Here is a 56,601-nt window from a genome sequence, read left to right as displayed (position 1 = left end):
AAAGACGTGAGGATTGTTCGCTACAGCTATCGCAGCGCGGTGTTCTTTCTACTTGCCGCCAATGTCACCGCATAACCGATCAATGCCGCAAACACCGAGCCGGTGAGAATGCCCATCCGGTCCATCCCGGCGTATTCGCTGGAGCCCGGCACAAAGGCGAGGGAGCCGACAAACAGGCTCATGGTGAAGCCGATCCCGCAGAGAATCGCCACGCCCAGCACCTGACCCCAGTTGGCGCCCTGGGGCAGGGCGGCGATGCCGATTTTTACGGCGAGCCAGGTCAGGCCGAACACGCCGAGGGTCTTGCCCAGCAGCAGGCCGACGGCGATGCCCATCGGGACGTGGTGGGTGAAGCTTTCGGCGGTCACGCCGGTCAACGACAGGCCGGCGTTGGCGAAGGCGAACAGCGGCAGAATGCCGTAGGCGACCCACGGGTGCAGCGCGTGTTCGAGGGCCAACAGCGGCGAAGGCTCGGCGTTTTTCGTGCGCAGCGGGATGCAGAACGCCAGGGTCACGCCGGCCAGCGTCGCGTGGACACCGCTTTTGAGTACGCAGACCCAGAGGATCAAACCGATGATCATGTACGGCCCGAGCTTGACCACGCCGAGCCGGTTCATCGCCACCAGCGCTGCGATGCACGCGGCCGCCAGGCCCAGCGACAGGGTCGAGAGTTCGCCGGAGTAGAAGATGGCGATGATCACGATGGCACCGAGGTCGTCGATGATCGCCAGGGTCATCAGAAACAGCTTCAGCGACACCGGCACCCGCTTGCCGAGCAAGGCCAAGACACCGAGGGCGAAGGCAATGTCGGTGGCGGTCGGAATCGCCCAGCCGTCGAGGGCGGCCGGGTTGTCGCGGTTGAGGAACCAGTAGATCAGTGCCGGCACCAGCATGCCGCCGATCGCCGCCGCACCGGGCAGGACAATCTGCGACGGTTTCGACAACTGGCCGTCGAGGACTTCGCGCTTCACTTCCAGGCCGATCAGCAGGAAGAACAGCGCCATCAGGCCGTCGTTGATCCACAGCAGCAAGGGTTTGGCGATCTTCAACGCGCCGATCTGCGCCACCACAGGGGTGTCGAGCAGGCCGCTGTACAACCACGACAGCGGCGAGTTGTTGATGATTAGAGCCAGAATGGCCGCGGCGATCAGTAACAGACCGCTGGCAGCTTCCAACTGAAAGAAACGCGTGAAAGTGCTACGCAGAGGCAAGGTCGCTCTCCATCGATAAAGTCAAAAGGTGGGACACCCTAACCCGTACCGTTAGTTGTTAAAACAAAAGTTATATTCTTTTTTGTTATATATGGTTACAAGAGCGCCAGGCCGACATGCAGCAGAGCCTAGCAGTTGCCCAAGGGATTGAAGCTCAGCTGTATCTGTTGGTGCTGCAGGTTTTTTCCTAAGCTTGGGGGCTGAGCCTTTGAAGGCACTTCTGCCCGATTCACGAGAACAAACAGTCATGAGCGACAACCGACAGTGGGCCCGCGAAGCCATCCGGATCATCGAAGCGGACTTCCAGCGCAGCGCCGACACCCACCTGATCCCCTTGCCGCTGCCGGGTTTTCCGGGCATCGAGTTGTATTTCAAGGATGAATCCAGCCACCCGACCGGCAGCCTCAAACATCGGCTGGCCCGTTCGCTGTTTCTCTACGCCTTGTGTAATGGCTGGCTCAAACCCGGCGCACCGGTGATCGAGGCGTCCAGCGGTTCGACGGCGATTTCCGAAGCGTATTTCGCGCGGATGCTCGGCCTGCCGTTCATTGCGGTGATGCCGGCGACCACCTCCAGGGAAAAGATTGCACAGATTGCGTTTTACGGTGGCCAGAGTCATCTGGTGGACGATCCCACGCAGATCTACGCCGAATCCGAACGCCTGGCCCGGGAACACGACGGTCACTTCATCGACCAGTTCACCTATGCCGAACGCGCCACCGACTGGCGGGCGAACAACAACATCGCCGAGTCGATCTTTCAGCAGATGCGTTACGAGCAGCACCCATGCCCGGCCTGGCTGATTTCCAGCCCCGGCACCGGCGGCACCACCGCGACTCTCGGTCGTTACGTGCGTTATCGCCAGCACTGCACCCGCGTGCTGTGCGCCGATGCCGAACGTTCGGTGTTCTTCGACTACTACCAGACCGGCGACGCCAGCCTGCGTCTGGACCACGGTTCGCGCATCGAAGGCATCGGCCGGCCACGGGTGGAAGCGTCGTTCCTGCCCAAGGTGATCGATGCGATGGTCAAGGTGCCGGATGCGTTGTCGCTGGCGGCCATGCATTACCTGGCGCAGCGGTTGGGGCGGCATGTGGGCGGGTCGAGCGGGACTAACCTGATCGGCGCGCTGATGGCGGCGCAGCAGATGAAAGCCGCGGGGGAGTCGGGCTCGATCGTGGCGATTCTGTGCGATGGCGGCGAGCGTTACGCGGACACTTATTACGATCAGGCGTGGCTCAAGGCGCAGGGCTATGAGCTGGATGGATTGATGACGGCCGTGGCCGCGAGTGCCGAGCAGGGTGAGGCGCTGCCGGCCTCGGTTCTGCGCGCCAATATCTGACGCCGAAAACGACTGAGGGAGCGAATTCGCTCCCTCAGTCTTTTACAGTGTTTCAGGTCGTGCAGATCAGTCTTTCAGACCGAGAATGTCACGCGCCACGGCTTCCGCGATACGAATCCCGTCAACACCCGCCGACAGAATCCCGCCCGCATACCCCGCGCCTTCACCGGCCGGGAACAGACCTTTGACGTTCATGCTCTGCAGCGCCTCGTTACGCGTGATGCGCAGCGGCGACGAGGTGCGGGTCTCGATCCCGGTCAGCACTGCATCATGCAGCGAATAACCGCGAATTTGCTTCTCGAACGCCGGCAGTGCTTCGCGAATCGCTTCGATGGCGAAATCCGGCAGGGCCAGGGCCAGATCGCCCAGTGCCACGCCCGGTTTGTACGAGGGTTCGACTTCACCCAGCTCGGTCGACGGCGTGCCATTGATGAAGTCGCCGACCAGTTGCGCCGGCGCCTTGTAGTCGCTGCCGCCGAGGATGAAGGCGTGGGATTCCAGACGCTCTTGCAACTCGATCCCCGCCAACGGGCCGCCCGGATAGTCGACTTCCGGAGTGATGCCAACGACGATGCCGGAGTTGGCGTTGCGTTCGTTACGCGAGTACTGGCTCATGCCGTTGGTGACCACGCGGTTCGGCTCGGAGGTCGCCGCCACCACGGTACCGCCCGGGCACATGCAGAAGCTGTAGACCGAACGGCCGTTCCTGGCGTGGTGCACCAGCTTGTAGTCGGCGGCGCCCAATTTGGGGTGGCCGGCGTATTTGCCAAGGCGTGCGCGGTCGATCAGCGATTGCGGGTGCTCGATGCGGAAACCCACCGAGAACGGCTTGGCTTCCATGAACACGCCACGGCTGTGGAGCATGCGGAACGTATCGCGGGCACTGTGGCCCAGCGCCAGGATCACGTGTCTGGAGTGCAGGATTTCGCCGCTGGCCAGCTCGACGCCGACCAGTTGACCGTCTTCGATCAGCACGTCGGTGACGCGCTCCTGGAAGCGTACTTCACCGCCCAGAGCGCGGATCTCTTCACGCATGGTCTCGACCATGCCGGTCAGACGGAACGTGCCGATATGCGGCTTGCTGACGTAAAGGATTTCTTCCGGCGCACCGGCCTTGACGAACTCGTGCAGGACTTTACGGCCGAGGAACTTCGGATCCTTGATCTGGCTGTACAGCTTGCCGTCAGAGAACGTGCCCGCGCCGCCTTCACCGAACTGCACGTTGGACTCGGGGTTGAGCACGCTTTTGCGCCACAGGCCCCAGGTGTCCTTGGTGCGCTGGCGCACTTCGGTGCCGCGTTCGAGGATGATCGGCTTGAAGCCCATCTGCGCCAGCAACAGGCCGGCAAAGATACCGCACGGGCCGAAACCGACCACGATCGGGCGCTGGCTCAGGTCGCTCGGCGCCTGGCCGACGAATTTGTAGCTGACATCCGGCGCCACGTTGACGTTACGGTCGTCGGTGAACTTGCCCAGCACCTTGGCCTCGTCGCGCACTTCGAGGTCAATGGTGTAGATGAAGCACAGCTCGGAGGACTTTTTGCGCGCATCGTAGCTGCGCTTGAACAAGGTGAAATCGAGCAGGTCATCGCTGGCAATGCCCAGGCGTTGCACGATGGCAGCGCGCAGGTCTTCGTCGGGATGGTCGATCGGCAGCTTGAGTTCGGTGATTCGTAACATGACAGGATCCGGTTCGCGGGGCGCACAACTGCGCCAGGGCGTTTGAAGGCGGCGATTATAAGCCGCATCGGCCGGATCCCGTGAGGGTAAAACGATCAGTCGTTACGCGAACCGCCGAAATACCCACAACCACGCTGCACCTGGCCGTCGATGCGCAACTCGGCGCTCATGTGCTGCACGCTGCCGGTGCTGCTGTCGACGCAGCGCTGCGGCGCCACCCACAGCTCGATGCGCTGGTTGTTGGCTTCGCTGCTGAGGTTGAAGCGGCCATCGCCCAGTTGTTCTTCGACGTAGGGGACGGCGAGCGGCGGCTGGCCTTCGCGGTCGATGACCAGGCCCTTGCCGCTGACCTTGACGTTCCATTCCGGGCCATGGCCGGCGGCGCGCAGGATCAACTGCTTGAAGTTGGGATCGTCGCAGGCTGTGCCGGAGCGTTCGACACGATAGAGCCGGGTCAGGTCGAGGCGGTCGCCGGCGATCTTCCCGCGCACGTCGGCGAACAGCTTGCCCTGCTCATCGGCAAGGGTGGCGGCCTCCTGCAGGACGCTGGTGCCGCCGATATCGTTGACCACGTACTGGCGCTGCTCGCCACAGGCCTGGAACACCAGTTTGCCGTCGGCAGCGGTCAGTTGCCCCTGCATTCGCGTCTGGCCGACGTGGGAGGCGCTTTCCCGCGCGCCATCGAACAACTGGCACGCGGCAAACAACGGGAGCAGGGCAACAACGATCAGGGAACGGGCAACACGCATCTTTGGCTCTCCAGACAAGTGCCGCCACGTTACGCAGGCTGACCGTTCATCACAAGGGTTTAGCCCACGTGAAACGTCTGACCTGTCTGCAAGCCTTCGACACTCTTGGCGTAGGCCAATGCCACATCCGCCGCAGGAACCGGCTTGTAGCCACGAAAGTACGGGGCGTAGCTGCCCATGGCCTCCACCAGCACGGTCGGGCTGATCGAATTCACGCGCAGACCGCGTGGCAGTTCGATGGCGGCGGCACGCACGAAGCTGTCGAGTGCGCCGTTGACCAGTGCAGCCGAGGCACCGCTGCGGATCGGGTCGTGGCTGAGCACGCCGGAGGTGAAGGTGAACGAGGCGCCGTCGTTGGCGAATTCACGGCCGATCAGCAGTAGATTGACCTGGCCCATCAACTTGTCTTTCAGCCCAAGGGCGAAGCTGTCTTCGGTCATGTCACCCAGCGGGGCGAAGGTGACGTTGCCGGCGGCGCAGACCAGGGCGTCGAACTTGCCGGTCTGTTCGAACAGCTTGCGGATCGATGCGCTGTCGCTGATATCCACCTGGAAATCGCCGCTGCTGCGACCGATACGAATGACTTCATGACGCTGCGACAGCTCTTTGTCCACCGCCGAACCGATGGTGCCGCCGGCGCCGATCAACAGAATTTTCATCGTGATTGCCTCAAGTGATTGAACGAGGTTGCAGTCTAGAGTGGTTTTTTCCGCTGATAAGCGCGCTAATGGGCAACCTTTGGTTTTCAAATGGAAACAATCCATGAGCGAGATGGATGATCTGGCGGCGTTCGCGGTGTTGATCGAGGCCGGCAGTTTTACCTTGGCGGCGCAGCAACTGGGGTGCAGCAAGGGACAGTTGTCCAAGCGCATCAGTCAGCTGGAGGCGCGGTTTTCTGTGGTGTTGCTGCAACGCACCACGCGCCGGCTGAGCCTGACGGCGGCCGGTGCGGCGCTGTTACCGCAGGCTCAGGCGCTTGTCGTCCAGGTCGAAAAAGCGCGTCAGGCATTGGCGCGATTGAAGGACGACATGGCAGGTCCCGTGCGTATGACGGTTCCGGTGTCGCTGGGGGAAACCTTCTTCGACGGACTGCTGCTGGATTTTTCCCGGAAATACCCCGAAGTGCAGATCGAACTGGAGCTGAACAACAGCTACCGCGACCTGTCCCGCGACGGCTTCGATCTGGCGATCCGCACCGAGGTCGCCAATGACGAGCGACTGGTGGCCAGACCGCTGCTGGCCTGGCAGGAAATGACCTGCGCCAGCCCTGTGTATCTGCAACGTTTTGGCGAACCGCTGACGCCGCAGGCACTGGCCGAACATCGCTGCCTGCTCAACAGTCATTACAGCGGTCGCGAGGAGTGGCTCTATCACCAGCAGCACGAACTGCTGCGGGTAAGGGTGTCGGGGCCGTTCGCCAGCAATCACTACAACCTGTTGAAGAAAGCCGCACTGGCCGGCGCCGGGATCGCTCGCCTGCCGTCCTATCTGCTGCAGGCGGAATTGGCTGATGGCCGATTGCGCTGGCTCCTTCGCGATTTTCAGACCCGACGCATGCCGATGTACCTGGTGCACCCGTATCAGGGCGGGCTACCGAAACGCACTCAGGTACTGGCGGATTATTTGATCGGCTGGTTCAAACTCAGCGGCGAAGCGCTGGACCGGTTGTAGTGCCGGGCGATCAGGTGATCGATCGACACTTTGCCCGGTCCGGTCGCCATCAGGTACAGCAACACCGCCATCCAGGTGCCGTGGGTCGGGTAGGCATCCGGATACACGAACAGTTGAATGGTCAGGGTCATGCCCAGCAATGCCAGCGCCGAAAAACGTGTGGCGAAGCCGATCAGGATCAGAATCGGGAAGAAATGCTCGGCAAACGCCGCCAGATGCGCAGCGATTTCCGGTGACAGCAGCGGTACTTGGTATTCGCTCTTGAAGAGCGGAATCGTCGAGTCGGCCAGACGCGGCCAGCCGAACTCGAAGGTGCCATCGATCAGGTCGACGGCCAGCCCTTCGACCTTGGTCTGCCCGGACTTCCAGAATACGGCTGCGATGGAAAAACGCGCGATGAAGGCGATCAGGCTGTGAGGGGTTTTTTCCAGCAGCGCGATGGCGCGAGTAACGAAACTGTTCATGACGACACCTTCGGGTGGAAATTGATGATGACTTGGCGGCTGATGAGCAGGGCGAGGGTCTGACTGAGGTCAAAGGCCTCGGCGGATTCCAGCGCCCGGGTCAGTGACAGACCGGCCTTGAGCTGGCGAATGAACTGGCTGGCGCCGCGCTCCACGGCGAACACCTCGACCTCCAGCCCATTGCGCAGGATCAACGCGTGTTGAGCGTGATGAAGATCGACTCCGGCCAGCGTGGCGTCGTGCTGATGCGCGGCCCAGATGTCCACCACGGGGAAGTTTGAATCGAGCAGATACAGCGAAGGATGCAGACCGATGTGCAGTTCGTTCAGCGCATCGGCATCTGCGAATACGGCAGCGATCCGCTCCTGACTCAGAGGCAACGCATCGGCAGCGTGGTAGGCCTGCGTGCGCAAGCGTTCCAGCCTCGCGACGTCGGCCAGATAGGGAACGCTCGCGACAGGTTCGAATCCGCTGATGAAGTCCGCCAGCTCACGGCCGTAGTCGCTCATCAACGGACTGAGTGGCGGATGGCTTTGCACGAAAACTCCGGCCATGGCCCGGAAGAATTCGTCACCCACCAACTGCATCACCACGGGATAGCTGTCGGCTAAAGCGTTGATCAACGAACCCTGCACGTTGTTGCGGTACACCGCGAAACGGCTGGCCGGATCGGCGCCGTTGGCGCTGCACAAACCGTCGGGGCAGGGCCGGTCGATATCGAGCAATGCGGCGCTGAACGCGGCTTGCGTGCTCATGGCCGACCTCCCGCGCACAGCAACAGTTCATCGGCTTGTTGCGCTTCTGCCAACAGCACGCTGAAGGCCGGCACCTGATTGTCCCGTTCGATCAATGTCGCCACCGGGCCGATGCGTTCCAGCGCTTGCCGGTACAGCGACCAGACCGCTTGATCGATTGGCGCGCCGTGATCGTCGATCAACAGACGATCACCGAGGCTGTCGGAATCTTCAGCAAAACCCGCCAGATGAATCTCGCCCACCGCGTGCAGCGGCAGTGCGTCGAGGTAAGCCTGGGGATCGCGCTGATGGTTGATGCACGAGACGTAGATATTGTTCACGTCCAGCAACAGACCGCAGCCAGTGCGCCGGATGACTTCACGGATGAAATCCGCTTCGTCGATGGTCGAGCGCTGGAACGCCAGATAGGTTGCCGGGTTCTCCAGCAGCATCGGACGCTTGAGGGTGTTCTGCACCTGGTCGATGTGGTCGCAGACGCGGTTCAGCGTCGGCGTGTCGTACGCCAGAGGCAGCAAATCATTGAGGAACACCGGGCCGTGGCTCGACCAGGCCAGGTGTTCGGAAAAGGAGTGGGGTTGATAGCGCTCGATCAGCGCCGCCAGACGTTTGAGGTGCTGAACATCCAGCGGGCCCTCGGCACCGATGGACAGCCCGACGCCGTGCAGCGACAGCGGATACGCCTCGCGAATCAAACCCAGAAAGTGATGAAACGGGCCGCCGGCCACCATGTAGTTTTCGGCGTGGACTTCAAAGAAACCGATGTCCGGTCGTGAATCGAGCACTTCCCTGAAGTGCTCGCTCTTGAGTCCCAGCCCGGCACGGGACGGGAGCCCGCAAAGGGCTGCCCGAGTGCGGCGCAAGGCATGGTCGCAGGATGTGATCATGATCGACACTCGGGAGGCTCCCGGATCAGGACTTGGCTTTGAACGCTTCGAGCTGACCGAAACCGGTCGGCGAGGTTTTGCTTTCGGTGGTGGTGCAGGTGCCTTTCGGAACCAGTTTCCAGGCGTTGGCCTGATGATCCATTTTCGCGGTGCCGGCACAGGTGGTGCCCGCGCCTGCGGCGCAATCGTTCTTGCCTTTCATGGCCACGCCGAAGCATTTTTCCATGTTGTCGTCAGCAGCGTGGGCGGTGGAGACGGCAGCGATGCTCAGAGCAGAACCGAGGGCCAGAACCAGGGCGGTGGCGGACAGGGTGCGGGAGGTAGCAGTCATGATGTTTCTCCGGTTTGAACTTGGGTTTGAACAAGCGATTGCGCTTGCTTGCCCCACTAGAGAAACGACTGTGCGATGCGTTACAGCCGACGGCAAAAAAAAACAAAGACATTTGGAATAAGTATTCGAGGCTGATCGCGAACGGTTATCCGTCCCTGTCATTTCTGACAGTGGGCGGCAGGCAATCAGTTGAGTAGATTCAAAGCAGGCCAAGTCGTTTGCGAGGAACACGTTATGACCAGGGTTGAATTGATCAAATTCGTTCAGTCGAAAATCGATGAAAAGGCGAACACCCTTCTTGATGAAAGAGTGAGGTATGACGATGCGGCGTTTGGGGAGCTGAAGATCTATTCGTGCCTGCGCCGGATCTTGAACCGGAAGGCAACACTCGAAGACATGGGAATGCTCCACGCCGTCAGCGACCTGATGCAGGCGCTGGGTGTTATCTCTCCCAATGAGACGCTGGGCGCGAAGCTCAAACGCTGAGTTTCATTCGGTCGTGTTGACAGCTTTGAATCATCAATGCGTGAGGTATTGAAGATGGAAAGTATCGAGCAAAGAGTCAAAAAGATTGTGGCCGAGAATTTAGGCGTGAAGCTCGAGGACATCGCTCCCCAAAACAAGTTTGTCGAAGACCTTGGGGCGGACTCCCTGGACACCGTTGAATTGGTTATGGCACTGGAAGAAGAATTCGAGATGGAAATCCCGGACGAAGAGGCCGAGAAAATTACCACGGTTCAACAGGCGATCGACTATGCAGAGAAGCATTCGAGCGTTTGAGGCGTGCGTGGGACAGCAAAAAAAACGGCCCGAAGGCCGTTTTCTGTTTCAAGCGATCCATCAACCGCCGAGGTACGCCTCGCGCACTTTCGGGTCGGTCAGCAGTGCTTCGCCGGTGCCTTGCATCACCACCCGGCCATTCTCCAGAACGTACGCACGGTCGGCGATTTTCAGCGCCTGGTTGGCGTTCTGTTCGACCAGGAACACCGTCACACCGTCCTTGCGCAGCTGTTCGATGATGTCGAAGATCTGCTGGATGATGATCGGTGCCAGGCCCAGCGACGGCTCGTCGAGCAGCAGCAGTTTCGGCTTGCTCATCAGCGCCCGGCCGATGGCGAGCATTTGCTGTTCGCCGCCGGACATGGTGCCGCCGCGCTGGTTGAAGCGTTCTTTCAGACGTGGGAAAAGGCCGAGCACCTTGTCCATCTGTTCCTGATAGTCGCCCTTGTCGGTGAAGAACCCGCCCATGGACAGGTTTTCCTCGACGGTCAGGCGGGCAAACACCCGACGACCTTCCGGCACCACGGCGATGCTCTTGCGCATGATCTGCGACGAGTCCTGGCCGACCAGTTCCTCACCCATGTAGCGGATGCTGCCGCTGTGCGCCTGCGGCGAACCGCACAGCGTCATCAGCAGGGTGGACTTGCCGGCACCGTTGGCGCCGATCAGGGTCACGATCTCGCCCTGGCGGACTTCGACGTTGACGCTGTGCAGGGCCTGGATCTTGCCGTAGAAGGTGGAAACGTTTTCGAACTGCAGCATTTACGCTTCCCCCAGGTAGGCTTTGATCACTTCAGGATTGTCGCGGATCTGCTCCGGCGTGCCGTCGGCCAGGGGCGTGCCCTGGTTGATCACGACGATGTGGTCGGAAATGCTCATGACCAGTTTCATGTCGTGTTCGATCAGCAGCACGGTCACGTTGTGCTCTTCACGCAGCACGCTGATCAGCGCCTTGAGGTCTTCGGTTTCCTTCGGGTTCAGGCCGGCGGCCGGTTCGTCGAGCATGAGGATCCGCGGACGGGTCATCATGCAGCGGGCGATTTCCAGACGACGCTGCTGACCGTAGGCCAGCGTGCCGGCAGGACGGTTGGCGAACTCTTTGAGGTTGACCTTTTCCAGCCAGTACTCGGCGAACTCCATGGCCTCGCGCTCGCTCTTGCGAAACGCCGGGGTCTTGAACAGGCCGGACAGGAAGTTGGTGTTCAGGTGACGGTGCTGGGCGATCAACAGGTTCTCGATCGCCGTCATGTCCTTGAACAACCGCACGTTCTGGAAGGTGCGCACCACGCCCTTGAGGGCGATCTTGTGGCCCGGCAGGCCTTGGATCGGCTCGCCGTCCAGCAAGATGCTGCCACCCGATGGCTGGTAGAAACCGGTCAGGCAGTTGAAGACGGTGGTCTTGCCCGCGCCGTTCGGCCCGATCAGTGCCACCACCTGTTTTTCCTTCACGGTCAGGGCCACGCCGTTGACCGCCAGCAGGCCGCCGAAGCGCATGCTCAGATTTTCGACTTTCAGGATCTCGCGGCTCATTTGCGCAGCTCCATGTGAGGACGTTGCATGGGCAGCAGACCTTGAGGTCGCCAGATCATCATCAGCACCATCAGGGCACCGAACATCAACATGCGGTACTCACTGAACTCACGCATCATTTCCGGCAGCAGGATCATTACCACGGCCGCGAGAATCACGCCCAGCTGCGAGCCCATGCCACCCAGTACCACGATGGCGAGGATGATCGCCGACTCGATGAAGGTGAACGATTCCGGCGTCACCAGACCCTGACGGGCGGCGAAGAAGCTGCCGGCGAAACCGGCGAAGCTCGCGCCCAGGGTGAACGCCGACAGCTTGATCACGGTCGGGTTGAGACCCAGTGCGCGGCAGGCGATTTCATCTTCACGCAGCGCTTCCCACGCACGGCCGATCGGCATGCGCAGCAGGCGGTTGATGATGAACAGCGCAGCCAGCGCCAGCAGCAGGGCAACCAGGTAGAGGAAGATCACCTTGTTGATCGAGTTGTATTGCAGGCCGAAATACTCGTGGAAGGTTTGCAGGCCTTCCGCAGCCTTGCGTTCGAAGGTCAGACCGAAGAACGTCGGTTTCTCGATGTTGCTGATGCCGTTCGGGCCGCCGGTGATGTCGGTCAGGTTACGCAGGAACAGGCGGATGATTTCCCCGAAACCGAGGGTCACGATCGCCAGGTAGTCGCCGCGCAGACGCAACACCGGGAAGCCGAGCAGAAAGCCGAACGTGGCGGCCATCAGGCCGGCAATCGGCAGGCAGATCCAGAAGCTCAGGCCGTAGTAGTGCGACAGCAGCGCGTAGCTGTAGGCACCGACGGCGTAGAAGCCGACGTAACCCAGGTCGAGCAGACCGGCCAGACCGACCACGATGTTCAGGCCCAGGCCGAGCATCACGTAGATCAGGATCAGCGTCGCGATGTCCACCGCGCCACGGGAGCCGAAGAACGGCCACACCAGCGCACCGATGATCAGCGCGATGATGAAGTAGCGCTGGGTGGTCGGCAGGGTCAGGAAGTTGCTGGCCTTGGCCGGGATCAGCGGCATGCCCGGCGAGGAACGCCACGCCTTGCTGATCTGCTGGTTGAACAGCACTCGCAGGAACATCAGCACCGAGCAGATGGCGATGGTCGCCAGAATGGCCGGGCTGGTGTTGTGCACTTCCAGGTTGGTGCCGACGATGGTCAGTTTCAGACCCAGTACCGGATAGGCCACGGCCCAGACCAGCAAGGCGCTGAACAGCGCCTGTTTAAGATTCCTAGTCATACTTTCTCAACCTCCGGACGGCCCAGAATGCCGGTCGGACGGAACAACAGCACCAGAACCAACAAGCCGAAAGCCACGACGTCCTTGTACTGGTCGCCGAAGATATCGGCGCCAAAGGCTTCCGCCACCCCGAGCACCAGCCCGCCGAGCATGGCGCCGGGGATGCTGCCGATCCCGCCCAGTACCGCGGCGGTGAAGGCCTTGAGGCCGACGAGGAAACCGGCGTTCGGGTTGATCACGCCGTATTGCATGCTCAGCAGCACGGCCGCGACGGCCGCCAGCGCAGCACCGATGACGAAGGTCAGGGCGATGATGTTGTTGGTGTTGATGCCCAGCAGGTTGGCCATCTTGATGTCTTCGGCGCAGGCGCGGCAGGCGCGGCCCAGGCGAGAGCGGGAGATGAACAGCGTGAGGCCGAGCATGGCGATCAGGGTGACCACGAACACCACGATTTGCATGTAGGAAATCAGCACTTCATGTGCGCCACCTGGGCCGAAGGCGAAATTGCCCGGAATCAGGTTGGGGATTGCTTTGTCCTTGGAGTCTTGCGCCAGCAGAACCGTGTTCTGCAGGAAGATCGACATACCGATCGCGGAAATCAGCGGGATCAGACGGTTGCTGCCGCGCAACGGGCGGTAGGCAATGCGTTCGATGCTGTAACCGTAGGAGCTGGTGACGACGATGCTGGCGATGAACGCCACGGTCATCAACAGCGGGACGCTTTCGAGTCCCATCATGGTCAGCCCGGCGATGGCGATGAACGCCACGTAGGAACCGATCATGTACACCTCGCCGTGGGCGAAGTTGATCATTCCAATGATGCCGTAGACCATCGTGTAGCCGATGGCAATCAGGGCATACATGCTGCCAACGTTCAAGCCGTTAACCAGCTGTTGGAAGAAGTGATAGATGTCAGGCATTACAGCGCTCCTAAAAACCTGATACGCATTTCACTGGTGGAGTCATTTTCCCGCCCGGTCCCGTGGATCTTTATCCACTTCGAATCCGGGTTTTGCCAGCGAACCGCTGATGACGGTTTTGAGATTTTCAGGTGGGGAGACTGGCGGATCACGCCAGCGCGGCCCAATACATTCGTAAAACAAAGCCCACGGCACGCCGTGGGCTTTATTGGCAGTCAGTCAGGCAGCGCCTTACTGAGGCGACGCTTCAGTTTTTGGGCCGTTGGCGTGCCATGTGTAAACCACGAACTTGAAGTCCTTCAGGTCGCCCTTGTCGTCGAAGCTCAGGTCGCCGGTCGGGGTCTTGAAGGTGCCTTTGTGGATGGCTTCAGCCACTTTGGCAGTATCTTCGGACTTGGCAGCCTTGATACCTTCGGCAATCACTTCAACGGCCGAGTAGGACGGGAACACGAACGGGCCGCTCGGGTCTTCTTTCTTGGCCTTGAATGCATCGGCCAGGGCCACGTTGGCCGGATCCTGGTCGAAGGATTTCGGCAGGGTCACCAACAGGCCTTCGGCCGCGTCCTTGGCGATCTGGGTGATCGAGTCGTTACCCACGCCTTCCGGCCCCATGAACTTGGCTTTCAGGCCTTTTTCCTGGGCTTGACGCAGGATCAGACCCAGCTCCGGGTGGTAGCCGCCGTAGTAGACGAAGTCGACGTTGGCTTGCTTGAGCTTGGCGATGATTGCGGAGAAGTCCTTGTCGCCGGCGTTGACGCCTTCGAACACGGCAACCTTGGTGCCTTTCTTCTCGAGAGTGGATTTGACGGCAGTGGCGATGCCTTCACCGTACTGCTGCTTGTCGTGCAGCACGCCGACGATTTTCGGCTTCACGTGATCGGCGATGTAGTTACCGGCGGCAGGGCCCTGGGCGCTGTCCAGACCGATGGTGCGGAAGACCATTTTGTAACCACGGTTGGTGATGTCCGGGCTGGTGGCAGCCGGAGTGATCATGATCACGCCTTCGTCTTCGTAGATGTCCGAAGCAGGCTGGGTGGAGCTGGAGCACAGGTGACCGACCACGAACTTGACGCCGTCGTTGACGACCTTGTTCGCAACCGCTACCGCTTGTTTAGGATCGCAAGCGTCATCGTATTCGACGGCTTCGAGCTTCTTGCCGTCGACGCCGCCTTTGGCGTTGATCTGTTCGATGGCCATTTTCGCGCCACTGAACTGCATGTCGCCGTACTGGGCTACTGGACCGGTTTTAGGGCCGGCGATACCGATCTTGATGGTGTCAGCTGCGAACGAATGGCTGGCAACCCCGGCCAGAACCATAGCGGCAAACAGTTTGGAAATCTGCTTAGTAGCCTTAGTCATAGTGCTCCACTCTTACTGTTGTATTTTTTTAGAGTCCTGACGCCGTAGCAGCAGAACCGGGACAGATATCTAAGGCGATACCCTCCGGAAATGCCCCCGGCAACTGTACCGGTACAGTGTAGAGCGCCGGTTGTTGGCCTGGGAAGCTGGCGCCAGGGGGCAAAACCTGAGGGTGTCGCTTAAGTGAAAGAAAAAGACAGAATTGCGGCGGGACGTTCAGAGGGCTTATGCCCCAATCATCAGCATTCCTTGGCGTTCCTGCTCTTTTCGTTCGGTACGGCCTTTTGCAACCGGGTTTTTCTGCCGGACCACCGACGTTATCATTCGCGCCGATTTCTATTCCGGACAGTCCCATGAATCAAGAACCTAGCACCCTCTATGCCAAGCTGCTTGGTGAAACCGCATCTATTACCTGGAAAGAGCTGGAGCGCTTCTACGCCCAGGGTGCCCTATTGTGGGTCGACCCCAGCCTGGATTTGATCGCGGTCGCCGAGGCCGTGGCGTCGGATCAGGGCGAGAAAGTCGCTGCCTGGCTGGCCGAAGACAAGGTCGCCAAGCTGTCTGAAACGCGGGCGCTGGATATTTTCGAGCGCGACCCCGAGATGTGGGCGGTGGTGGTCCGGCCGTGGATCCTGGTCCAGGAAAGGGCGTCGGCCTGAAGGGTTGCACCTTGTTGGTGCGAGTGATGAGCGGCGTAAAGTGTGTAGCGCAGTAGCGTGATGGCCGATTGCCGTAGAGAAATGCCACAAGCGTGGGTGGCATAACGGTGACGTAAACGTAACGGGCACAGTTTAGTAAGCCGCCTAACGGCTGCTTAATTGTTTCGGGATGTTGGAAAGGCTGAAATCTTCAGTGAATGCCAGGCCCCATCGCTGGCTTGCCAGCGATGGGGGCGACGCGGTCTTTGATCAGACCGAATAAGACTTGCCGGTGTGGTTATTGAGGGAAATAACCTTGGTCTTGCCGATCCGGTGACGGTAGATCTCGCGCAGGTACTTGATCGACTTCTTCACGCAATCGCGCGACAGGCGAATGTCATTGATCGAGACAAACTTCTCTTTGTCGTTGATCAACTCGCGGTATTTCTTCTCGTACATCGGCTTGATCGCGTACCAGTTGGTGTCGAGGATCTTCGCCGGGTTTTCGAATTCGTTGAGCAGGTCGTCGATGCGATCCTCGTCGAACTCTTCCTGAATGATGAAATCGAGGATCGAGTTGTCCAGGGTTTCGTCGAAACGGTACGGTGTCTTGGCGAAGCAACGCTTGATGAACGCCACGATCAGCGTCAGGAAGTCGTCCGACAGGCACGGGCTCTTGGCGATCAGGGTGGTCAGCGACAGGTTGGCCGAGGCGCCGATCACCAGCGCGTAACGCTTGAGCGTGGTGTTGGGGAACAGGCTGTTGAGGTGGGTCTTCAACCGGTTCAGGTCCATGTACGACAGTTTGTAGTCTTTGGGCAGCGAAACGATCGAGACCACCGACGAGCAGTTCTTGAAGAAATGCAGGTCATGCAGCGCGGCGGCGTCGTAGCCCGAGTTCTTGTACTGCTCCAGCGACGCGCGATAGCGCTTGGACTCGATCGGCAGCAGGCTGATGCCTTCGATGGCCTGGGTCACCTTGTTGAAGTGCGGCAGGTCGATCGAGCGGAAGAACAGGTCGTCGATGTTCAGGCGCTGCGGCTCTTTGTCGAACACCTTGAATTTGTCGCTGCTTGGCGGCGGGGTTTCCGGCACCACGGATTCGGCGTAGGCAATCGCCACCGGGCCGGCCAGACTCATGAACAGGTCGTTGGCGTCCAGGCGAATGGTCTCACCGATGTCGATGCCGGCACGACGGAAATAGTTCTGGTCATAGTCGGTCGTAACCGCCTGGGCCGTCAGAATGTTGAAGATCTGCTGCGAGATGTACTGGTTGGCATGCTTCTCCATCGCATTGACATCAATGTTCTGGATGTTGCCGTCATCGCTCTCTTCGGCGTAACGCATGATGTCGTTGGAGATCAGCATCATCGCGTTCCACGGGCGGATACGGCCCATGACGCTGGCTTCGCTACTGTCTTCGTTGGCGAAGTTGTAGGAGAAATCCCATTCTTCCGACAGGTATTTGCACAGCAGGCGACCGGCGTTGATGTGCAGCGCCTCGGACATTTCGCTGCGGTGGTCGGAGATGTTCGGCAGCACGCAGATGCCGCTGGTGAAAATCGGCTCGAACACGAACGAATGACCGCTCTTGCCGTCATGCTCGTCCATCGGCTTGGTGTCGAACGTCTTGTTCATGTACGAGTGCTGCTGGGCCAGGCCGAATTCCGAGGCCATGCCCGAACCGGTACCGCCGCCGGCACTGAAGATCGAGAAATACAGGCGCGACTGGTTGGCCTTGATGCCGCAGCTGTCGATCAGGTACGAGTGGATCATTTTCCAGTCAGGGCTGGAGAAACGCTGGGTGTCCTTGTTGAGGATGATCTTCGCCAGGTACTGGCCGAGGATCGGCGCGTTACCGGCGCCACCGGCGTGGACTTCGGACAAGTCCATGATCTTCATCTTGCTGTAGTCGCGCAGAAAACCGCTTTTTTCGCCCTTGCGCGAGAAGCGGATACGCCCGGCGATGTCCTTGTCCAGGTCGCCGAGCATCACCAGCGGTTCCACCAGGAACACCGGTTTGCTGCCCTTGTTCGGGCCGATCCGCAGGTTGGTCTTGATCCACTGGGCCGGGCTGTAGCCCTTGTCGGCCAGGCGACGATCGCTCGAAGGGCGATCTTCGTTGTTGAATTCGTTGAGGTAGAACTTGCGCGCGTTGTACACCAGCTCCGCCACGTCGAGGGCGATGTTGGAACCGCAGCGACCGAGTCCGATCAGGCACACCGACGGGAATTCCTGATCGTTGTGCTGTTCGTTGTCGCCTTCCAGGTGCGGCGGGCGCGGGAACACCAGGTCACGCAAACCGTCGAGGTTGTCGAGGATGCGGTCAGTGTTGGTTTCGGTGAAGTACAGGTATTGCTGGGTGCCCAGCGGGCGCGAGGGTGGCAATGGCTTCATCGGGGCAGGGCTGTTTGCCGCAGGGCTCAGAGTCAGATCGGATACCGCAGTGGCCGGATTGTTTTTAGAAGTCATTGTGCGCCATCTACCTGGACTGGTTGGTTCGACGACCGCTGTCGTCGAACCTCACGGAATGGGAATCTCGCGTCTTTTTTCTGCGCGTGTTTGGCCCGCGTGTCAGGGGTATGGCCTGAGTGCCGCGCGGGGGAATCCTTTCCTGATTGATGATGGATCGGCCATTATTCGGCGATCTTTAATCAAAAGGAGGCTAAATGATGTCAACGCGACCTTCGTTGGGTTTTGCCGGAATCGGCCTGATGGGCCTGCCGATGGGCCGCCGACTTCTGGCCGCCGGTTATCCGTTGACCGTGTGGAACCGCAACCCGGCCAAGTGCGCGCCGCTGGTCGAGGCCGGCGCCCGGCAGGTGGCGACCCCCGCTGAACTCTGTGAGCAGGCCGATGTGGTGATGCTGTGCCTGGCCGACACGGCGGTGGTGCGCGAAGTGGTGTTCGGCCCGGCCGGCGTGGCCGAAGGGGCGAAGCCCGGTCAGTTGCTGGTGGATTTTTCCAGCCTTGAACCGACGGCCACCCGTGAAATGGCAGCCGAGCTGGCCGGCAGGACGGGTATGAGCTGGCTTGATTCGCCGGTGTCCGGCGGGGTGGTCGGCGCCGAGGCCGGCAGTCTGGCGATCATGGTGGGCGGTGATGCAGCGGATCTTGATCGCGTACGACCGGTATTGCTCGAACTCGGGCAGCGCGTCACGCACATGGGCGGCATCGGCGCCGGTCAGGTGACCAAGGCCTGCAATCAGATGATCGTCGCCTGCAACGCCCTGGTGATCGCCGAAGTGGTGGCGCTGGCCGAACAGGCCGGGGTTGATGCCAGCCTGATCGCCGAGGCGCTGGCCGGTGGTTTTGCCGATTCGAAACCGTTGCAGATTCTCGCCCCGCAAATGGCCGAAAGCCGTTTCGAGCCGGTGAAGTGGCACGTGCGCACGCTGCTGAAAGATCTGGATACCGCAGTGAAGTTTTCCCGGGAAACCGGTTCGGCCACGCCGATCAGCGGATTGGCCGCACAACTGATGCGCCTGCATGGGGCGCAGGGCTTTTTGCAGAAGGATCCAGCGACACTGGTGCAAATGTACCGCGGGCCAGACTCAGCGGATTGAGCGTGTGCGCGTGTTTGCGCTGGTTGATTTCCTCCAGCACCGGGCGCAGTTCGGCCAGTGGCACCGGGCGACTGAGCAGGTAACCCTGAATGAAGTCGCAGCCCGAACGCTCGAGAAACTCGTATTGCTCCAGGCTTTCGACGCCTTCGGTGACCACCTGCAAGTGCAGGGTGTGCGCCATGACGATGATCGCCTGGACGATCTCCATGTCGGCGGTGGCCTTGGGAATATCGAGGATGAACGAGCGGTCGACCTTCAGGGTATTGAGCGGCAGGCGCTTGAGGTAGGCCAGCGACGAATAGCCGGTGCCGAAGTCATCGATCGACAGTGACACGCCGAGGGCGCGGATCTGCCGCAGCAGCACCAGCGTGTTGGCGATGTTGCCCATCAAGGCGTTTTCGGTGACTTCCAGTTCCAGCCGTTCCGGGGCAACACCGGCGCTGCGCAGGGCGTGCTCGATTTCATTGGCCAGTTCTTCCCGGGCCAGATTCAGCGGCGAGCAGTTCCAGGCAATCTTCAAGTCTTCGCAACCATGGCGCGACAGCTCGCCGAGGTCTTCACAGGCCTTGCGCAATACCCAGTTGTCGAGTTCGGCGATCAGGCCGTTGTTTTCAGCGATGGCAATGAAGCGATCCGGAGTGAGCAGGCCGTGCACCGGGTGCTGCCAGCGGATCAGCGCTTCGAGCTTGGTGACCTTGCCGGTCTTGAGTTCGAAGATCGGCTGGTAATACAGCAGCAGGCCGTTCTCTTCACGCAGGGCGTGGCGCAGCTCTTCCTCCAGTTGCAGTTCGAGGCTGGCGCGGTTTTTCAGGTTGGCATCGAAAAAATGCACCCCGTTGCGCCCGGCGCCTTTGGATTGGTACAGCGCCAGATCCGCGTGCTTGAGCAGTTCATCGCAGGTGGAGCCGTCCTCGGGAAACAGGCTGATGCCGATGCTGGTGGTCATCACCATGCGCCGTCCGGCGAGTTCGATCGGCTCTTTCATCTTGAGCATGATGCGCTGGGCAAGATTGCGCGCTTCCTCGCGGTCGCGCAGGCCGATCAGGATGCAGAACTCGTCGCCGCCGAACCTCGCGACCACATCTTCGTGGCTGCGCACGGAGCCCTTGATGTGCTGCGCGATGACTTTGAGCAGGGCGTCGCCGGCATCATGGCCGAGGCTGTCATTGATGCGCTTGAAGTGGTCGATGTCGAGAAACATGACCGCGAGCATGCCGCCTTCACTGGTTTTCTGGCTGAGTTTTTCGGCGAAGATCTGATTGAAGCCGCGCCGGTTGATCAGGTTGGTCAGGGCGTCGTAATTGGCCACGTGCTGCAGCGACATGCGCGCCTGATCGAGCTGACTGAGCAGGGCGTTGACCCGGCGCAGATCGTGTTCCTTGTTCTGCAGCTTCTTGTCGGCCAGCGCGGCGATGATGGCACTGCCGAGGATCAGCAAGGTGATCAGTGCCACGCTCAGCCCCAACTGCAATTGACTGGTCTGCGCGGCCAGGGTCGGCAGTTCTCCCTCGGGCAGCACCAGTTGCAGCGCCGCCATGCCGGTGAAGTGCATGCTGAGGATGCCGGCGCCGAGTATCAGCGCGGCCAGGTACTTGAGCATCTGAATGTTCAGGCCACTGCCTTCGCGCAAGTAGCCGGCGACCCATAACGCCGCGAAGCTGGCGCCGATGGCGATCACGATCGACGACAGGAACAGGGTTGGCTCGTAGTAGGGCGTAGCGGCGGATTCCATGGCGGCCATGCCGACATAATGCATGCCGGCGATGCCCAGGCCGATGACGATGGCGGTCTTGACGTATTGCAGCAGGCTCGGTTGGGGCGTGCTCAGGGTGTGCATTGCCAGCCAGGACGCCAGTAACGCGATCAGCAGGGAAAACAGGGTGACGGGCAGGTCGTACTGGATGTCGATCGGCGCCTGGAACGCCAGCATGCTGATGAAGTGCATGGCCCAGATGCCGCCGGCCAGGCAGGTTGCACCGATCCAGCGCCACAGGCGTTGCGAACCGGGCTCTTCAGCGTGGACGACCCGTTCGGCCATGTCGAGGGTGGCAAAACTCGCGGCGCAGGCAACCAGATAGGCCACCAGCACCAGCAGGGAATTGTGTGTGCAATTGAGGATGACCTGCCCGCTCTCCGACTGCTCGGCAACAAACTGCAAACCAAGCCACTCCATAGCATGCCCCGTCTCTGAGTGCGTCCCTACTGCGTCATCAACGCAGGCGAATGTTTGCAGTATAGAGGCGGTTTTTGCCGTGCAAGCGGTAGTGGCACATTGGCGCTAATGATTTCGGCATGAGCGTCATAGCGTTTGGCGCTAAGCGTTGAAATGCCTGAACTCAGGCGACTTCGTTCCAGTGCGGTTGCAGCGGCGGCAGGCCGAAGCGGGCTCGGGCCTTGTCGCAGTCGGTGTTCTGTTCGCCGTTTTCCCACGACGCTTCGAACTCGCGGCAGGCGCTGGAGCGCTTGTCGTAGATCGTGCAACTCACGGCTGTTCCGACTTCGCCTTCCAGCGCGGTGCAGCGCGGCGCCTTGCGGTCGGTACCGATCATCGCGACCCGGCTGGGCGTGATCTGGGTGACCAGTTCATCAGGGACGGTCCCGCCGGAGGATGCGCATTCACCCCAGAAAAATGACACACGAAAATGGGAACAGCAGGCACCGCAATTCAGACACGGACTGACATCGGACATAGGGGGGGCATCAAAGGGATTGATCGGCAGGATCCGGACGGATCCGGCGGCCATTCTAGGCTTTGCCACGGCGTTGGGAAGGGGGGCGTGAAAGTATTTTTTCATTGCCGGATTTTTCCGCAAAACCCCCGGTTTTCGGGGGATTCGAAGCATTTCAAGGGCTTACGTTTCGTTACGCGGCCATGGCCCGTCATCAGGCTGACGAATGATCACAGACAGCCCCGACGAGCGTGACTAGATTGCAGGTTCCGGGCTCGGATGCGTTGGCAGTGAAGCCCTCATAACAATAAAGAGACGGACCCATGCAGAACTCGACCCAAGCGGCGAATGCCTGGCGCATTCTGTTCCTGCTGTTCCTCGCCAACCTGTTCAATTTCTTTGACCGCACCATCCCGGCGATCATCATCGAACCGATCCGCATGGAGTGGCACCTCAGTGACTTCCAGTTGGGGATCGTCGGTACCGCGTTCACCCTGGTCTACGCGATTGCCGGATTACCACTGGGCCGCATGGCCGACACCGGTTCGCGCAGCAAACTGATGGGCTGGGGCCTGGCGACCTGGAGCGCGCTGACGGCGGTCAACGGTCTGGTCGGCAGTTTCTGGAGTTTCCTGCTGGTGCGCATGGGCATCGGCATTGGTGAAGCCAGTTACGCGCCCGCCGCCAACTCGCTGATCGGTGACCTGTTCCCGGCCCATCGCCGGGCTCGGGCCATGGGCATTTTCATGCTCGGCCTGCCGTTGGGGCTGCTGCTCGCCTTCTTCACCATCGGCTGGATGGTCAAGGCGTTCGACAGCTGGCGCGCGCCATTCTTCATCGCCGCCGTGCCGGGGTTGGTGCTGGCGGTGTTCATGTTCTTCATCAAGGAACCCAAGCGCGGCGCGGCGGAAACCGTGCAGGTGTCGCAAGAGAAAGTCGACAGGCCGATCCGCCGGGTGCTCGCCGTGCCGACCTTCCTGTGGCTGGTGATGGCCGGGCTGTGCTTCAACTTCGCGACCTATGCCTGCAACTCCTTTCTGGTGCCGATGCTGCAGCGTTATTTCCTGATGCCGTTGCAGGAAGCGGCAGTGGCGACCGGGGTGATCGTCGGGGTGACCGGGCTGATCGGCCTGACCCTCGGCGGCTGGATCGCCGACAAGATTCACCAGCGGGTGGCCAACGGGCGACTGCTGTTTGCCGGGTTCAGCCTGATCATCTCGACCCTGTGCACGGCGTGGGCGCTGCATGCCGGGCGCATCGAAATCGGGGTATTCGTCGCGGTGTTCAGCGTGGGCTGGCTGTTCGCCTACAACTTCTATACCTGCGTTTATACGGCGATTCAGGACGTGGTCGAGCCACGCCTGCGGGCCACGGCGATGGCGCTGTTCTTTGCCGGGTTGTATTTGCTGGGTGGCGGTCTGGGGCCGGTGGTGGTGGGCGGTTTGTCCGATCACTTCGCCAAATCGGCAATGGTCTCGGCGGGCGCCGATCAGATGACCGAAGCGTTCAAGGCCGTCGGCCTGCATGATGCGATGTACCTGATCCCGGTGGCGCTGTTCCTGACCATGGTGTTCCTGTTCCTCGCGGCACGCTGTTTTGTGCGGGATGCGAAGCGGATGAAGGAAGGGCTGGTGGCGGTGGTTGAGCCGCAGAGTCAGGCCGTTACCGCTTGATGACCTGCATCGCCTGATCGTTCCCACGCGGAGCGTGGGAACGATCAGGCGAGGGGGGGGGCAGACAAAAAAAGGCCCGCATCGCTGCGGGCCTTTTCATTTGTGGCGATGGAGCAGGACGATTTAACCCGCCACCAGCACCCGGATCGCTTCCAGTCGCAGCGCGGCCTTGTCGAGCATCGCCAGACCTTGTTCACGCTGCTTGCGCAGGGCGTCCAGTTCGCTGTCGCGCACGGTCGGGTTGACGGCCTGCAACGCGGTCAGGCGTGCCAGTTCTTCGTCGGTGTCGGCTGCCAGACGGCGGCGGGCCTCGGCCACGCGCTCGGCGTGGCGCGGGGTGACTTTGTCTTCACCGGCGTTGATCCGTGGCGTCAGCTGATCGCGCTGGGCTTGGATGAACTTGTTGGCGCTGGCGCGCGGCACGCTTTCCAGTTGATCGTTCAGGGTTTCGAACGCCACCCGCGACGACAGGTCGTTGCCGTTGGCGTCGAGCAGGCAGCGCAGGGCGGCCGGCGGCAGGTAACGGCCCAGTTGCAGCGAACGCGGGGCAACCACTTCGCTGACGTAGAGCAGTTCCAGCAGCACGGTGCCTGGCTTGAGCGCCTTGTTCTTGATCAGCGCGACGGCGGTGTTGCCCATCGAACCGGACAGCACCAGATCCATACCGCCCTGCACCATCGGGTGTTCCCAGGTGATGAACTGCATGTCTTCGCGCGACAGCGCCTGGTTGCGGTCGTAGGTGATGGTCACGCCTTCGTCGTCGCCCAGCGGGAAACTGGCGTCGAGCATCTTCTCGCTCGGCTTGAGGATCAGGGCGTTTTCCGAATGGTCTTCGCTGTCGATGCCGAACGCGTCGAACAGGGTTTCCATGTAGATCGGCAGGGCGAACTGGTCGTCCTGCTCGAGGATGGCCTCGACCAGCGCTTCACCTTCGCCGGCGCCGCCGGAGTTGAGTTCCAGCAGGCGGTCACGGCCGGTGTGCAGCTCGGCTTCCAGACGCTCGCGCTCGGTGCGCGCCTCGTCAATCAGCGCTTGCCACTCGCCGTCGTCGGCTTCTTCGAGCAGCGGCAGCAGGCGCGGGCCGAACTGATGCTGCAAGGCGTTGCCGGTCGGGCAGGTGTTGAGGAACGCGTTCAGTGCTTCGTGGTACCACTGGAACAGTCGCTCCTGCGGGCTGGTTTCCAGGTACGGCACGTGCAGTTCGATGATGTGCTTCTGGCCGATCCGGTCCAGACGACCGATCCGCTGCTCCAGCAGGTCCGGGTGCGACGGCAGATCGAACAGCACCAGATGGTGGGCGAACTGGAAGTTGCGACCCTCACTGCCGATTTCCGAGCAGATCAGCACCTGCGCGCCGAACTCTTCATCGGCGAAGTAGGCGGCAGCGCGGTCACGCTCGAGGATGTTCATGCCTTCGTGGAACACCGTGGCCGGGATCCCGGAGCGCACGCGCAGGGCGTCTTCCAGGTCCATCGCGGTTTCGGCGTGGGCACAGATCACCAGCACTTTGGTGCGCTTGAGCATTTTCAGTTGGTCGATCAGCCACTCGACGCGCGGGTCGAATTTCCACCAGCGTTCTTCTTCGCTGGCGTCCGGCTGGGCCTGGAAGCTGACTTCCGGGTACAGCTCGGCGTGTTCGCCCAGCGGCAGTTCGAGGTATTCGTCCGGGCATGGCAGCGGGTACGGGTGCAGTTTGCGCTCCGGGAAACCCTGCACGGCGGCGCGGGTATTACGGAACAGCACGCGGCCGGTGCCGTGGCGGTCGAGCAGTTCACGCACGAGGCGGGCACTGGCTTCGGTATCGCCATCGTTGACGGCGGTGAGCAGGGCTTCACCTTCGTTGCCGAGGAAACCGTGGATGGTCTGGTGCGCGGCCGGCGACAGGCGACCCTTGTCCAGCAGTTCCTGAACGGCTTCGGCCACCGGGCGGTAGTTTTCGCTCTCGGCGCGGAAGGCGGCCAGGTCGTGGAAACGGTTCGGATCGAGCAGACGCAGGCGGGCGAAGTGGCTGTCCTGGCCGAGTTGTTCCGGGGTGGCGGTGAGCAGCAGCACGCCGGGAATAACTTCGGCCAGCTGTTCAACCAGCGAGTATTCCGGGCTGACTTTATCTTCGTGCCATACCAGGTGGTGGGCTTCGTCGACCACCATCAGGTCCCAACCGGCAGCGAACAGGGCGTCCTGCGCCTTCTCATCGTCAACCAGCCACTCCAGCGCCACCAGGGCCAGTTGGGTGTCTTCGAACGGGTTGGTCGCATCGCTTTCGATGAAGCGTTCTTCGTCGAACAGCGCGACCTGCAGGTTGAAGCGGCGGCGCATTTCCACCAGCCATTGGTGCTGGAGGTTTTCCGGCACCAGGATCAGCACGCGGTTGGCGCGGCCCGACAGCAACTGGCGATGGATCACCAGACCGGCTTCGATGGTCTTGCCCAGGCCCACTTCGTCCGCGAGCAGAACGCGCGGCGCGATGCGGTCGGCGACTTCACGGGCAATGTGCAACTGGTGAGCAATCGGTTGTGCGCGTACGCCGCCCAGTCCCCAGAGCGCGGACTGCAACTGGCGGCTGGTGTGTTCCAGGGTGTGATAACGCAGGGAGAACCACGACAGCGGATCGATCTGGCCGGCGAACAGGCGGTCGCTGGCCAGACGGAACTGAATGAAGTTCGACAGCTGGGTTTCCGGCAGGGTGACCGCTTCGTTCTGCGCGTTGAGGCCGTGGTAGACCATCAGGCCGTCGACGTCGTCGACCTGCTGGACAGTCATCTTCCAGCCTTCGAAGTGAGTGATCGAATCGCCCGGCGAGAACCGCACGCGGGTGAGGGGCGCATTCCGTAGCGCGTACTGGCGAGTCTCGCCAGTGGCCGGGTAAAGCACGGTCAACAAGCGGCCGTCCTGTGCCAGAACGGTGCCTAAACCAAGCTCTGCTTCGCTGTCACTGATCCAGCGTTGCCCCGGTTGATACTGCTGCGCCATGCTGCCTGACTCCCACCTTGAAAAAGCGGGCTATCTTAACGGAATGAGGGCCCGAGGCCAAAGGATAAGGAGCCTCTGTCCGGCTTTTAACCGCAATCGGCCAATTGCAGGGAAGATTAGGTCATGCATCGGTTTTACGGGATGTTGCGGCACCCCTGAGTGCCAAACCGGTCACAAGTTTGCGACCGATGGCTCAAGGCCCCCCTGGCGCCGCCGATAACCTGCTGACAGGAGACCCTTCATATGCTGCCACCGATGCTCCCCCTGAGCGCCGTGCCGATCACCTCCCAGCAGGATCCGATCCGCCAGCGACCGGATATTCCCCCTGTGGTGCCGGTACAGGAAAGCTCCAACGAAAGTACCATCGACCTGCAAAAGCGCGACCCGGAAGAAGACGGCTATCTGCTGCGCGAAGAGCAGCGCCGGCAGCAGGAACGCGAGCGCCGTCGCCGCGAAGCCGACGACGACCCCGAGGCGCACCTCGCCGTGCCCGGCACCGAACTCAATGCCGACAACACCGTGCCGGTGGCGCCGTTGATGGAAGATCAACCGCGTCAGGGGCTTTGGGTCGACATCGAAATCTGAGGCCGGGCGGCCAGCTCTGTCAGGTTCTCCAATAGCACGTCGATTTCTTCTTGCGTGTTCAAGTAGCTCACCGCCACCCGCGCAATATTCGTCAGCCCACGCGCCTGCATGTCCAGCGGCGTGTAGGCCACACCGTTGGCGCCGATGTTGATTCGCCGTTCGGCCAATGCCTGCTTGAGCGCCACACTGTCCCAGCCTTCGAGCGTGAAGGCGATCAGCCCGGATTGTTGATTGGCCGCGCCGAGATCCCTCAGCGTCAGGCCGGGAATGGCTTTCAGGCGTTGACGCAATCGGTTGCTCAGGTGCTCGATGCGCTGGCGGATGGGAATCGCGCCGAGACGGTTGTATTCCTCCAGCGCGTTGGCCAGTCCGGCCAGCAGCGCCAGTGACACTTCACTGGTTTCAAAACGACGGGCATCGTCACGCAAGGTAAAGCGCTTGCCGTCCCACGGCGCCGACAAAACATCGCGCTGCACGGGGAGCAGCCGCTGCAGGAATTGCGGCCGGATGTACGTCAACGCCGTGCCGCGCGGCCCGCGCAGGAATTTGCGTCCGGCGCCCTTGAGCACATCGCACTGCAAGTCTTGAACATCACAGGGCAACTGCCCCAGCGCCTGACCGGCGTCGATGAAATAGGGGATGCCATGCCGCCGCGCCACGCAGCCGATCTGCGCGGCAGGGTTGATCAGGCCACCGTTGGCCGGCAGCCAGGTCAGGGCGATCAGGCGCACCTGGCCGTCGATCATCTGCGCCAGGGCTTGCGGATCGACCGCACCGTGGGCATCGCAAGGAATCACTTCGAGCCGCGCGCCGGCCTTCACCGCTTCGGCCATGCACGCCAGATTGCCGGCCCATTCATGGCGCCCCACCAGAATCCGTTCGCCGGGCTGCCACGGCCCCAGCGCGTTGAACGCCTGGCTCCAGGCTGCCGAGCCACTGCTGGCAAAGGCGATGTCCTCGGGGTGGGCGTTGAGCAGGGCGGCGGCCGCGTGGCGCGCGCGTTCCTGTACCCGGTTGTCCGCCGCTTCCATCGGCCCGCCGAGCGCTTCGCGCTGCAACTGTTCGGTCACCGCGTCGAGGGTGGCCTGGCTCGGCAGCGAGGCGCCGGCGTGGTTGAAGTGGATCACCTGAGCGCAACCGGGTGTGGCGGCGCGCAGACGCGAGAGGTCATCGATGTTCACGGCTTGAGCTCGAAGATCGCGTCGATTTCCACCGCAACACCGGCCGGCAGGCTCGATACGCCGACCGCGGTGCGCACGTGTCGGCCCTTGTCGCCGAGGGCGTTGACCAGCAGGTTCGAGGCGCCATTAGCGACCACGCCCTGAGCCTTGAAGTCCGGTGTGGCGGCCACGAAAACCCCGAGACGCAGGATGCGCACCAGTTTCGACAGGTCGTCACCCAGCGCATGGCTGAGTTGGGCAAGTAGTCCAAGAGCGGCCAGTTCGGCGGCTTTAACCCCTTCTTCGTCGGAGATTGCTTCGCCCAGTCGCCCGATGAACGCGGGTTTGCCGTCGAGCAATGGAATCTGCCCGGAGATGAACAGCTGGTTCTGGCTGACCACATGGTTGACGTAATTGGCGATCGGCTGGCTCGGCTCGGGCAGGCGCAGGCCGAGTGGTTGAACGCGTTGGCTGAGGGAATCGGTCATGGGAAGTCCTCCTGAGTGAGGGCTTCAGCATGTTGGTGCGAGCAACGGGCGACAAACGGATAGATTTAATCCGACGCATCGAAATAACTCATGCGTTCGCGGTGTCCTCCAGCCACTGGCAGAAACGCTGCGCCGCTGGCGTGGGTGGGCGTTGCGAGGTGACCAGCCAATAACCGATCTCGCCAAGCATCGGCGGCGTGTCGAAGGCCGGCACCAGCGCGCCGTCCTTGATCCGCCGTTCGATCAATCGCTGACGGCCCATGGCAATGCCCTGGCCGGCAACCGCGGCTTCGACGACGATGTTGTAGTCGTGCAGCATGACGCTGGGCACATGAGCCAGATCGATGCCGCTGTGTTGCTGCCAGTCGATCCATTCGAACGGCTGGTGCGACTTGGCCATCAGCAACGGCCCGTTGCTCACGCCCTTGGCCTTGAAGGCCGGGCTGCACACCGGCGTCAGGGTTTCGCCCATGAATCGGCGTGCCTGGACTTTCGGCCAGCCGCCCTTGCCATAGCGGATCGCCAGATCCACCTCGCCGGCGTCGACATCGGCCAGTTGCACGGCGGGCAGCAGTTCGACATGGATATTCGGATAGTTTGCGTTGAAATCCGTCAGACGCGGTGCCAGCCACAAGCTGGCGAAGGAGGCGAGCAGACCGATGCGCAGGGTGGTGGGGCGCTCGCCGCGCAGGTTGTGGGTGGCGGCGGCAATCGCGGCGAGGGCCGGTTCGATCTGTCGGTAGTAATGTTCGCCGGCCGGGGTCAGGTCGATGGCACGGGTACGGCGCACGAACAGTCGCTGATCGAGGCATTCTTCGAGTTTGTGCACCTGATGGCTGATCGCGCTTTGGGTCACCGACAGCTCATCGGCAGCCTTGATGAAGCTCAAATGGCGGGCCACGGCCTCAAAGGCGCGCAAGGCCAACAGCGGTGGCAGATCCTGATGCAGGGGCACGGCGCAGATCCTTGGGGTTCAGGGCGAGGCGCCGATTGTGCAAGCAAACCCGGTGGGCGGTACATGAAATGTTATCGAGCGTTCAGGCGAGTGGCTGGTCAGCGCCCGCGCCAGGCCGCATTATTGGCGCAGTCCTGTCGGTGATCCGGCAGTTGTGATTCAGTCCAAGCGATGCACCGAACGCCATGAGCCAAGACGACAAGCTGATTGACCTCAACACCGAACGCGCCAAGCGGGTTCATGACCTCAACGAAAAGCGCCTGAATGAAGTCCGCCAGGCTTTCGAGCAGGCCATGCCGCTGGGCAAAACGAAGAAAAAGCCGAAAAACAAACCGAAAAAGCGTTGATCTCCCCTGCATCCGTTGATGCAGGTCAGTTATTTCCCCTCCTTTGCTCCGCACGTTGACCGGCATTGATCCCGGTCAATTCCTGCGCCTGCCTGATTGGTTAACTTAGCTCCATCGCAGCAGAGCAGGGGCCAGGAGGCCAGTCATGTTTTTCGATAACGTGGTGTTTGCCGGGGTCCTGACTGTGGGCCTGATGGTTCTGTTTTTTGCAGGGTTTGGATTTTTTATCTGGAAGGATGCGAACAAGCGCAAGAAGCCTTGATTCTTCCGGGTTTGATGAGCACGCAAGGCATTTTGGGGCGACTTCGGTTGCCCTTTTTTTTGTCTTCTTGGCGGCCTTTGGGTTGTTTGGGGTGAATATCCGTTTCTGCGGGTGTTGCCGCTGACGGTTTCGCCCTTACGGCGAGTCCCTTTGGCAAACGCCCCAAAGGAACCAAAGGTCTGGGCCCCGGCGTTCGGCACCTCGCTTTGGCTCGGCGTTCCTTCGTTCCGGGATTCATCCGGGGGCATCGCCTACGGTTTGCTTCGCTGCACCTCCTCTCGATGTGTTTGGCTCCGCCAAACGGTCGCTGCGCTCCCACCCCCGGATAAATCCCTCCACTCAGCCTGCCGATGGGGCCGGCACGTCAAGAGCGGTACTCGAGCTAACGCTCATCGTGTTGAGTGGTTAGAGGCGAAAAGCGACTGCTTTTGCTTTTGCTTTGATCGTTCCCACGCTCCGCGTGGGAATGCAGCCCGGGACGCTCTGCGTTCCATTTCTGGAGGCAACAAAAAAGGCGTGATCCTTTCGAATCACGCCTTCTTCACTACTTCAATCTATCAGCTACCCAGCGCCTTCGACGCCAGCCAGAACAGGCCGGCCGACAGGGCCACGGTGGCTGGCAGGGTCAGGACCCAGGCCAGCAGGATGGTTTTCACCGTGCCGCCTTGCAGGCCGCTTTTGTTGGCGACCATGGTGCCGGCCACGCCCGAGGAGAGGACGTGGGTGGTGGACACCGGCAGGCTGAAGATGTTGGCCATGCCGATCAGGCTGGCGGTGGTGATCTGGGCCGACATGCCTTGCGAGTAGGTCATGCCCTGCTTGCCGATCTTCTCGCCGATGGTCAGTACCACGCGTTTCCAGCCGACCATGGTGCCCAGGCCCAGGGCCAGGGCGACCGCCAAAATCACCCAGAACGGGGCGTATTCGGTGGTGGTGGTCAGGTCTTTGCGCAGCTTGTCCAGGTCGGCCTTCTCACGCGGTGCCAGGCCTGGCAGTTTGCTGACTTTCTTCGCGGTGTCGTCCAGGCAGAGCAGGTAGCGACGCACTTCGATGCGGCTTTCTGCGGACAGCGAGTGGTAGTCGGCTACGCCTTTAAGGGTGTCGAGCAGGGCGGCGATGGTCGGTTCGGTCTGTTGCGGGTTGCAACGGAATTTCTCCGGCAGGTCGCCGTCCACGCTTTTGCCCAGGGCCAGGAACTCGCCCAGGGTGTCGGCGTTGCGCTTGTAGAACTGGCTCAGGTGCAGCGTCGCGTCGCGTGTGCGTTCGATCTGGTAGGTGGTGCTGTTCAAGTCGAGTACGAACTGCGCAGGCACGATGCCGATCAGTACCAGCATGATCAGGCCGATACCTTTCTGGCCGTCGTTGGAGCCGTGCACGAAGCTCACGGCCATGGCCGAGATCACCAGAACCAGACGGTTCCAGAACGGTGGGTGCTTCTTGTCGTCGATCTTGCGGCGCTGTTCCGGTGTCTTGTGCATCTTCGACAGCGGGCGCCACCATTTCAGGCCGATCAGCACCAGCGCGGCGATCAGGAAACCGGCCATCGGCGAGAACACCAGCGAGGCGCCGATATCGATCGCTTTCTGCCAGTTGACCCCGTCGGCCAGTGGAATTTCGTTGATCAGGGCGTTGGCCAGGCCGACACCGAGGATCGAACCGATCAGCGTGTGCGAACTGGAGGCCGGGATACCGAAGTACCAGGTGCCCAGGTTCCAGGCGATCGCGGCGGCGAGCAGCGAGAACACCATTGCCAGGCCATGGCCGGTGTTCACGTTGATCAACAGTTCTACCGGCAGCAGATGCACGATGGCATACGCCACGCCAACGCCGCCCAGCAGCACGCCGAGGAAGTTGAACACGCCCGAGAAGAACACCGCCAGGTGAGGCGGCATCGCTTTGGTGTAGATAACAGTGGCTACCGCGTTAGCGGTGTCATGAAATCCATTGATGAACTCGAAGGCGAGGACAAATGTCAGGGCGAGCAGGAGGCTCACAAGCACCCAGGCATCCAGTCCGCTGAATAAATCGATCATGAAGGTTTTCTGACCCGGTCATAAGGGGGCGCGATTATGCCAGAAAAGACTGGAAATCGATCCCCTACCTGCTCATCGGTAACATTCTTCAACGAATTAATTTGTATCAGGGGGCATTACCCAAGCTTTTTACAGGGTTTTTCAACCCATTGATTACATTAATAAAAATGCGAATCGCCGGCGTGCTGGCCGGTTGCCGGGAGGGGACAGAAGCTTGTATGAAATATCTTGGAAACGCGTCTGACATGCTCCAAACCTGTGCAATACAGGGGAGTCGGCCGCTGCCCGCGGGTAGCGGGCGCGCAAGGCATCGTCAGTCCACCGTGCTTGTAACCCGGTGAATACGCTTACCCTCGAAAGATGCAAGGGACGACTTCAAGGCTCTTCGGCTTTGAGTTCCTCTTGCATTTTTTTCAGCTCTTGCTGAAACACCTGATCCTGAACGGTAGGGCGTTTGCGCCAGGCTTTGCGTTCTGGTTCGGGCTGGGCGGCGTAGGTGGTGACTTCCCCGCCGTAAACTTCCTTGTAACGTTGTTCCTGGCGCTCAAGTTCCGCGCGCAGTTCGTCTTTCGTCACAGTGCTACCTGTATGAGTTGAGATAAATGTCTGGTGAACGCACTGCAACGAATTATTTAACCGGTTCGCCAACAAGCGCTTGCCCTTGCAGGCAGCGCGGTTGTCGGGAAGACGGTCAGGACTTCCATGTTGCAGGCGGCTACGGCACCAGATTAAAACTGACGCAGCATCAGTTTCCTGTTTCAGCGAGCGCGCTGGCGGTGCATGAGTAATGCGCATCAGGCGCTGGCCGGGGCTGGCGGCGATGGACATCGCGCCAGCGGGTGGCACCGTCGGCATATAAAAGCGCGGTGTCACTGAGGTGCATTATAGCGGCCGAATCGGGATTGACTATCTTTGCCAAGTTAAAAACGGTTCCGGATGTGTGAGTGTTTTGTGACGTGCAACTTTCATCAATAGTTGCATCGCTGTTGCGCAGCGATTGGTTTCTGGCGCCATTTAGCCGAACAACTAAGGTGCTCAACCGCACAGGCGTTTCAAGTTCAAATTCGCGCTGCGAAGCCCGGCCGGGCAGGAGAGGACGATTGCGATTATCGGTCGATGGTTCGATAATCGCCCGGTGTTGGCGGTCTGTCGCTTGTGTATCCGCCGGCGAGCCGCTTGTATAGCCGTTGATCCGAACAAGAAAAAAAGGACCCGACATGAACGATCAAATGCGCAATTCCTTCACTTCGGTAGCGCCGCCGATCGTCGCTTCGCCGGCCAAGCGTATCCAGGCCCTGACCGGCGATCCGGATTTCATGACCTCCCTGGCCCGCGGCCTGGCGGTGGTGCAGGCATTTCAGGAGCGCAAGCGCCACCTGACCATCGCCCAGATCAGCCATCGCACGGAAATTCCTCGCGCCGCCGTGCGCCGTTGCCTGCACACCTTGATCAAACTCGGCTACGCCACCACTGACGGGCGCACTTACTCGTTATTGCCAAAGGTGCTGACCCTCGGTCACGCCTATCTGTCGTCGACGCCGCTGGCGGTCTCGGCCCAGCCGTACCTCGACCGCATGAGCGAGCAATTGCACGAGGCCTGCAACATGGCCACGCTCGAAGGTGACGACATCCTCTACATCGCCCGTTCGGCCACCACTCAGCGTCTGATTTCGGTGGACCTCTCGGTGGGCGGGCGCTTGCCGGCGTATTGCACGTCGATGGGGCGAATCCTGCTGGCGGCACTGGACGACACCTCGCTGCGCGAATACCTCGACCACGCCGAACTGGTGGCCAAGACCAGCCGCACGATTCACACCCCCGACGCCTTGCTCGAATGTCTGCAGGAAGTCCGGCAGCAGGGCTGGTGCATCGTCGATCAGGAACTGGAGCAGGGCCTGCGTTCGATTGCCGTGCCGGTGTACGACGCTTCCGGTCAGGTGGTGGCAGCGCTCAACGTCAGCACCCACGCCGGTCGCGTCAGTCGCACCGAACTTGAGCAGCGCTTTCTCCCCGGCCTGTTGAGCGCCAGCCGCGACCTCAGTGCGCAGTTGTTCGCTTGATGAACCTGTTCGATAAACGCACAGAGTTGCGTTTATCGAATTGACGCTAAAACCCCTGGATCATTAATGTCGCGGCAGCGTCATCCGGCGCGAATGTGAATGAGCCCGCCGGATTGTCGACTCCCATAATAATGACAAGAGGCAACTTCCCATGCGCACGTTCCCCGACTGTCGCCACCCCCGTTCCTGTTGCCGGTATTAGCGCAACGCCTGATTTCTTCCTTATATAGATGTGACCGTGCCACTCTCTGGCCGGCCGCCGTTCGACTGCGTTTTCTTGCGTGGAATAAAAATAATGAACCAGCCTCAGTCTGCTGTGGGTCACTGCCTCGACGTGCAGTCCTTCATCAACGCCCAACCGATCTCGCGCTATCAGTGGCGCGTCGTGATCCTGTGTTTCCTGATTGTGTTCCTCGATGGCCTCGACACCGCGGCCATGGGCTTTATTGCGCCAGCGCTTTCCCAGGACTGGGGCATCGACCGCGCCAGCCTCGGCCCGGTGATGAGTGCCGCGCTGATCGGCATGGTCTTCGGTGCGCTGGGTTCCGGTCCGCTGGCTGACCGCTTCGGGCGAAAAGTCGTACTGGTGGGCGCGGTTTTTCTGTTCGGTGCTTTCAGCCTGGCCTCGGCCTATGCCACCAACGTCGATCAATTGCTGGTGCTGCGCTTCCTCACCGGTCTGGGACTGGGCGCCGGTATGCCGAACGCCACCACGCTGCTGTCGGAATACACACCGGAGCGTAAAAAGTCGTTGCTGGTGACCAGCATGTTCTGCGGTTTCAACCTCGGCATGGCCGGCGGCGGATTCATTTCGGCCAAGCTGATTCCAGCGTTCGGCTGGCACAGCTTGTTGCTGATCGGCGGGATTCTGCCGCTGATCCTCGCCGTGGTGCTGCTGCGCTGGCTGCCGGAATCGGCGCGTTATCTGGTGGTGCGCAATCGCGGCACCGACAAAGTGCGCAAGACCCTTGCACCCATTGACCCTGCCACCGTTGCTCAGGCCGCGAGTTTCAGCGTGCCGGAACAGAGCACCGTAAAAGCGCGCAACGTGTTTGCGGTGATTTTCTCCGGCACCTACAGCGTCGGCACGTTGCTGCTGTGGCTGACCTACTTCATGGGCCTGGTGATCGTTTACTTGCTGACCAGCTGGCTGCCGACCCTGATGCGCGACAGCGGCGCGAGTATGGAGCAGGCGGCGTTCATCGGCGCGCTGTTCCAGTTCGGCGGGGTGTTGAGTGCGGTCGGCGTAGGCTGGGCGATGGATCGGTTCAATCCGCACAAGGTGATTGGCATTTTCTACCTGCTGGCCGGGGTGTTTGCCTACGCGGTCGGGCAGAGTCTGGGCAACATCACACTGCTGGCGACGCTGGTGCTGGTGGCGGGCATGTGCGTCAACGGCGCGCAATCGGCGATGCCGTCGCTGGCGGCGCGGTTTTATCCGACTCAGGGCCGGGCGACCGGTGTGTCGTGGATGCTCGGGATCGGCCGCTTCGGCGCGATTCTCGGAGCCTGGATGGGCGCGACCCTGCTGGGGCTGGGCTGGAATTTCGAGCAAGTGCTGACGGCGCTGGTGATTCCGGCGGGCCTGGCCACGGCAGCGGTGGTGATCAAGGGCCTGGTCAGTCACGCGGACGCGACCTGAGCTTGACTGCTTGCCTCAACGGATGCTCCGCGTTCTTTTCCCAGAACGGACGCGGAGCGTCCCGGGCTGCATTCCCACGCAGAGCGTGGGAACGATCAGCGCTTCTCCCGCACGCAGTGCGGGAGTAATCATTAGGCAGATAACAATCTGTTCGATAAACGAACACTCAGTCGATTATCGGATTGTTTGGCGAAAATCAGCGGCTTAATCTTCAGTGACTCCGGCGCAGAACCTCGCGCCTTTTTATCACTGGCGATCCACTACAAAAACGGGAGCCCGCTCCATGGCTGAGATCCTTTCGCTGCACGACGCGGTGAAGCAATTCGTCAACGACGGCGATACCGTCGCGCTCGAAGGCTTCACTCACCTGATCCCTACGGCGGCGGGTCATGAAATCATTCGTCAGGGCAAGAAAGATCTGACCCTGGTGCGGATGACACCTGACCTGATCTACGACCAACTGATCGGCGCCGGCTGTGCACGCAAGCTGATCTTCTCCTGGGGTGGCAACCCTGGCGTGGGTTCGCTGCACCGTCTGCGCGACGCGGTCGAGAAACAATGGCCGCATGCATTGGAAATCGAAGAGCACAGCCACGCCGACCTGGCCAACGCCTACGTCGCCGGCGCCTCCGGCCTGCCGTTTGCGGTACTGCGGGCCTACGCCGGTTCCGACCTGCCGAAGGTCAACCCGCTGATCAAATCCGTGACTTGCCCGTTCACCGGCGAAGTGCTGGCGGCGGTGCCGTCGGTGCGTCCGGACGTGACCGTGATCCACGCCCAGAAAGCCGACCGTCAGGGCAACGTGCTGCTGTGGGGTATTCTCGGTGTGCAGAAAGAAGCCGCACTGGCCGCCAAGCGTTGCATCGTCACGGTCGAAGAAATCGTCGATAACCTCAACGCGCCGATGAACGCCTGCGTGCTGCCGACCTGGGCCTTGAGCGCGGTCTGCCATGTACCCGGTGGCGCGCATCCGTCCTACGCCCACGGTTACACCGAGCGTGACAACCGTTTCTATCAGGCGTGGGATCCGATCGCCCGCGACCGTGAGACGTTTACCGCGTGGATCAACGAATACATCCATGGCTGCGCTGACTTCAGCGAGTTTCAGGCCAAGTTGGCCGCTGCTTCGGAGGCCAAGTAATGACTTACACCACCAATGAAATGATGACCGTTGCCGCGGCCCGTCGCCTGAAGAACGGCTCGGTGTGCTTCGTCGGCATCGGCCTGCCGTCGAAAGCTGCCAACCTGGCGCGCCTGACCTCGTCGCCGGACGTGGTGCTGATCTACGAATCCGGTCCGATTGGGGCCAAACCCAGCGTATTGCCCCTGTCGATCGGTGACGGCGAACTGGCGGAAACCGCTGACACCGTCGTGCCGACCGGTGAGATTTTTCGCTACTGGCTGCAGGGCGGGCGCATCGACGTTGGCTTCCTCGGCGCAGCCCAGGTCGACCGTTTCGGCAACATCAACACCACGGTGGTCGGTGATTATCACCAGCCGAAAGTGCGTCTCCCGGGTGCCGGTGGCGCGCCGGAAATTGCCGGTTCCGCCAAAAGCGTGCTGATCATCCTTAAACAGTCGGCGCGTTCGTTTGTCGACAAGCTCGATTTCATTACCTCGGTCGGCCATGGCGAGGGCGGTGATTCGCGCAAACGCCTGGGCCTGCCGGGCGCCGGTCCGGTCGGGATCATCACTGACCTGTGCATCATGGAGCCGGAAGAGGGCACCCACGAATTCGTAGTCACCGCACTGCATCCGGGCGTGACCCGCGAACAAGTGGTCGCCGCCACCGGTTGGCCGATCCGTTTTGCCGATAGCGTGGCTACCACTGCTGAGCCGACCGAGGTCGAGCTGACTGCTCTGCGCGATCTTGAAGCCCGCACCGCCGCGGCCCACGGCCAGGCACCGGGAGAAGCATGATGCGCGACGTTTATATCTGCGATGCGATTCGTACCCCCATCGGCCGTTTCGGTGGCGGTCTGGCGGCAGTTCGCGCCGACGACCTGGCCGCCGTGCCGATCAAGGCCCTGATGGAGCGCAACCCGTCGGTGGACTGGAGCGCCATCGACGAAGTATTTCTCGGCTGCGCCAACCAGGCTGGCGAAGACAACCGCAACGTGGCACGCATGGCGTTGCTGCTGGCCGGTCTGCCGGACAGCGTTCCGGGGGTCACCCTCAATCGCCTCTGCGCGTCGGGCATGGACGCTATCGGCACGGCGTTCCGCGCCATCGCCAGCGGTGAAATGGAGCTGGCGATTGCCGGCGGTGTCGAGTCGATGTCCCGCGCGCCGTTCGTGATGGGCAAGGCTGACGCGGCGTTCTCGCGCAACATGAAGCTGGAAGACACCACCATCGGCTGGCGCTTCATCAACCCGCTGATGAAGGCACAGTACGGCGTCGATGCGATGCCGCAGACCGCCGACAACGTCGCCGACGACTACGAAGTTTCCCGCGAGGATCAGGACGCTTTCGCCCTGCGCAGTCAGCAACGTACGGCTGCCGCCCAGGCTGCCGGCTACTTCGCCGAGGAAATCGTCGAAGTGCGGATTGCCCACAAGAAGGGCGAAACCGTGGTCAGCCAGGACGAGCATCCTCGCGCCGACACCTCGCTTGAAGCGCTGAGCAAACTGAAACCGGTCAACGGCCCGGACAAGACCGTCACCGCCGGCAACGCTTCGGGCGTGAATGACGGTGCCGCCGCGCTGATCCTGGCCTCGGCCGAAGCGGTGAAAAAACACGGCCTGACCGCCCGCGCCAAGGTGCTCGGGATGGCCAGTGCCGGTGTTGCGCCACGGGTAATGGGCATCGGCCCGGTGCCGGCGGTGCGCAAACTCACCGAACGCCTCGGCGTGGCCGTCAGCGATTTCGATGTGATCGAACTCAACGAAGCGTTTGCCAGCCAGGGTCTGGCGGTGCTGCGCGAGCTGGGACTGGCGGACGACGCGGCCCAGGTCAACCCGAACGGCGGCGCGATTGCCTTGGGTCATCCGTTGGGCATGAGCGGTGCGCGTCTGGTGCTGACGGCGCTGCATCAGCTGGAAAAGACTGGTGGCAAGAAAGGTCTGGCGACCATGTGCGTCGGTGTCGGCCAGGGTCTGGCCCTGGCCATCGAACGCGTCTGACGCAAGCCGTGACGAAAAAGAACAGAGGAAAGCGAAATGACTGACAAGCCTGGTTACCGCCGCCCGCAGGAAGGCACCCAGCCGCCGTACCTGCACCCGACCTATCAATCCACCAATCTGCGCTCGCCGTCCAAGCCGTTGGTGTTTCTGCCGCATTCGCTGTCGGAAATCACCGGCCCGACCATCGGTGCCGAACGTGTGGCCGACACCGACAACGATCTGACCGCCCAGCATCAGGGTGAACCGCTCGGTGAGCGGATCATCATTCATGGGCGTGTGCTCGACGAAGACGGTCTGCCGGTGCCGGGGATTCTGGTGGAGATCTGGCAGGCCAATGCCGCCGGTCGCTACAACCATGCCCGTGACCTGCACGACGCGCCGCTGGACCCGAATTTCACCGGCACCGGCCGCACCGTGACCGACGCCGACGGCTGGTATCAGTTCCAGACCATCAAGCCCGGCGCCTATCCGTGGGGCAATCACCACAACGCCTGGCGTCCGGCGCATGTGCATTTCTCGCTGTTTGGGCCGAGCATCCTGACCCGTCTGGTTACGCAGATGTATTTCCCGGGCGATCCGCTGCTGGCCTACGACCCGATCTACAACTGCGTGCCGGATACCTCGGCCAAGGAACGCCTGATCGCCGCTTTCGATCTGGAAAAAACCATTCCGTCCTACGCCCTCGCTTATCGCTGGGACATCGTGCTGCGCGGCCGCGAAGCCACGCCGATGGAGAAATGAGATGACCCTGACTGCGACCACGTCCCACACCGTCGGGCCGTATTACCACATCGGCCTGACCTGGCTGAACCGTGAAAACCTCGCCAACGAACTGACCCTCGGCCAGCGCGTGGCGATCACCGGGCAAGTGGTGGACGGCAATGGCGATGTCGTCAATGACGCCATGCTCGAAGTCTGGCAGGCCAACGCCGCCGGCAAATACGACCACCCGGAAGACGAGCAGGCCAAACCGCTCGACCCGAACTTCGAAGGTTTCGGCCGGGTGCCGGTGGACGCCGAAGGACGTTTCCGTTTCACCACGATCAAGCCGGGTACGGTCGAAGGCCTGAAGGGCTCGACCCAGGCGCCGCATCTGGTGGTGCTGGTGTTTGCGCGCGGTCTGGTGAAGCACTTGCTGACGCGGATTTACTTCGAAGGCGATCCGGCGAATGCCAATGATCCGCTGCTCGAGTGCGTACCGGCCGAGCGCCGCACCACGTTGCTGGCGAAACCGGATGCGGCGGGGGTTTATCAGTGGAATGTGATTCTGCAGGGCACAGATGCGGAGACCGTGTTCTTCGATTATTGAACCGGATACTGATCGTTCCCACGCTCTGCGTGGGAATGCATACCGTGACGCTCCGCGTCACAGTGGACGCAGAGCGTCCATGGCGGCGTTCCCACGCGGAGCGTGGGAACGATCAGAGATCGGGTCTGGTTGGTGATCCAATGTGGAACGGGATTGTTGCAAAGTGTGTCTAGACTCTCACTGTCCCTATCGAGTGAAAAACAATGACAACCCTCACCTCCCATTACACCGGTGAAGAGCGCAGCAAGCGCATCTTCGCCATTGTCGGGGCGTCGTCCTGCAACCTCGTTGAATGGTTCGACTTCTACGTCTACGCCTTCTGTGCGATCTATTTCGCCCCGGCGTTTTTCCCCTCCGACAACCCCACGGTGCAGCTGGTCAACACGGCAGGCGTATTCGCCGCCGGGTTCCTGATGCGACCGATCGGCGGCTGGATTTTCGGCCGGGTGGCGGACAAGCACGGGCGCAAGAACTCGATGCTGATCTCGATCCTGATGATGTGCTTCGGCTCGTTGCTGATCGCCTGCCTGCCGACCTACAACGATATCGGCGTCTGGGCGCCGCTGCTGCTGTTGTTCGCGCGTCTGCTGCAAGGCCTGTCGGTGGGCGGCGAGTACGGCACCACCGCGACCTACATGAGCGAAGTTGCGCTCAGGGGCCAGCGCGGGTTTTTCGCCTCGTTCCAGTACGTGACGCTGATCGGCGGGCAACTGCTGGCGGTGCTGCTGGTGGTGATTCTGCAGCAGTTCCTTTCTGAAGAAGAATTGCGTGCCTACGGCTGGCGGATCCCGTTCGTGGTCGGTGCGGGCGCCGCGCTGATTTCGCTGTTCCTGCGCCGCTCGCTGAAAGAAACCACCAGCAAGCAAATGCGCGAGAACAAGGACGCCGGCAGCATCCGCGCCTTGTTCCGCGACCACAAGGCTGCGTTCATCACAGTGCTCGGCTACACCGCCGGCGGCTCGTTGATTTTCTACACCTTCACCACGTATATGCAGAAGTACCTGGTGAACACCGCCGGCATGCACGCCAAGACCGCCAGCTACATCATGACCGGCGCATTGTTCCTGTACATGTGCATGCAGCCGCTGTTCGGCATGCTCGCCGACAAGATCGGCCGGCGTAACTCGATGCTCTGGTTCGGTGGCCTCGGCACGTTGTTCACGGTGCCGATCCTGCTCAGCCTGAAAAGTGTCGGCAGCCCGTTCCTGGCCTTCGTGCTGATCACCGTGGCGCTGGCGATCGTCAGCTTCTACACCTCGATCAGCGGTCTGGTGAAGGCCGAGATGTTTCCACCGCAAGTCCGCGCCCTCGGCGTCGGCCTGGCGTATGCGGTGGCGAATGCGATCTTTGGTGGTTCAGCAGAATACGTTGCTCTGAGCCTCAAGGCCGGCGGGATGGAAAACGCGTTCTACTGGTATGTCACGATCATGATGGCCGTGGCGTTCCTGTTCAGCCTGCGCCTGCCCAAAGAAGCGAAGTATTTGCACCACGACCTTTAAACCGATGCGCGCGGGCCACCACGGCCCGCGCCGGCAAGGACTGTTTATGACTCAGCGACCGGACAATCAATTGTTCGATGCCTACTTTACTGCCCGCGACATGCGCGAAGTGTTCTGCGATCAGGGCCGGGTGCAGGCGATGCTCGACTTCGAAGCGGCGCTGGCCCGGGCCGAGGCGCGGGTCGGGTTGATTCCGGCGGATGCTGTCGCGGCCATCGAAAACGCCTGCCGCGCCGGGCTGTTTGATTTCGCAGCGCTGGGCGAGGCGATTGCCACGGCCGGCAATTCGGCGATTCCACTGGTCAAGGCATTGGGCAAACAGATTGCCGCGACCGATGCCGAAGCCGAGCGCTATGTGCATCTGGGCGCCACCAGCCAGGACGTGATGGATTCCGGGCTGGTGCTGCAAATGCGTCAGGCGCTGGAGTTGATCGAAGGGGCGTTGGCGCAATTGGCCGACGCCCTCGCCATTCAGGCGCTGCGCCACGCCGCGACGCCGCTGGCCGGACGTACCTGGCTGCAACATGCGACGCCGGTGACACTCGGCATGAAGATCGCCGGTTGGCTCGGCGCAATCACCCGCAGCCGTCAGCGTCTGCGCGAGCTCAAACCTCGGCTGCTGGTGCTGCAATTCGGCGGTGCATCCGGCACCCTCGCGGCGCTCGGCGAACAGGCGTTGCCGATCGCCCAGGCGCTGGCCGAAGAACTGCAACTGAGCTTGCCGGAACAACCGTGGCACACCCAGCGTGATCGCATCGTCGAGTTCGGCGCGGTGCTCGGCCTGATCGCCGGCAGCCTCGGCAAATTCGGCCGCGACATCAGTCTGTTGATGCAGACTGAAGCGGCGGAAGTGTTCGAGCCGTCGGCGCCGGGCAAGGGCGGTTCCTCGACCATGCCGCACAAACGCAATCCGGTGGGCGCCGCGGTCCTGATCGGTGCGGCGACCCGTGTGCCGGGGCTGGTCTCGACGCTGTTCAGCGCCATGCCGCAGGAACACGAACGCAGTCTCGGTTTGTGGCACGCCGAATGGGAAACCCTGCCGGACATCTGCTGCCTGGTGTCGGGCGCGCTGCAACAGGCCCGGCTGCTGGCCGACGGTCTGGAGGTCGATGCCGCGCGCATGGCCCGCAACCTGGAATTGACCCAAGGCCTGGTGCTGGCTGAAGCGGTAAGCATCGTGCTGGCGCAACGGGTCGGTCGCGATACCGCGCATCATCTGCTCGAACAGTGCTGCAAACGGGCGGTGGCCGAACAGCGTCACCTGCGAGCGGTACTCGGTGACGAACCGCAGGTGACCGCCGAGCTGAGCGCAACCGAACTGGATCATCTGCTCGATCCCGCCCGTTACCTCGGTCAGGCGCAGGTCTGGGTCGAGCGGGCAGTGGCCGAACACAACGCATTGTCTGACTGAAAGGAGAGGGCTGTGGCTTTCGTTCAACTCGCCGACGGCGAACTGCATTACTCATTGGAAGGCCCGGTCGATGCGCCGGTACTGGTGCTGTCGAACTCGTTGGGCACCGACCTGCACATGTGGGACGTGCAGATGCCAGCCTTCACCGAGCACTTTCGCGTACTGCGTTTTGATACGCGCGGGCACGGCCAGTCGCTGGTGACGCCGGGCCCTTACAGCATCGAGCAACTGGGCCGCGACGTGCTGGCGCTGCTGGATGCGCTGCACATCGAACGCGCGCATTTCTGCGGCCTGTCGATGGGCGGCCTGATCGGTCAGTGGCTGGGGATCAATGCCGGCCAGCGGCTGAACAAACTGGTCGTCTGCAACACGGCGGCGAAAATCGGCGACCCGTCGGTGTGGAATCCGCGCATCGAAACCGTGCTGCGCGACGGCCCGGCGGCGATGGTTGCGTTGCGTGATGCGTCGATTGCCCGTTGGTTTACTCCGGACTTTTCTGCCGCTAATCCTGCCGCAGCGAAGCAGATCACCGACATGCTGGCCGCGACCCATCCTGAAGGTTACGCAGCCAATTGCGCGGCGGTGCGTGATGCGGACTTCCGCGAGCAGTTGTCGTCGATCAAGGGGCCGCTGCTGGTAATCGCCGGTATCGAGGATGCGGTGACACCACCGTCCGGCGGCCATTTCATTCAGGAGCATGTGAGCGGCGCCGAGTACGCCGAGTTTTATGCGGCGCATCTTTCCAACGTTCAGGCCGGCGACGCGTTCAGCGACCGTGTGCTGACATTCCTGCTGGCTGACTGAAGGGGATTTCCGTGGACGAGAAACAACGTTACGACGACGGCATGCAAGTGCGCCGCGCAGTGCTCGGCGACGCTCACGTCGATCGCAGCCTGACCACGCTGACCGAGTTCAACTCGGAGTTCCAGGAGATGATTACCCGTCACGCCTGGGGCGACATCTGGACCCGCCCGGGCCTGCCACGCCACACCCGCAGCCTGATCACCATCGCCATGCTGATCGGCATGAACCGCGAAGGTGAACTCAAGTTGCACCTGCGGGCGGCGGCCAACAACGGTGTGAGCCGGGGCGAGATCAAGGAAGTGATCATGCAGAGCGCGATCTACTGCGGGATTCCGGCGGCGAATGCGACGTTTCACCTGGCCGAATCAGTGTGGGATGAACTGGGTACCGAATCACGCGAGTGATCGTTGAACTCAAGGGATCGCAGCCTTCAACTGGCTGCGATCCTTTGAAACTCACACCTTGGCAACAATGAAAATCCGCTTGAACGCAAACAACGTATGGCCGTTTTCCTCCTGCGGATAATGCGCGTGCACCCGCATCAGGTAGTGATAAATGAAGCGCGCCTGTTCCTCTGACGTCAGTCCCTGCATCACCGGCCGCAGCGCCGAGACTTTCACCCAGTCATAAACCGGCGACTTGCCGTCTACCACCTGCAACTGCTCGGTTTCCCAAATATCCAGCGACTCGGTCAGCGGGGCCAGCAACCGGTAGTAATCCTCCAGCGACAACAACGGCCGCGCGGCCATGCGCTGGCGCAATTGTGCAGTGCCAATGGGGCGACCGCAGGGGCCGGCATCGTCGAGGGTGTCGAGCATCAGCTGATACCACAGTGCATCGCGCCAGTCCGGCATATGCGCGGCCAGGCACCCGCCGGGGTTGAGGTGGCGGAGCAACCCCGGCAACAGCGTTCGATGGTCATCGATGAAATGCAGCACGGCGGCGGCGAACAACAGATCGGCCCGTTTGCGGGGCTTCCAGTGTTGCAGTTCGGCGTGTTGCCAGCGTGCCTTGATCGGCAGGCAACGGGCGACCTGGAGCATGTCTTTCGAACTGTCGATGCCCTTGAGGTCTGCCTGGGGCCAGCGATCTGCCAGAGCCTTCGTGGCGATGCCGGTGCCGCAGCCGAGGTCGTAAATGCGTTTCGGATCGTTCAGTTCGACGCGGCCGAGCAATTCATCGACCGGGCGTTGCCTGAGACGGGAAAACTGCTGGTATGCCCTGGCGTCCCAGTCGGGTGTGGTGTTGAGGCGAGTGAGCATGAGGTGGTCCTCCGGTGATCAGCAGTGTCTTCCGATGACAGCCTGGCTCGAGTCTTGGGACCAACATCAACAGATAACGGAAGCGGGAAGGGTGGGGCGCCTGAGTCCTTCAGGTTTTTCCACTTTAATTGATGCCCGCTGAAGTGCCACACATCCTGACCGGTGGCACCTCAGCGGGATTGATGCCTACAGCAAACTGATCGGATAGCTGACGATCAGGCGGTTCTCGTCGAACTCGTTGTTGCTGAAGTCGCGGCGCATGGTCGAGTTGCGCCATCTGACGTTCAGGTTCTTCAGCGCGCCGCTCTGCACGGTGTAGCCCAGTTCCGATTCGCTGCCCCATTCCTTGCCGTCGGTGATGGTGCCGGTGTGCACGTTGTCGCCGCTGATGTAACGGTTCATCAGGGTCAGGCCGGGGATGCCCAGGGCAACGAAGTTGTAGTCGTGGCGGACCTGCCAGGAGCGTTCCTGCGCGTTGTCGTAGCTGGCGTTGTAGCTGTCGTTGGCCAGGGTGCCGCCGCTGGTGCCGTTGACGCGCATCCAGGCGCTGTCGCCGGTGAGTTTCTGCAGGCCGACGTAGAAGGTGTGGCCACCGTATTTTGCCGAGAACAGGCCTGACCAGGTCTTGTTGTCGAGCTCGCCGGCGCGGGCGCTGCCGTCGTCCTTGCCATAGAAGAAACCGAGGTTGGCGCCGAGGGTCCAGTCGCCGACTGGCTGACTGTGAATCAGGTTGACGTACTGCTGACTGTAGATGTCCTTGAGCTCGGCGTTCCACAGGCCGATCTGTGTGCGCTTGTCATTGAATACGTATTCGCCGCCCTGGAAGTTGAAGCGGTCGGAGGTGAACGCGGCTTTGCCGGTCATCGACATGTCGCTCATGCTGCTGTCGTCACGCGGGCTGTTGGCGCGGAACTGACCGCCGTAAAGGGTCAGGCCGTCGATTTCCTTCGAGGTGATCTGGCCGCCGCGAAAGGTTTGCGGCAGCGAGCGCCCGTCGTCGGAGCGCAGGATCGGCAGCACCGGCATCCACTCGCCGACCTTCACTTCGGTCTGCGACAGCTTCGCCTTGAACGCCACGTTGGTGCGGCCGAAGTTGTCCGCCGGGCGACCGTCATGATCCAGCGGCAGCAATTGCGTGCCGCCGGTGCCTTTACCGCCATCGAGCTTCACCGAGTACAACCCCAGCACATCCATGCCGAACCCGACGGTGCCTTGGGTGAAGCCGGATTTGGCGTCGAGGATGAAGTTCTGCGTCCATTCTTCAGCCTTGCCCTGAGCCTTGGTCGGGTTGGTGAAGTTGCGGTTGATGTAGAAGTTGCGCAGGTTCAGGTTGACCTTGGCCCCGTCGATAAAACCGGTTTCTTCTGCCGCAGCGGGCAGCGCGATGCCGGCCAGGGCGAGGGCGATCAGACCGGGAAGTGCGTAGGGCGCAGGGGAGGTTGTCATGGGCTCGGGTCTCTCTTGTTTTTTTGGGGCAAACGGGGGCGCTGCGGCCGTTTTTTGAGGCGCAGAAATGCGATGGAGTCAGAAGGCGAAACGGCGGCGATCAGCCGGATGGAGCAGGGCGCGGGAGCATGGTGTCGAACCTGTTGTTATTGGTTTTGTGGCTCGAATGGTGCGGGGCGTGGGTGAGGCGATTCAATCGGTGAAAGTGGATTTGGGGCGATTACCGAACGCAAGATTCGCAGGCAACAAAAAGCCCGCCAATCGGCGGGCTCCTTGTGTTCACCGAATGATCAGAACAACTTCATCTTCGGCGCTTCTTCTTTGAGCGGCTCGTTCTGCGCGGTCTGCGCATTCCAGCCGCCGCCCAGGGCCTTGTACAGGTTGACCGCACTGGTCAGCTGCGCGAGGCGGTCGGTGATCAGCGATTGTTGCGCGCTGAACAGCTGACGCTGGGCATCAAGGAAGGTCAGGTTGCTGTCGACGCCAATGCGATAGCGACGCTCGGCCAGGCGGTAGTAGTCCTGGTTGGCCTGAACGAAATCACGCTGGGCCTGCAACTGCTCGGTGTAGGTCTGGCGGGCGGCCAGGCCGTCGGCGACTTCCTGGAAGGCCGTTTGAATGGACTTCTCGTAGTTCGCCACGCCAATGTCCTTCTGGATCTTGGCGTAGTCGAGGCTGGCGCGCAGGCTGCCGGCGTTGAAGATCGGCAGGTTGATCTGCGGCTGGAACAGCCAGGTGCCCGAGCCGCCCTTGAACAGGCCGGACAGATCCGGGCTCAGGCTGCCCGCGTTGGCGGTCAGGCTGATGCTCGGGAAGAACGCCGCACGGGCCGCGCCGATGTTGGCGTTGGCGGCCTTCAGGTTGTACTCGGCCTGCAGGATGTCCGGACGGCGTTGCAGCAGATCCGACGGCAGACCGGCCGGCACGGCGGCCAGCAGGTCATCCGACAGCGGCTTGGCCGCTTGCAGGTTGGCCGGGATGCCGGTGCCGAGCAGCAGGGTCAGGCTGTTTTCGTCCTGAGCGACCTGGCGGGTGTAACGCGCCAGTTGCGCCCGGGCGTTCTCGACCGAAGTGCGCGACTGCGCCAGGTCCAGCGCCGAAGCCACACCGACTTCGTTGCTGCGGCTGGTCAGCTTGTAGCTTTCCTCGAAGGCACCGAGGGTGTCCTGCGTCAGCTTGAGCAGTTCCTTGTCGGCCTGCCAGGTCAGGTAGGCGTTGGCCACGCTGGCCACCAGGCTGATCTGGGTGCTGCGGCGCGCTTCTTCGGTGGCGAAGTATTGTTGCAACGCTTGTTCGCTCAGGCTGCGAACCCGACCGAACAGGTCGAGTTCGTAGGCGCTGATACCGACGGTGGCGGAGTAGGAACTGCTGATGGCCGCTTCACCGGTCTGCGACGCACGGGCCGGAACCCGCTGACGACTGCCGCTGGCATTGGCCGACACGGCCGGGAACAGGTCGGCGCGCTGGATGCGGTATTGAGCCGCGTAGGCATCGATGTTCAACGCCGCGACACGCAGGTCGCGGTTGTTTTCCAGGGCGACCTGGATCAGCTGTTGCAGGGCCGGGTCATGGAAAAACTGCTTCCAGCCCTGCTCGGCAGCGGCCTGCGCCGGTGCCTGGGCCGGCGAGTACGCCGGGCCCTGCGGGTATTGGCCTGCCACCGGTGCTTCCGGCTGCTGATAATCCGGTATCAGCGAGCAACCGCTCAGCACGAAGGCGGCGACTGCGAGGGAGAGTAGCGACTTGCTCATTGGCCAGCCTCTTTAGGAGTTTCTATGGCGTCATCCTTGCCGGCGTTTTTGCGCTGACCCATGGACGACACAGTGACGAAGAACAGTGGGACCCAGAAGATCGCCAGGATTGTTGCGGTGAGCATACCGCCAATCACGCCGGTACCGATCGCGTGTTGACTGCCCGAGCCTGCGCCGGTGGAGATAGCCAGCGGTACAACACCGAGGACGAAGGCCAGCGACGTCATGATGATCGGTCGCAGACGCATGCGACAGGCTTCGATGGCCGCATCGCGCAGGCTGCGTCCCTGCTCGTGCAATTCCTTGGCGAACTCGACGATCAGAATGGCGTTTTTAGCCGCCAGACCGATGGTCGTCAACAGACCCACCTGGAAGTACACGTCGTTCGACAGACCGCGCAGGCTGGTGGCCATCAGCGCACCGATGATCCCCAGCGGTACCACCAGCATGACCGCGATCGGAATCGACCAGCTTTCATACAGCGCCGCCAGACACAGGAACACCATCAGCAGCGACAGCGCGTACAGCGCCGGAGCCTGCGAACCGGACAGTCGTTCTTCGTACGACAGACCGGTCCACGAGATACCCACACCGGCCGGCAGCTTCTTGGCTATCGCTTCGACTTCGGCCATCGCCTCACCAGTGGAGTAACCCGGAGCCGGAGCGCCGAGGATCTCGACCGCTTCAACGCCGTTGTAACGCGCCAGCTTCGGCGAACCGTAGATCCACTCGCCCTTGGCGAATGCGGAGAACGGAACCATGGTGCCGCTGGCGTTGCGTACGTACCACTTCTTCAGGTCTTCCGGGTTCATGCGCGAGTCTGGCCGGCCCTGTACGTACACCTTCTTCACCCGACCGCGGTCGATGAAGTCGTTGACGTAGCTACTGCCCAAGGCAATCGACAGGGTGTTGTTGATGTCGGAGATGGTGATGCCCAGGGCACTGGCCTTCTCGTCGTCGATTTCCAGCTGGAACTGTGGTTCGTCGTTCAGACCGTTCGGACGAACCTGAGTCAGCACTTTGCTTTGAGCGGCCATGCCCAGGAACTGGTTGCGCGCCGCCATCAGTTTTTCGTGACCGATACCGGCGCGGTCCTGCAGGAACACGTCGAAACCGGTGGCGTTACCCAACTCCAGTACGGCCGGCGGGGCGAAGGCGAACACCATCGCATCGCGGAAGCTGAAGAAGTGCTGCTGGGCGCGGGCGGCGAGCTTGAACACGCTGTTGTCGGCGTTACGTTCGTCCCACGGCTTGAGCATGATGAACGCCATCCCCGAACTCTGGCCACGGCCGGCGAAGTTGAAGCCGGTCACGGTGAACACCGAGGCTACGGCGTCGCCTTCACCGCCGTCCTTGGTCGGACGCAGCAGGAATTCACGCATCTCATCCACCACCACCTGAGTGCGCTGGGCACTGGAGCCGGCTGGCGTCTGCACCTGGGCAAACAGAACGCCCTGGTCTTCTTCCGGCAGGAACGCGGTCGGAATGCGGGTGAACAACCAGATCATGCCGACCACGATCAGCAGGTAGGCCAGCAGGTAAGGGGCCTTGCGCTGCAGGATGTTGCCGACACCGCGCTCGTAGCCACGAACGCCACGGTCGAAGTTGCGATTGAACCAGCCGAAGAAGCCTTTTTTCGGCGCGCCGTGCTCACCGTGCGGGATCGCCTTGAGCATGGTGGCGCACAGCGCCGGTGTGAAGATCAGCGCGACCAGTACCGACAACGCCATGGCCGACACGATGGTGATCGAGAACTGCTTGTAGATCACACCGGTAGAGCCGCTGAAGAACGCCATCGGCAGCAGTACCGCCGACAGTACCAGGGCAATACCGACCAGGGCGCCCTGGATCTGGCCCATGGATTTCTTGGTCGCTTCCTTGGGTGACAAGCCTTCTTCGCTCATCACCCGCTCGACGTTTTCCACCACGACGATGGCGTCGTCCACCAGCAGGCCGATGGCGAGCACCATACCGAACATGGTCAGGGTGTTGATGCTGAAACCGGCCGCCGCGAGGATGCCGAACGTACCGAGCAATACCACCGGCACGGTCATGGTGGTGATGACGGTGGCGCGGAAGTTCTGCAGGAACAGGAACATCACCAGGAACACCAGCACGATCGCTTCGACCAGGGTTTCAACCACACCCTTGATCGACTCGGTCACCACCGGGGTGGTGTCGTACGGGAACACCACTTCCATGCCTTGCGGGAAGAATGGCTTGAGGTCGTCAATCGTCTTGCGCAGAGCCTTGGCGGTGTCGAGGGCGTTGGCGCCGTTGGCCAGTTTCACCGCCAGACCGGAAGCCGGGCTGCCATTGAACTGGGCGCTGATCGCATAGTTCTCGCCACCCAGGCCGACGTCGGCGACGTCTTTGAGGCGAACCTGCGAGCCGTCTTTGTTGACCTTGAGCAGAATCTCCTTGAACTGCTCGGCAGTCTGCAGACGGGTCTTGCCGATGATCGTGGCGTTCAGTTGCTGGCCCTGCACGGCAGGCAAGCCACCGAGCTGACCGGACGAAACCTGGACGTTCTGCGCCGCAATCGCGGTTTTCACATCGACCGGGGTCAGGTTGAAGTTGTTCAGCTTGGCCGGGTCGAGCCAGATGCGCATCGCGTACTGGGCACCGAAGACCTGGAAGTCACCGACACCGGCGGTCCGCGAGATCGGGTCCTGCATGTTCGACACGATGTAGTTGGACAGGTCGTCCTTGGTCATGCTGCCGTCACGCGAGACCACGCCGATCACCAGCAGGAAGTTCTTCACTGCCTTGGTCACGCGGATACCCTGTTGCTGCACTTCCTGCGGCAGCAGCGGGGTGGCCAGGTTCAGCTTGTTCTGGACCTGGACCTGCGCGGTGTCGGAGTTGGTGCCTTGCTCGAAGGTTGCGGTGATGGTCATGCTGCCGTCGGAGTTACTTTCCGAGGACACATAACGCAGGTTGTCGATACCGTTGAGCTGCTGCTCGATCACCTGGACCACGGTGTCCTGAACCGTTTGTGCCGAAGCACCCGGGTAGGTCACGGAGATCGCAATGGCCGGTGGCGCAATGCTCGGGTACTGGTTGATCGGCAACTTCAGGATCGAAAGTGCCCCGACCAGCATGATCACCAGGGCAATTACCCAGGCGAAAATCGGACGGTCGATGAAAAATTTTGACATGGATTACTCCCCTTTGCCGCCGGCGGCTTTGTCAGCTGCCTGAGCGGGGGCCGGGTTTTTGTTGCCGACGTTGGTGGCTTCGGTCGGTTTGACCTCAACACCCGGTTTGACGAATTGCAGCCCTTCGGTGATCAGACGATCGCCGGCCTTCAGGCCGTCTTCGATCAGCCACTGGCTGCCGACAGTGCGGCTGGCCTTGAGCTGACGCAGTTCGACCTTGTTATCCGGGCCGACGACCAGTGCGGTCGGGGTGCCTTTGAGGTCGCGGGTCACGCCTTGCTGCGGTGCGAGGATCGCAGCGCTGTTCACGCCGGCCTGCAACTGGGCGTGGACGAACATGCCCGGCAACAGGGTGTGATCCGGGTTCGGGAACACGGCGCGCAGGGTCACGGAACCGGTGGTCTGATCAACCGACACTTCGGAGAATTCCAGCTTACCGTCGAGCTTGTACTGGCTGCCGTCTTCAAGGGTCAGCTTGACCGCAGCGGCGTTGTCGCCGGCCTTCTGCAGACGACCGCTTTCCAGTTCGCGACGCAGTTCCAGCAACTCGACCGAGGACTGGGTGACGTCGACGTAGATCGGGTCCAGTTGCTGGATCACGGCCATCGCGTCGGTCTGGCCGTTGCTGACCAGTGCGCCTTCGGTCACCGAAGAGCGGCCGATACGGCCGGAAATCGGTGCATAGACCTTGGTGTAGCGCACGTTGATCTGTGCGCTCTGCAACGACGCTTCCGACTGCAGGCGGTTGGCCACGGCAGTGTCGTATTCCTGACGGCTGACGGCCTGCTCGTCGACCAGTTGCTTGTAGCGGTCGGAGATCGACTTGGTCGAACGCAGGTTGGCTTCGGCGCTTTTCAGGGTCGCTTCATAGACCGACGGATCGATCTGATACAGCTGCTGGCCGGCTTTGACATCGCCGCCTTCCTTGAACAGACGCTTGAGAATGATGCCGTTGACCTGCGGACGAACCTCGGCAATGCGGAACGCACTGGTGCGCCCCGGCAGTTCGGAAGTCAGGGTAAAGGCTTGTGGTTGCAGGGTGACGACGCCGACCTGAGGAGGTGGTGCGGCGGGAGCCGCCTCTTCCTTTTTACATCCGCTGAGCAGCGATGCCAGGGCGACGGCAGTGACCAGAGCGGTAACAGCTGGCTTGAATTGCATGAAGATCCTCGGGTCAGGCGCGCGAAAAGCGCACAAGAAGTGTGGAAGGGTAAAAAAGGGTTATCGGGTGGATAAGTAGCTTGCTAAGGAATATACTTACGTTCATGGTTGTTTGTAAACACCTTGGCGTCGTATCCACCCTGTTACAAAAATCGTCGCAAGGTCTGAAATTGTAGGCCGGGGAGCCGATCCGCGAGAGATCAACCCTTTTTTATTCAGCGGATATTCAGCCATCCCTGAAACATCCTGTTTGAGGTTTTACTGCCATGGTCCGTCGTACCAAAGAGGAAGCTCAGGAAACGCGCAACCAGATTCTCGAAGCGGCCGAGAAAGCCTTCTATGAGCGGGGCGTGGCCCGCACGACGCTGTCGGACATTGCGACCCTGGCCGGAGTGACGCGCGGTGCCATCTACTGGCACTTCAGCAACAAGGCCGATCTGTTGCAAGCCATGCTCGATACCCTGCATGAGCCGCTGGACGAACTGGCCAAGGCCAGCGAAAGCGAGGACGAACCCGATCCGCTGGGTTGCATGCGCCAATTGCTGATTCATTTGTTTCATCAGGTTGCGCTGGACCCGAAGACCCGGCGTATCAACGAAATTCTGTTTCATAAGTGCGAGTTCACCGATGAAATGTGCGATCTGCGCCAGCAGCGCCGGACCGCCAGCCTCGATTGCAATGTGCGGATCGCGCTGACATTGGGTAACGCGGTCAATCGTGGGCAGTTGCCGGCGGACCTCGACACCGCCCGGGCAGCCATCAGCATTCACGCCTATATCGACGGCCTTCTTTATGGATGGCTCCTGGCGCCGGACAGCTTCGATCTGTACGCCGAGGCGGAGCGTTGGGTCGATACCGGGCTGGACATGCTGCGCTGGAGCCCCAGCCTGCGCAAATGAAACAAAATGGGTTATTGGATCAGTTTGTGTCAATGACGGAGGAGGGTGAAGATCCCTGTTCATTCGCCCCCGCTGCAATGGGATGCTTTTATATACCGCTGCGGCGCGGGTTGATATGTAGCGAGCTACGTATTTTGTAGGGATTTTGTGTCGAGCCTGTGAACGAATGTGAACGGTTCAGCCACCGGCGACCAATAAAAAGCCCCCGACTCTCGCGAGTCGGGGGCTTTTGTGTTTCTGCGGTGTGGCTTATAGCGTCGGGTAGTCGAGGTAGCCGACTGCGCCTTTGCCGTAGAAGGTTTCCGGGTGCGGTTCGTTCAGCGGCGCATCGGCCTTCAAACGGGCCGGGAGGTCCGGGTTGGCAATGAACGGGATGCCGAATGCCACCGCGTCAGCCTTGCCTTCGGCCAGCCAGGCGTTGGCGCTGTCCTTGGTGAAGCGCTCGTTGGCGATGTACGCGCCGCCGAAGGCTTCCTTCAGTTGTGGGCCGAGGCTGTCGGCACCTTCTTTCTCGCGGGAGCAGATGAAGGCGATGCCACGCTTGCCCAGTTCGCGAGCGACGTAGGTGAAGGTTTCGGCCAGGTTGTCGTCGCCCATGTCATGGGAGTCGGCGCGCGGTGCCAGGTGTACGCCGACACGACCGGCGCCCCAGACTTCGATCGCCGCGTCAGTGACTTCCAGCAGCAGGCGGGCACGGTTTTCCAGGGAGCCGCCGTAGTGGTCGGTGCGCTGGTTGGTGCTGCTTTGCAGGAACTGGTCGAGCAGGTAGCCGTTGGCGCCGTGGATTTCCACGCCGTCGAAACCGGCGGCCTTGGCGTTTTCTGCACCGACGCGGTAGGCGTCGACGATGTCGGCGATTTCAGCGGTTTCCAGGGCACGCGGGGTTGGATAATCGGCCAGCGGGCGAACCAGACTGACATGGCCTTTAGGCTGGATGGCGCTCGGTGCAACCGGTGTTTCGCCGTTCAGGTACGACGGGTGGGAGATCCGGCCGACGTGCCACAGTTGCAGGACGATCTTGCCGCCGGCGGCGTGAACGGCCTTGGTCACGTTGGTCCAGCCGCGCACCTGGTCGTTGGACCAGATACCCGGCGTGTCCGGGTAGCCGACGCCCATCGGGGTGACCGACGTGGCTTCGCTGAGGATCAGGCCGGCCGAGGCGCGTTGTACGTAGTACTCGGCCATCAGTGCGTTCGGCACGCGGCCCTCGTCGGCGCGGCAGCGGGTCAGCGGCGCCATGATGATGCGGTTGGACAGCTCAAGGTCGCCCAGTTTGATCGGATCGAAAATTGTTGCCATGAGATACAACCCTCGTGAGGTAAGTGAGTGAATCAGTTAGCGGTGGCCAGTTCGGGATTGCCGTTCTGGCGGAATGTGATCAGGGTCACCAGCAGGGCCAGGACCGCGAGTGCCGCAGCGGCGAGAGGCACGCTGGTCAGGCCGTAGCCGTGGGCGATGACGCTGCCGCCGACCCAGGCGCCGAGGGCGTTGCCGACGTTGAAGGCGCCGATGTTCAGGGTCGACACCAGGTTCGGTGCGGCCTGGCCGTAGGTCACAACGTTCACTTGCAGGGCCGGCACGGCGGCGAAACACGCGGTGGCCCAGAGGAACAGGGTGATTTCGGTGGGGATCAGCGCGATGCTGGTCCAGGTCAGGACAGTGGAGGTCACGGCCATCGCGATGAACACGCCGATCAGCGTCGCGGCCAGGCCCTTGTCGGCCAGTTTGCCGCCAATGATGTTGCCGACGGTCAGCCCCAGGCCGATGAGCATCAGGGTCCAGGTCACGCCACGGGGCGAGACACCGGTGACATCGCCCAGCAGCGGTGCGACGTAAGTGAAGAGGGTGAACACCGAGGCGGCGAACAGCGCGGTCATGCTCAGCGACAGCCAGATGCCGGCGCCCTTGAGCGCGGCCAGTTCGGCGCGCATGTCGAGCTTTTCTTCGTCACGCTTGGCCGGCAGGAAGCGGATCAGGCCGATCAGTGCAATCACACCGATCACGGTCACGGCCCAGAAGGTCGAGCGCCAGCCGGCTTCCTGACCGAGGGCGGTGCCCAGCGGCACGCCGAGCACGTTGGCCAGGGTCAGGCCGGTGAACATCAGGGCCACGGCCGAGGCGCGTTTGTTTGGCGCCACCAGATTCGCCGCGACCACCGAACCGATGCCGAAGAACGCACCGTGGCAGAGGGCGGTAACCACTCGGGCGAACATCAGCACGTTGTAATCAGTGGCGATGGCGCAGAGCAGGTTGCCGATAATGAAGATGCCCATCAGCGTTACCAGTGCAGCTTTGCGCGGCAATTTTGCAGTGGCCATTGCCATGAACGGTGCACCAATCGCCACGCCCAGGGCGTAGCCGGTCACCAGCCAGCCAGCACCAGGGATCGACACACCGAGGTCAGCCGCGACATTGGGCAGCAGGCCCATGATGACGAACTCGGTGGTGCCGATGGCGAAGGCGCTCAAGGCGAGTATGAGAAGCGAGAGGGGCATTGTCTGGTCCTTTTGGCTGGCTGACGTTAAGGGTCAGAGCTCTTTGCTGAGGGTGCTGAGGAACGCCTGGATCACGTCCTCGTTGCGTTTGAAAAAGTGCCACTGGCCGGCCTTCTGGCTGCTGATCAGCCCGGCCCGTTGCAGGGTGGCCAGGTGGGCGGAAACGGTTGATTGCGACAGGCCGCAGCGTTGATCGATCTGCCCGGCGCAGATGCCGTATTCGTGGTTGTGGATTTGTTCCGGAAACTGGGCCTTCGGGTCTTTCAGCCAGTTGAGGATGTCTCGCCGTACTGGATGTGCCAGG

52 protein-coding genes (1 of these 52 running past the window's edge) are annotated in these 56,601 nt (G+C 61.5%); 22 read left to right on the top strand and 30 right to left on the bottom strand.

What is annotated here, in order from left to right; translation table 11 throughout:
* Positions 1-26: 26 nt before the first annotated feature.
* Positions 27-1,211, bottom strand: a complete 1,185-nt coding sequence (gene nhaA, locus L6D81_RS16535; RefSeq protein WP_236181076.1) for a Na+/H+ antiporter NhaA — start codon at positions 1,209-1,211, stop codon at positions 27-29.
* A 247-nt stretch (positions 1,212-1,458) separates the two neighbouring features.
* Between nhaA and L6D81_RS16530 the strand changes: the two genes are divergently transcribed.
* Complete coding sequence (locus tag L6D81_RS16530; protein ID WP_236181075.1) at positions 1,459-2,553, top strand: PLP-dependent cysteine synthase family protein; 1,095 nt, start codon at positions 1,459-1,461, stop codon at positions 2,551-2,553.
* A 66-nt stretch (positions 2,554-2,619) separates the two neighbouring features.
* On the opposite strand, the gene L6D81_RS16525 is transcribed toward L6D81_RS16530, so the two are convergent.
* The 3 genes from L6D81_RS16525 to L6D81_RS16515 all read right to left on the bottom strand — a co-directional run bounded on the left by L6D81_RS16525 (position 2,620) and on the right by L6D81_RS16515 (position 5,641).
* Positions 2,620-4,233 (bottom strand): NAD(P)/FAD-dependent oxidoreductase, encoded by a 1,614-nt coding sequence (locus L6D81_RS16525; RefSeq protein ID WP_236181074.1) that lies wholly within the window; start codon positions 4,231-4,233, stop codon positions 2,620-2,622.
* A gap of 95 nt (positions 4,234-4,328) precedes the next feature.
* Positions 4,329-4,982 carry a COG3650 family protein gene (locus L6D81_RS16520; RefSeq protein WP_236181073.1) on the bottom strand — a complete coding sequence of 218 codons (654 nt, stop codon included), beginning with the start codon at positions 4,980-4,982 and terminating at the stop codon, positions 4,329-4,331.
* A gap of 59 nt (positions 4,983-5,041) precedes the next feature.
* Positions 5,042-5,641: a short chain dehydrogenase gene (locus tag L6D81_RS16515; protein WP_236181072.1), complete on the bottom strand. Its 600-nt coding sequence runs from the start codon at positions 5,639-5,641 to the stop codon at positions 5,042-5,044.
* 103 nt (positions 5,642-5,744) lie between these two features.
* On the opposite strand from L6D81_RS16515, the gene L6D81_RS16510 reads away from it, so the two are divergent.
* Positions 5,745-6,653 (top strand): LysR family transcriptional regulator, encoded by a 909-nt coding sequence (locus tag L6D81_RS16510; RefSeq protein WP_236181071.1) that lies wholly within the window; start codon positions 5,745-5,747, stop codon positions 6,651-6,653.
* On the opposite strand, the gene L6D81_RS16505 is transcribed toward L6D81_RS16510, so the two are convergent.
* From L6D81_RS16505 to L6D81_RS16490, 4 genes are read right to left on the bottom strand one after another with little or no spacing between them, the layout of a single operon-like run.
* Entirely contained in the window at positions 6,602-7,117 is a 516-nt protein-coding gene (locus L6D81_RS16505; protein ID WP_236181070.1) for a DoxX family protein, read from the bottom strand. The genes L6D81_RS16510 and L6D81_RS16505 overlap by 52 nt on opposite strands.
* Positions 7,114-7,872 (bottom strand): HvfC/BufC N-terminal domain-containing protein, encoded by a 759-nt coding sequence (locus L6D81_RS16500; RefSeq protein WP_236181069.1) that lies wholly within the window; start codon positions 7,870-7,872, stop codon positions 7,114-7,116. The genes L6D81_RS16505 and L6D81_RS16500 overlap by 4 nt, the downstream gene beginning before the upstream one ends.
* Entirely contained in the window at positions 7,869-8,756 is an 888-nt protein-coding gene (gene bufB, locus L6D81_RS16495) for an MNIO family bufferin maturase (protein WP_236181068.1), read from the bottom strand. The genes L6D81_RS16500 and bufB overlap by 4 nt, the downstream gene beginning before the upstream one ends.
* Positions 8,757-8,781: 25 nt before the next feature.
* Positions 8,782-9,087, bottom strand: coding sequence for a BufA1 family periplasmic bufferin-type metallophore (locus L6D81_RS16490; RefSeq protein ID WP_236181067.1), 306 nt, complete (start codon positions 9,085-9,087; stop codon positions 8,782-8,784).
* Between the two features lie 234 nt (positions 9,088-9,321).
* On the opposite strand from L6D81_RS16490, the gene L6D81_RS16485 reads away from it, so the two are divergent.
* Together L6D81_RS16485 and acpP are read left to right on the top strand one after the other, a co-directional pair.
* Positions 9,322-9,573 (top strand): hypothetical protein, encoded by a 252-nt coding sequence (locus L6D81_RS16485; RefSeq protein WP_236181066.1) that lies wholly within the window; start codon positions 9,322-9,324, stop codon positions 9,571-9,573.
* A 54-nt stretch (positions 9,574-9,627) separates the two neighbouring features.
* On the top strand, positions 9,628-9,867 hold the full coding sequence (gene acpP, locus L6D81_RS16480) for an acyl carrier protein (protein WP_236181065.1): 240 nt from the start codon (positions 9,628-9,630) through the stop codon (positions 9,865-9,867).
* Between the two features lie 60 nt (positions 9,868-9,927).
* Here the strand turns inward: acpP and L6D81_RS16475 are convergent, their stop codons facing one another.
* From L6D81_RS16475 to L6D81_RS16455, 5 genes are all read right to left on the bottom strand, one after another.
* Positions 9,928-10,629: an ABC transporter ATP-binding protein gene (locus L6D81_RS16475; protein ID WP_003222380.1), complete on the bottom strand. Its 702-nt coding sequence runs from the start codon at positions 10,627-10,629 to the stop codon at positions 9,928-9,930.
* Entirely contained in the window at positions 10,630-11,397 is a 768-nt protein-coding gene (livG, locus tag L6D81_RS16470; RefSeq protein WP_236181064.1) for a high-affinity branched-chain amino acid ABC transporter ATP-binding protein LivG, read from the bottom strand.
* Positions 11,394-12,650, bottom strand: coding sequence for a high-affinity branched-chain amino acid ABC transporter permease LivM (locus L6D81_RS16465; protein WP_236181063.1), 1,257 nt, complete (start codon positions 12,648-12,650; stop codon positions 11,394-11,396). Before L6D81_RS16465 ends, livG begins: the two co-directional genes overlap by 4 nt.
* Positions 12,647-13,570 carry a high-affinity branched-chain amino acid ABC transporter permease LivH gene (livH, locus tag L6D81_RS16460; protein ID WP_007959165.1) on the bottom strand — a complete coding sequence of 308 codons (924 nt, stop codon included), beginning with the start codon at positions 13,568-13,570 and terminating at the stop codon, positions 12,647-12,649. Before livH ends, L6D81_RS16465 begins: the two co-directional genes overlap by 4 nt.
* Before the next feature lie 231 nt (positions 13,571-13,801).
* Positions 13,802-14,929 (bottom strand): branched-chain amino acid ABC transporter substrate-binding protein, encoded by a 1,128-nt coding sequence (locus tag L6D81_RS16455; RefSeq protein ID WP_236181062.1) that lies wholly within the window; start codon positions 14,927-14,929, stop codon positions 13,802-13,804.
* Positions 14,930-15,282: 353 nt separating this feature from the next.
* Here L6D81_RS16455 and L6D81_RS16450 point away from each other — a divergent pair, with 353 nt between their 5' ends.
* Positions 15,283-15,588 (top strand): DUF2288 domain-containing protein, encoded by a 306-nt coding sequence (locus tag L6D81_RS16450; RefSeq protein ID WP_236181055.1) that lies wholly within the window; start codon positions 15,283-15,285, stop codon positions 15,586-15,588.
* A gap of 249 nt (positions 15,589-15,837) precedes the next feature.
* On the opposite strand, the gene L6D81_RS16445 is transcribed toward L6D81_RS16450, so the two are convergent.
* Positions 15,838-18,039 (bottom strand): hypothetical protein, encoded by a 2,202-nt coding sequence (locus L6D81_RS16445; protein ID WP_074691419.1) that lies wholly within the window; start codon positions 18,037-18,039, stop codon positions 15,838-15,840.
* Between the two features lie 197 nt (positions 18,040-18,236).
* Between L6D81_RS16445 and L6D81_RS16440 the strand changes: the two genes are divergently transcribed.
* Positions 18,237-19,133, top strand: coding sequence for an NAD(P)-dependent oxidoreductase (locus L6D81_RS16440; protein ID WP_236181053.1), 897 nt, complete (start codon positions 18,237-18,239; stop codon positions 19,131-19,133).
* Here L6D81_RS16440 and L6D81_RS16435 read toward each other — a convergent pair.
* Positions 19,024-21,306 (bottom strand): putative bifunctional diguanylate cyclase/phosphodiesterase, encoded by a 2,283-nt coding sequence (locus tag L6D81_RS16435; RefSeq protein WP_236181051.1) that lies wholly within the window; start codon positions 21,304-21,306, stop codon positions 19,024-19,026. The two genes, L6D81_RS16440 and L6D81_RS16435, sit on opposite strands and share 110 nt — an antisense overlap.
* A 163-nt stretch (positions 21,307-21,469) precedes the next feature.
* On the bottom strand, positions 21,470-21,823 hold the full coding sequence (locus L6D81_RS16430; protein ID WP_236181050.1) for a YkgJ family cysteine cluster protein: 354 nt from the start codon (positions 21,821-21,823) through the stop codon (positions 21,470-21,472).
* A gap of 302 nt (positions 21,824-22,125) precedes the next feature.
* Here L6D81_RS16430 and L6D81_RS16425 point away from each other — a divergent pair, with 302 nt between their 5' ends.
* Positions 22,126-23,475 carry a spinster family MFS transporter gene (locus L6D81_RS16425; protein WP_236181048.1) on the top strand — a complete coding sequence of 450 codons (1,350 nt, stop codon included), beginning with the start codon at positions 22,126-22,128 and terminating at the stop codon, positions 23,473-23,475.
* A gap of 123 nt (positions 23,476-23,598) precedes the next feature.
* Here L6D81_RS16425 and rapA read toward each other — a convergent pair whose 3' ends face one another.
* Entirely contained in the window at positions 23,599-26,445 is a 2,847-nt protein-coding gene (gene rapA / locus L6D81_RS16420) for an RNA polymerase-associated protein RapA (RefSeq protein ID WP_236181046.1), read from the bottom strand.
* Between the two features lie 243 nt (positions 26,446-26,688).
* Between rapA and L6D81_RS16415 the strand changes: the two genes are divergently transcribed.
* Entirely contained in the window at positions 26,689-27,030 is a 342-nt protein-coding gene (locus L6D81_RS16415; RefSeq protein WP_236181044.1) for an aspartate-semialdehyde dehydrogenase, read from the top strand.
* Here the strand turns inward: L6D81_RS16415 and L6D81_RS16410 are convergent.
* From L6D81_RS16410 to L6D81_RS16400, 3 genes are all read right to left on the bottom strand, one after another.
* Positions 27,000-28,211, bottom strand: coding sequence for an aminotransferase class V-fold PLP-dependent enzyme (locus tag L6D81_RS16410; RefSeq protein WP_236181042.1), 1,212 nt, complete (start codon positions 28,209-28,211; stop codon positions 27,000-27,002). The genes L6D81_RS16415 and L6D81_RS16410 overlap by 31 nt on opposite strands.
* Positions 28,208-28,678: a RidA family protein gene (locus L6D81_RS16405; RefSeq protein ID WP_236181040.1), complete on the bottom strand. Its 471-nt coding sequence runs from the start codon at positions 28,676-28,678 to the stop codon at positions 28,208-28,210. Before L6D81_RS16405 ends, L6D81_RS16410 begins: the two co-directional genes overlap by 4 nt.
* Before the next feature lie 88 nt (positions 28,679-28,766).
* Positions 28,767-29,633, bottom strand: a complete 867-nt coding sequence (locus tag L6D81_RS16400; RefSeq protein WP_236181038.1) for a LysR substrate-binding domain-containing protein — start codon at positions 29,631-29,633, stop codon at positions 28,767-28,769.
* Between the two features lie 185 nt (positions 29,634-29,818).
* Here L6D81_RS16400 and L6D81_RS16395 point away from each other — a divergent pair, with 185 nt between their 5' ends.
* Positions 29,819-29,980 (top strand): hypothetical protein, encoded by a 162-nt coding sequence (locus tag L6D81_RS16395; RefSeq protein ID WP_216740947.1) that lies wholly within the window; start codon positions 29,819-29,821, stop codon positions 29,978-29,980.
* A gap of 145 nt (positions 29,981-30,125) precedes the next feature.
* Complete coding sequence (ccoM, locus tag L6D81_RS29520; RefSeq protein ID WP_007959205.1) at positions 30,126-30,242, top strand: cytochrome c oxidase subunit CcoM; 117 nt, start codon at positions 30,126-30,128, stop codon at positions 30,240-30,242.
* A 557-nt stretch (positions 30,243-30,799) separates the two neighbouring features.
* On the opposite strand, the gene L6D81_RS16390 is transcribed toward ccoM, so the two are convergent.
* Together L6D81_RS16390 and L6D81_RS16385 are read right to left on the bottom strand one after the other, a co-directional pair.
* On the bottom strand, positions 30,800-32,275 hold the full coding sequence (locus tag L6D81_RS16390) for an inorganic phosphate transporter (protein ID WP_236181036.1): 1,476 nt from the start codon (positions 32,273-32,275) through the stop codon (positions 30,800-30,802).
* A 375-nt stretch (positions 32,276-32,650) separates the two neighbouring features.
* A complete protein-coding gene (locus L6D81_RS16385) occupies positions 32,651-32,851 on the bottom strand; it encodes a hypothetical protein (RefSeq protein ID WP_236181088.1) in 201 nt (66 codons plus the stop codon).
* A gap of 641 nt (positions 32,852-33,492) precedes the next feature.
* On the opposite strand from L6D81_RS16385, the gene pcaR reads away from it, so the two are divergent.
* The 11 genes from pcaR to pcaC all read left to right on the top strand — a co-directional run bounded on the left by pcaR (position 33,493) and on the right by pcaC (position 44,526).
* Positions 33,493-34,335, top strand: a complete 843-nt coding sequence (gene pcaR / locus L6D81_RS16380; protein ID WP_007917109.1) for a pca regulon transcriptional regulator PcaR — start codon at positions 33,493-33,495, stop codon at positions 34,333-34,335.
* Between the two features lie 295 nt (positions 34,336-34,630).
* Positions 34,631-35,977 carry a 4-hydroxybenzoate transporter PcaK gene (gene pcaK, locus L6D81_RS16375; protein WP_236181034.1) on the top strand — a complete coding sequence of 449 codons (1,347 nt, stop codon included), beginning with the start codon at positions 34,631-34,633 and terminating at the stop codon, positions 35,975-35,977.
* 283 nt (positions 35,978-36,260) lie between these two features.
* The gene (locus tag L6D81_RS16370; RefSeq protein WP_003222404.1) at positions 36,261-37,118 is read left to right on the top strand and encodes a CoA transferase subunit A; all 858 of its coding nucleotides are present in this window, start codon (positions 36,261-36,263) and stop codon (positions 37,116-37,118) included.
* Positions 37,118-37,897, top strand: a complete 780-nt coding sequence (locus L6D81_RS16365; RefSeq protein WP_039771422.1) for a CoA-transferase subunit beta — start codon at positions 37,118-37,120, stop codon at positions 37,895-37,897. The genes L6D81_RS16370 and L6D81_RS16365 overlap by 1 nt, the downstream gene beginning before the upstream one ends.
* Positions 37,894-39,099 carry a 3-oxoadipyl-CoA thiolase gene (gene pcaF / locus L6D81_RS16360; protein ID WP_236181032.1) on the top strand — a complete coding sequence of 402 codons (1,206 nt, stop codon included), beginning with the start codon at positions 37,894-37,896 and terminating at the stop codon, positions 39,097-39,099. The genes L6D81_RS16365 and pcaF overlap by 4 nt, the downstream gene beginning before the upstream one ends.
* 36 nt (positions 39,100-39,135) lie before the next feature.
* Positions 39,136-39,840, top strand: a complete 705-nt coding sequence (gene pcaH / locus L6D81_RS16355; protein ID WP_011332820.1) for a protocatechuate 3,4-dioxygenase subunit beta — start codon at positions 39,136-39,138, stop codon at positions 39,838-39,840.
* Between the two features lies 1 nt (position 39,841).
* A complete protein-coding gene (gene pcaG / locus L6D81_RS16350) occupies positions 39,842-40,408 on the top strand; it encodes a protocatechuate 3,4-dioxygenase subunit alpha (RefSeq protein ID WP_236181030.1) in 567 nt (188 codons plus the stop codon).
* Between the two features lie 203 nt (positions 40,409-40,611).
* Complete coding sequence (locus L6D81_RS16345) at positions 40,612-41,907, top strand: MFS family transporter (protein WP_236181028.1); 1,296 nt, start codon at positions 40,612-40,614, stop codon at positions 41,905-41,907.
* A gap of 46 nt (positions 41,908-41,953) precedes the next feature.
* A complete protein-coding gene (locus tag L6D81_RS16340) occupies positions 41,954-43,318 on the top strand; it encodes a 3-carboxy-cis,cis-muconate cycloisomerase (RefSeq protein ID WP_236181026.1) in 1,365 nt (454 codons plus the stop codon).
* 12 nt (positions 43,319-43,330) lie between these two features.
* The gene (gene pcaD, locus L6D81_RS16335) at positions 43,331-44,122 is read left to right on the top strand and encodes a 3-oxoadipate enol-lactonase (RefSeq protein WP_236181024.1); all 792 of its coding nucleotides are present in this window, start codon (positions 43,331-43,333) and stop codon (positions 44,120-44,122) included.
* 11 nt (positions 44,123-44,133) lie between these two features.
* The gene (gene pcaC, locus L6D81_RS16330) at positions 44,134-44,526 is read left to right on the top strand and encodes a 4-carboxymuconolactone decarboxylase (RefSeq protein WP_011332825.1); all 393 of its coding nucleotides are present in this window, start codon (positions 44,134-44,136) and stop codon (positions 44,524-44,526) included.
* 51 nt (positions 44,527-44,577) lie between these two features.
* Here pcaC and L6D81_RS16325 read toward each other — a convergent pair whose 3' ends face one another.
* The 5 genes from L6D81_RS16325 to emhA all read right to left on the bottom strand — a co-directional run bounded on the left by L6D81_RS16325 (position 44,578) and on the right by emhA (position 52,903).
* Positions 44,578-45,384: a methyltransferase domain-containing protein gene (locus L6D81_RS16325; protein ID WP_236181022.1), complete on the bottom strand. Its 807-nt coding sequence runs from the start codon at positions 45,382-45,384 to the stop codon at positions 44,578-44,580.
* A 186-nt stretch (positions 45,385-45,570) separates the two neighbouring features.
* Positions 45,571-46,830, bottom strand: coding sequence for an OprD family porin (locus L6D81_RS16320; RefSeq protein WP_236181020.1), 1,260 nt, complete (start codon positions 46,828-46,830; stop codon positions 45,571-45,573).
* Between the two features lie 290 nt (positions 46,831-47,120).
* Positions 47,121-48,581, bottom strand: a complete 1,461-nt coding sequence (gene emhC / locus L6D81_RS16315; protein ID WP_236181018.1) for an efflux RND transporter outer membrane subunit EmhC — start codon at positions 48,579-48,581, stop codon at positions 47,121-47,123.
* The gene (gene emhB / locus L6D81_RS16310) at positions 48,578-51,742 is read right to left on the bottom strand and encodes an efflux RND transporter permease subunit EmhB (RefSeq protein WP_236181016.1); all 3,165 of its coding nucleotides are present in this window, start codon (positions 51,740-51,742) and stop codon (positions 48,578-48,580) included. The genes emhC and emhB overlap by 4 nt, the downstream gene beginning before the upstream one ends.
* A gap of 3 nt (positions 51,743-51,745) precedes the next feature.
* Positions 51,746-52,903, bottom strand: coding sequence for an efflux RND transporter periplasmic adaptor subunit EmhA (emhA, locus tag L6D81_RS16305; protein ID WP_236181013.1), 1,158 nt, complete (start codon positions 52,901-52,903; stop codon positions 51,746-51,748).
* Positions 52,904-53,169: 266 nt separating this feature from the next.
* On the opposite strand from emhA, the gene L6D81_RS16300 reads away from it, so the two are divergent.
* Positions 53,170-53,802 carry a TetR family transcriptional regulator gene (locus tag L6D81_RS16300; protein WP_236181011.1) on the top strand — a complete coding sequence of 211 codons (633 nt, stop codon included), beginning with the start codon at positions 53,170-53,172 and terminating at the stop codon, positions 53,800-53,802.
* A gap of 249 nt (positions 53,803-54,051) precedes the next feature.
* Here the strand turns inward: L6D81_RS16300 and L6D81_RS16295 are convergent, their stop codons facing one another.
* The 3 genes in view from L6D81_RS16295 to L6D81_RS16285 are tightly spaced (at most 33 nt apart) and all read right to left on the bottom strand, a layout consistent with a single transcriptional unit that may run on beyond the window.
* Positions 54,052-55,101, bottom strand: a complete 1,050-nt coding sequence (locus tag L6D81_RS16295; RefSeq protein WP_236181009.1) for an alkene reductase — start codon at positions 55,099-55,101, stop codon at positions 54,052-54,054.
* Positions 55,102-55,133: 32 nt separating this feature from the next.
* Positions 55,134-56,297: an MFS transporter gene (locus L6D81_RS16290; protein WP_011332833.1), complete on the bottom strand. Its 1,164-nt coding sequence runs from the start codon at positions 56,295-56,297 to the stop codon at positions 55,134-55,136.
* Positions 56,298-56,330: 33 nt separating this feature from the next.
* Positions 56,331-56,601: the 3' portion of an ArsR/SmtB family transcription factor gene (locus L6D81_RS16285; RefSeq protein WP_007957866.1), read on the bottom strand. The gene runs 32 nt beyond the window's last position; the window shows 271 of its 303 coding nt (coding positions 33-303); the start codon falls outside the window, past its right edge; its stop codon occupies positions 56,331-56,333.

Source organism: Pseudomonas sputi, from assembly GCF_021603585.1.
GTDB lineage: Bacteria > Pseudomonadota > Gammaproteobacteria > Pseudomonadales > Pseudomonadaceae > Aquipseudomonas > Aquipseudomonas sputi.
Note: the sequence above shows the minus strand (reverse complement) of the source record. Positions and strands in the feature narration are given on the sequence as shown.

Excerpts from the sequence above, each read along its gene's own strand:
- L6D81_RS16530 (WP_236181075.1), top strand. The coding sequence starts at position 1,459 with ATGAGCGACAACCGACAGTGGGCCCGCGAAGCCATCCGGATCATCGAA.
- L6D81_RS16525 (WP_236181074.1), bottom strand. The coding sequence starts at position 4,233 with ATGTTACGAATCACCGAACTCAAGCTGCCGATCGACCATCCCGACGAA.
- L6D81_RS16520 (WP_236181073.1), bottom strand. The coding sequence starts at position 4,982 with ATGCGTGTTGCCCGTTCCCTGATCGTTGTTGCCCTGCTCCCGTTGTTT.
- L6D81_RS16515 (WP_236181072.1), bottom strand. The coding sequence starts at position 5,641 with ATGAAAATTCTGTTGATCGGCGCCGGCGGCACCATCGGTTCGGCGGTG.
- L6D81_RS16510 (WP_236181071.1), top strand. The coding sequence starts at position 5,745 with ATGAGCGAGATGGATGATCTGGCGGCGTTCGCGGTGTTGATCGAGGCC.
- L6D81_RS16505 (WP_236181070.1), bottom strand. The coding sequence starts at position 7,117 with ATGAACAGTTTCGTTACTCGCGCCATCGCGCTGCTGGAAAAAACCCCT.
- L6D81_RS16500 (WP_236181069.1), bottom strand. The coding sequence starts at position 7,872 with ATGAGCACGCAAGCCGCGTTCAGCGCCGCATTGCTCGATATCGACCGG.
- bufB (WP_236181068.1), bottom strand. The coding sequence starts at position 8,756 with ATGATCACATCCTGCGACCATGCCTTGCGCCGCACTCGGGCAGCCCTT.
- L6D81_RS16490 (WP_236181067.1), bottom strand. The coding sequence starts at position 9,087 with ATGACTGCTACCTCCCGCACCCTGTCCGCCACCGCCCTGGTTCTGGCC.
- L6D81_RS16485 (WP_236181066.1), top strand. The coding sequence starts at position 9,322 with ATGACCAGGGTTGAATTGATCAAATTCGTTCAGTCGAAAATCGATGAA.
- acpP (WP_236181065.1), top strand. The coding sequence starts at position 9,628 with ATGGAAAGTATCGAGCAAAGAGTCAAAAAGATTGTGGCCGAGAATTTA.
- L6D81_RS16475 (WP_003222380.1), bottom strand. The coding sequence starts at position 10,629 with ATGCTGCAGTTCGAAAACGTTTCCACCTTCTACGGCAAGATCCAGGCC.
- livG (WP_236181064.1), bottom strand. The coding sequence starts at position 11,397 with ATGAGCCGCGAGATCCTGAAAGTCGAAAATCTGAGCATGCGCTTCGGC.
- L6D81_RS16465 (WP_236181063.1), bottom strand. The coding sequence starts at position 12,650 with ATGACTAGGAATCTTAAACAGGCGCTGTTCAGCGCCTTGCTGGTCTGG.
- livH (WP_007959165.1), bottom strand. The coding sequence starts at position 13,570 with ATGCCTGACATCTATCACTTCTTCCAACAGCTGGTTAACGGCTTGAAC.
- L6D81_RS16455 (WP_236181062.1), bottom strand. The coding sequence starts at position 14,929 with ATGACTAAGGCTACTAAGCAGATTTCCAAACTGTTTGCCGCTATGGTT.
- L6D81_RS16450 (WP_236181055.1), top strand. The coding sequence starts at position 15,283 with ATGAATCAAGAACCTAGCACCCTCTATGCCAAGCTGCTTGGTGAAACC.
- L6D81_RS16445 (WP_074691419.1), bottom strand. The coding sequence starts at position 18,039 with ATGACTTCTAAAAACAATCCGGCCACTGCGGTATCCGATCTGACTCTG.
- L6D81_RS16440 (WP_236181053.1), top strand. The coding sequence starts at position 18,237 with ATGATGTCAACGCGACCTTCGTTGGGTTTTGCCGGAATCGGCCTGATG.
- L6D81_RS16435 (WP_236181051.1), bottom strand. The coding sequence starts at position 21,306 with ATGGAGTGGCTTGGTTTGCAGTTTGTTGCCGAGCAGTCGGAGAGCGGG.
- L6D81_RS16430 (WP_236181050.1), bottom strand. The coding sequence starts at position 21,823 with ATGTCCGATGTCAGTCCGTGTCTGAATTGCGGTGCCTGCTGTTCCCAT.
- L6D81_RS16425 (WP_236181048.1), top strand. The coding sequence starts at position 22,126 with ATGCAGAACTCGACCCAAGCGGCGAATGCCTGGCGCATTCTGTTCCTG.
- rapA (WP_236181046.1), bottom strand. The coding sequence starts at position 26,445 with ATGGCGCAGCAGTATCAACCGGGGCAACGCTGGATCAGTGACAGCGAA.
- L6D81_RS16415 (WP_236181044.1), top strand. The coding sequence starts at position 26,689 with ATGCTGCCACCGATGCTCCCCCTGAGCGCCGTGCCGATCACCTCCCAG.
- L6D81_RS16405 (WP_236181040.1), bottom strand. The coding sequence starts at position 28,678 with ATGACCGATTCCCTCAGCCAACGCGTTCAACCACTCGGCCTGCGCCTG.
- L6D81_RS16395 (WP_216740947.1), top strand. The coding sequence starts at position 29,819 with ATGAGCCAAGACGACAAGCTGATTGACCTCAACACCGAACGCGCCAAG.
- ccoM (WP_007959205.1), top strand. The coding sequence starts at position 30,126 with ATGTTTTTCGATAACGTGGTGTTTGCCGGGGTCCTGACTGTGGGCCTG.
- L6D81_RS16390 (WP_236181036.1), bottom strand. The coding sequence starts at position 32,275 with ATGATCGATTTATTCAGCGGACTGGATGCCTGGGTGCTTGTGAGCCTC.
- pcaR (WP_007917109.1), top strand. The coding sequence starts at position 33,493 with ATGAACGATCAAATGCGCAATTCCTTCACTTCGGTAGCGCCGCCGATC.
- pcaK (WP_236181034.1), top strand. The coding sequence starts at position 34,631 with ATGAACCAGCCTCAGTCTGCTGTGGGTCACTGCCTCGACGTGCAGTCC.
- L6D81_RS16370 (WP_003222404.1), top strand. The coding sequence starts at position 36,261 with ATGGCTGAGATCCTTTCGCTGCACGACGCGGTGAAGCAATTCGTCAAC.
- L6D81_RS16365 (WP_039771422.1), top strand. The coding sequence starts at position 37,118 with ATGACTTACACCACCAATGAAATGATGACCGTTGCCGCGGCCCGTCGC.
- pcaF (WP_236181032.1), top strand. The coding sequence starts at position 37,894 with ATGATGCGCGACGTTTATATCTGCGATGCGATTCGTACCCCCATCGGC.
- pcaH (WP_011332820.1), top strand. The coding sequence starts at position 39,136 with ATGACTGACAAGCCTGGTTACCGCCGCCCGCAGGAAGGCACCCAGCCG.
- pcaG (WP_236181030.1), top strand. The coding sequence starts at position 39,842 with ATGACCCTGACTGCGACCACGTCCCACACCGTCGGGCCGTATTACCAC.
- L6D81_RS16345 (WP_236181028.1), top strand. The coding sequence starts at position 40,612 with ATGACAACCCTCACCTCCCATTACACCGGTGAAGAGCGCAGCAAGCGC.
- L6D81_RS16340 (WP_236181026.1), top strand. The coding sequence starts at position 41,954 with ATGACTCAGCGACCGGACAATCAATTGTTCGATGCCTACTTTACTGCC.
- L6D81_RS16325 (WP_236181022.1), bottom strand. The coding sequence starts at position 45,384 with ATGCTCACTCGCCTCAACACCACACCCGACTGGGACGCCAGGGCATAC.
- L6D81_RS16320 (WP_236181020.1), bottom strand. The coding sequence starts at position 46,830 with ATGACAACCTCCCCTGCGCCCTACGCACTTCCCGGTCTGATCGCCCTC.
- emhC (WP_236181018.1), bottom strand. The coding sequence starts at position 48,581 with ATGAGCAAGTCGCTACTCTCCCTCGCAGTCGCCGCCTTCGTGCTGAGC.
- emhB (WP_236181016.1), bottom strand. The coding sequence starts at position 51,742 with ATGTCAAAATTTTTCATCGACCGTCCGATTTTCGCCTGGGTAATTGCC.
- emhA (WP_236181013.1), bottom strand. The coding sequence starts at position 52,903 with ATGCAATTCAAGCCAGCTGTTACCGCTCTGGTCACTGCCGTCGCCCTG.
- L6D81_RS16300 (WP_236181011.1), top strand. The coding sequence starts at position 53,170 with ATGGTCCGTCGTACCAAAGAGGAAGCTCAGGAAACGCGCAACCAGATT.
- L6D81_RS16295 (WP_236181009.1), bottom strand. The coding sequence starts at position 55,101 with ATGGCAACAATTTTCGATCCGATCAAACTGGGCGACCTTGAGCTGTCC.
- L6D81_RS16290 (WP_011332833.1), bottom strand. The coding sequence starts at position 56,297 with ATGCCCCTCTCGCTTCTCATACTCGCCTTGAGCGCCTTCGCCATCGGC.